The following is a 57,671-nucleotide window of genomic DNA, read 5'->3' as shown; positions in this document are numbered from 1 at the left end:
GGCTGCACTCACTTGGCTTATGAATAATAACAGGAACTTCCTGCGTGAGTTGTTCCAAGAATACGGTTACGACAAGTCTGATGTGATTAATAAGATGATGATAGATGAAGTGAAAGCGGAGGAAGAACTCCCTATAGGAAAAGAGTACAAGGAACTCTTTGTTTCAAAAGCTGTGGATGGAAGACTTCTCATCCATCAAGGACTACTGCAGTATATGTTGAAACATGCTGATAGGAAGAATTTGTATTACTGTATGTTGGATGAATATTTATTTTCCTTGTTGGACATGGAAAATGAACCAGAGTTCGACAACCTGACGAAGGAAGAAAGATACAAAGCCGGTGCATACATCGGGTATTATTATGGTCTGATGTATGAGAAATGTATAGGGACACCTTGTGATAATCAAGGTTTTGGATATGCCCTGTACTATCAGAAAGACTTTGTCCCATTCATCAAGAAGAATAATTACTTCCACTTGAAGGACTTTGATAAGATAATACAAAGGCACTATGACCGGTATCAGGAAGGAGTTGAAATCGAAAGTCATCGTATGTCTGGTGAGTAGTATAATATTATACTATTATTTAACTTTATATGGATAGCTTATCTGTAATGTCACTTTTTATGTCTATCGGTGGATGGAAAGAAGATCTCTATAAGGCATTTTTCTCATCAATGATAGTAAAGATTGCTATATGTAAGGTAAGGATGAATTATGAATTGATATAACAACCTATAGGAGAAAATTGGATGAAAGAACGCAGATTTATAATATTTTGTTTGTTTGCATTGGTTGCTAACTTTTGTCAAGCACAGTCTTCTGGTTCCCACCATATAATGGTTGAGAATGAGTTTGTTAATACAAGATTAATGGAGCGTGAAGACAGTATGCAATCTCTCCTATTGGAAGAGTATGCGAAATCACATGGTTATAAGACACCAGACTATGACGTGTTCAAAGAAAAGTGTCTACAGTTATTTGGAATACGACTTCATCCGTCTGCACAAGTGTACAGCTTAGATATAAACAAGGATATTATATATTCTGTCAATGAGTTCGGCAGGTTTATTTTTACAGGCAATGAAAGTCTATTTTATCAGCCAGCATTAGACCATGAGCCGACTATGAGTGAGGCTCGAAAAGTTCTTTATACGAAAGAAAATGGTATAGCGGATATGTTCTTGGCATATAATAAATTACTTTTCAATGACAATCCCTCTTCTTTGTCTTATTTCTATAAAAACAAGGACAATGCGATAGATGTTGTCTTTGACCTAAATTATGAAAAGAATGACCAGCTTATCCGTCGTGCTATAGATTACGCTTGTCAAAATGGTTATATAGCCAATGATGTCAAGAATGTTTTGTTCTATAACAATCCATCAAGAGGATACAGGAAGAAATTAATTACCATGTTTTATCAGCAAGCTGCATCAAACAAAAGTTGTATGGAGGCTTTTGAAAACCTTGTTTATGCCTACTACAAGCATTATAAGCAAATCAACGTGGTGCAGAAAGTGAAAGATGAATGTTTGGTATGTTTGTTGGACTGTTTGAATAAATATGACGAGGCGCATCAAAGTAGTATTCTCAAGTTAATGGATAAAAAAGCATACCAACATCTTTATAACTTTATGTTGGTTGACAAGGGACTTGCACAGAGGATGAGAAGAAATAATTATTATGGAAGAACTGCTTTGCGAGATATTTTTGAAGCAACTATTCTGTTAAACTCCACGACAGATGATCGAACTGATTATTATATCGAAGATTCGGATGGTTATACTAATGTACGTGAGTCTGGAAGCCCTAAAGCTAAGATAATAACTCGAATTAAATCGGGGAGTTTTGTTGATGTTATAGACAAGAGTGGAGAATGGTGGAGAGTAAAGACTGATAACGGCAAGGTTGGATATATTCATAAAAGTAGAATTAGATATAATTAGTATCATCCTTCTTATCGGCTGAGATAGCTAATATCCTTTTATATTGTCTCTTATCATGCTTTTGTGTGTCATAAGATCTTTCTTACTAAAAATTAACTCACTACACTTAGCGGGCTATGCAAGTCGTTAAATGCCTCATTCCCTCATAGATTAGATTCTTGAAAAGATACAATCCGCAAAAATAGTAGATGTACATATTGAGTTAGCCGTCCTCTATATTAGACAATCTAAAGGGCTCTTTACGGAGTGTACATGACGTCTGGACGAAATGTACGAGGTGCTCGGAAAGTTTGTCCAAAGCCTCCGGACGATTTGTCCGAGGCCTCCGGACACATTGTCCGGGGCGTCCGGACAAATCTCTATAGGGCTAAATACTAACTTGAAAGGAAACAAAGATGATACTTACTTCGTATTTTTAGCTTTCCCCAAAATGTAGAGTGATGAAGTTTATAAAACAACATGAGAACTTATGTAAGTACTTGGAGGATTTTACATCTGCGAAACTTAGTACAACATCTCTTTGATTGTTCTGTATTTTTAGTAGACTACATGCTTTTTGTTGACTCTTCGTGTGTGTAAATAACTCCCTTCTCTTTCGTTATCAGAATGTGAAAGGTTACGTACGATATTGCGGTACACAAAGTCGCTGTTCGCTATTTTGGTTTTTCATTCAAGGCCAGTAACAAGATAAGGTGCACTTGCAGATAATGGATAGCCACATAATAGGACACCATTTATTCAGTAAACAGTAAAGGGCAACATTCCTTTTGTTGCTTCTGTGGAAGTTTTAGTTTTGGAAAATCGCTTCTAATTTTGCTGTCATATCTGTCATTATTATCATTGGTGTAACAATTTAATAATAAGTGATTTACGCTAAATGTTAAAACTGACAGCAAATGAAAATAAAAATAAGTTAGGGTGTAAATGATGTAATCGAACTATTATAAGTAATCAAACACATGTTAAACTACAATTGATGATTTGTTCGAATAATAAGATTAGATACATAATCCTAATAAAGAAAAATAGGGTTGTTTATAGGATTTATAACATTTTGTAATCATCATATTCTCATATAGTTATAAAGTATTTATTCTATAACAGCATAGGATTTATAAGAACTTTATTACTAAAAAAGATAGAAAAAGTTTGGTTAGTTCATAAAAAAGTAATACCTTTGCACTTGCAAAAACGAAATGAGCACCCTTAGCTCAGTTGGTAGAGCAACTGACTCTTAATCAGTGGGTCTAGGGTTCGAATCCCTAAGGGTGTACAAGAATTGATTTCTAACCCAGGTCTTTTCGTTTAGCATGCACCCTTAGCTCAGTTGGTAGAGCAACTGACTCTTAATCAGTGGGTCTAGGGTTCGAATCCCTAAGGGTGTACAAGAAGGATTTCCTCATATGAGGAAGTCCTTTTTCTTTTGTTTTTTTCTTATCTTTTCTACCGTATAATTCGATTATTTTGTGTAAGTTTGCACATTATGAAACGAACTCATTACAAATTATACATAATTGTTGCCCTTCTTTTGATAAGTACCACAATGTTGGCTTATAGTAGTGGGGTAGGACTGATAAGTTATCCTGGAGGTAAGTGTTATATGTTTCGTGTAACATTAAAGGACAAGAATGGAACACCTTTTTCATTGGATAAACCTGATAGGTTCCTCTCAAAAGCTTCTATCCTTAGACGTGAACGTCAGGGATTGAAACTTGATTCAACGGATTTACCTGTATCTCCTGTCTATCTCCAGCAGATAAAGAAAAGAGGATGTAAAGTTGTTGCTATAAGCAAATGGAACAATTCTGTGCTTGTTCGTGGTGACAATCGACAGACGTTAGAAGACTTAAAGGTTTTATCCTTTGTCAAAGATAGTAAGTTAGTGTTTACATCTCCAGATTCGATTCGTCCTTTTTCTCAGCGTGTACACTATAATTCAGAGCTTCAGACCCTTGACTCTTCTGCCCACGATTATTATGGTATGGGCAAGGAGCAGATAGAAAACTTGAATGGAAGAAAATTACATAATCTTGGGTTTCTGGGGCAAGGAATTACGATTGCAGTGCTTGATGCAGGGTTCATGAATGTTGATAAGATGCCTGCCTTTAAGAATTTAAGTCTTAAAGGAACGCGTAATTTTGTTGCAGGGTCTAAAGATGATGTTTTTAAGGAAATGGATCATGGGACAAAGACGTTGTCTACTATCGCTATGAACCAACCCACTTTATTTGTTGGCACAGCTCCCAAGGCTGATTTTTGGCTGCTTCGCACGGAGGACTATCTAACGGAAAGTCCTGCAGAGGAAGATTATTGGATTGCTGCTGTTGAGTTTTCAGATTCTGTGGGGGTGGATATTATTAGTTCATCTCTGGGATATCATGGGTTTGATGATAAGACGCTGAACTATTGTTATTCTGATTTAAATGGAAAAACTGCGGCTATATCACAAGTTGCATCACGTTTAGCAGACAAGGGCATGATTCTTGTTAATAGTGCAGGAAACGATGGGATGGGAACTTGGAAGAAAGTTAATGTTCCTGCCGATGCTTATAATATTCTCACAGTAGGTGCGGTTTCACCGGATAAGATAAATGCTCCTTTTTCTTCAATAGGTCCTACAGCTGATGGACGAATAAAGCCAGACGTGATGGCTTATGGTTGTCCGACAAATGTCGTATCGGGTAGGGGATATATTATTCCAGATAATGGTACATCTTTCGCTTGTCCACTCATTGCCGGAATGGTAGCCTGTCTGTGGCAGGCTGCGCATAACAAATCAGCCTCAGAGATAATAAGTATAGTACGTCAAGCAGGAAGTAATTGTCAATCTCCAGATAATATTATGGGATATGGAATTCCTGACTTTTGGTTAGCATACCAGGCTGCAACTCGTTATAGTGAGAAGTAAAATAGTAGAAAAGAATCACAGAAAAATGACTAAGACACTCTCACTTTTCGAATTGAACAGTCTTGTGGCAGATGTTATTAACACTACGATGTCACGTTCTTATTGGGTAGAAGCAGAACTATCTGAAGTCCGTGAGAATCGTGGCCATTGTTATATGGAGTTGATTGAAAAGAATGAGAATAGTAATGTTCCTATTGCACGGGCCTCTGCTAAATGCTGGAGTAATATCTGGTCTGCTATTAAACCTTATTTCATTCGTATCACAGGACAACAGATAAGAGCTGGGATGAAAGTAATGTTACAAGTTCATGCTCAATTCCACCCTCAGTATGGTTTCTCCTGGATTGTAGATGATATTAACCCTGAATATACAATGGGCGATATGATGCGTAAGCGTCAAGAGATAATTCGTCAGTTGAAGGAAGAAGGAGTATATGATTTACAGAAGGAACTTAGTCTTCCATTGTTTGCGCAACGAATAGCTGTTATCTCTTCAGCAACAGCTGCTGGATATGGGGATTTTTGTAATCAGTTAGAGAATAATGAGTTGGGACTATATTTCCATGTAGAATTGTTCCCAGCAATCATGCAAGGTGATAATGTTGAAAGTAGTATTATTGCATCCTTGGATCATATAAATAATCGTGAAGAAGATTTTGATTGTGTTGTTATCATTCGAGGTGGTGGAGCAACTGCTGATCTTAGCGGTTTTGATACGTTAGGTCTTGCCGAAAATGTAGCTAATTTTCCATTACCCATCATTACAGGGATTGGGCATGAGCGTGATGAAAGCATCTTGGACATGGTTTCATATCAGCGTGTAAAGACACCAACAGCAGCTGCGGCTTATCTTATCAATCATCTTACTTCAACACTTATACGAGTTGAGAATGCTCAATCAACAATCATAGATTATGTAAAAAAAGCATTAGAAATAGAGAATATGCGTATTAAGCATATTGGAGCACAGATTCCTGTGTTATTCTCTATCGTCCGAACAAAGCAAGAAGCACGACTTGAAAGTTTGTTTCAGCGTTTATTTACAGCGTTTAAAGAGCTTATGAAACAATCTGACTTTCTACTGCTCTCTTTACAACAACGTGTACAACCTGCAGTAAGAGGTCGGTTGTCTTCTGAGCATCATCGACTTGATGTACTTGAACATCGTGCTCGGTTGCTTGACCCTACTTTACTTTTAAAACGTGGGTATAGTATAACGTTACATAACGGTAAAGCTATTCATAATGCTAACGATTTAAAGATTGGTGATACGATAACTACTCTACTTGAAATAGGGCAGATAGAAAGTAAAGTTGAGAAACCATCTTAAAAGTTTATAAGCAAATAGATATAATTTATAAATAAGGAATAATGAAAGATATTAAATACGAAGAAGCTGTTCGACAGTTAGAAAAGATTGTTGATAAGATGGAGAGTGGTGAACTTGATATTGATTCAATGGCTGCACAATTAAAAAAGGCACAGGAATTGGTAAAACTTTGTAAGGACAAACTAAAGCGCACAGATGCGGATATACAAAAGCTCTTGGAAAAGGAATAAGGTTGAGTTATTAATTATAAATTGACATATAAGTATATTTAACTTGTCAATTGGTTGTATGATAAAATAATTTTGTTTACTTTTGTATTTAATAATCATGAATAATAACTTAACACACAAGAAGATGAAGAATATCGAATGGTCAAGTTTAACTTTTGGCTACATGGCAACAGATTATAATGTACGCTGTTACTATCGTAATGGTAAGTGGGGTGAAATTGAAGTCTCTTCAGATGAGTATCTAAAACTTCACATGGCTGCAACCTGTCTTCACTATGGCCAAGAGGCATTCGAGGGGTTAAAGGCTTATCGTTGTCCAGATGGTAAGGTACGTGTTTTTCGTGTAGAGGAGAATGCAGCACGTTTGCAGAATACAAGCCGTGGTATTGTAATGCCAGAAGTCCCAACAGACTTATTTGTTGAGATGGTAAAGAAAGTAGTCCGTCTCAACCAAGAATTTATTCCTCCTTACGAAAGTGGTGCCTCTCTTTATATTCGACCTCTTTTAATAGGAACTTCTGCTCAAGTAGGTGTACGTCCTGCCGAAGAATATTGTTTCTTAATCTTTGTTACTCCAGTTGGTCCATATTTTAAAGGTGGATTCTGTGCTAATCCTTACGTTATTGTTCGTGATGTGGACCGTGCAGCTCCGTTAGGAACAGGAATGTATAAAGTCGGTGGTAACTATGCTGCGTCATTGAGAGCCAACCGTCGTGCACATGAGCAAGGTTATGCGTCAGAGTTCTATCTTGATGCTAAGGAGAAAAAATATGTGGATGAATGTGGCGCAGCAAACTTCTTTGGTATAAAAAACAATACGTATATTACACCCAAATCATCCTCAATCTTACCTTCGATTACAAATAAAAGTTTGATGACGATTGCAGAAGATCTTGGTATGAAGGTAGAACGTCGCCCTATCTCTGAAGATGAGTTAGAAAGCTTTGAAGAGGCTGGTGCTTGTGGTACGGCTGCTGTTATATCTCCGATTTCTCATCTAGATGACATGACAACTGGTAAGGTTTATAATTTTGGAGACCAGCCAGGACCATGGTCAACAAAGCTCTACGAAACACTTCGTGGTATTCAATATGGTACGATTGAAGATAAGCATGGTTGGACTATGGTCGTCATTGAGTAAGTTTACTTTAATACGAAAAGAAATCTTGTCAAGTTAAGAGACATAATTATCAAAAATTACATCAAAGTATCGATAAGCTTATTGCTTAGTGCTTTGATGTATATTTTTATGCAGGTAAAACACGTTATAAAGTCTTTGGGTAAAAGGAATTGATACTGTAGATAAATATTTATAAGTGAATTATTTGGAAAAATAACAATAAAGTAGTAATTTTGCAGTCGGAATTATGCTTGATGACTTTTTTATTAAGAATTAAGTTACATTTTAAATAATAATTGAAATGAATATATCAAAGAAAATGCAGGATGCGTTTAACGCACAGATTGCAGCAGAAATGTGGTCATCAAATCTTTATCTTCAAATGTCATGCTGGTTCCGCAAGGAAGGCTGGAAGGGTTTCTCAAGCTGGATGTATAAGCAGGCAGAAGAAGAAAGACAGCACGCAATGGATATGGCTCAGTTCGTTCTCCATCGTGGTGGTGAGGTACTCCTTACCAGTATAGATGCTGTTAAGACCAGTTGGACTGATGCTAAAGAGGTATTTATTGAGACATTAGCTCATGAGCGCAAAGTTACTGATCTTATCAATAAATTGGCTGACGTAGCTGATGAGGAGAAAGATCGTGCTTCACAGAATTTCATTGCGAAGTATATCGACGAGCAGGTTGAGGAAGAGAAGAATGTTCAAGATATCTTGGATTCTTTCTCTCACTTGGAAAGTCACGCTATTGCACATATCGATAGCAAACTTGAGCAAGCTCGATAAGAATGGAGAAAATAAAAATGTCAGGGCATTTAGCTCTGACATTTTTGTTTGTTTGTATTAGTTAAAACTTACGGATAAGATTATTCTTATCATACAGATTATTTATTTCCAACTATTTCTGATGTTGTTGGGTGCTCTTTGGTATGAACTTTATCATATCTTTATTCAGATGAGTAACACTGATTTGCTGTCCATCCTTACTAAAAACAATTTTATAGAAACCTCCCGTTTTATCTTTCCGTTCGTAGGTGTAGGCAAATTTATTAATATTCCAACAAGTATCATGCTGTGCTGCAAGTTCTACTCTTTGGTAAAACGTCTTGTTAGGAATGGTGTCAAGTATTAGAGTTGCAGTATAGTTACCACTTGCAACAGTCTCCTCATCAGCTGCTAAACTGACAGAGTCAGGTATGAAAGGAGTAGTCTTAGCCACTTTGTATTTAGGGAAATGAATAGAAGTGATGTTGAATAAGTCTATATTCAGTTTCCCATTCTCAACTTGTGGAGTGAACTCCTTTGCGGCGACAGTATCCTCATCATTACTACCTTCAATTGTCTTACTCTTATGACAAGATGCAATGACAATAATAATAAGTACTATTACAAGTAATATTTTAGCTATATGTTTTGAAATACTATTCTTCTTTTCCATGTTTGTTATAGTTTTTTGCAGAGAGGTTTTAATTTTTCTAATCTCTTTCTTGCAGTAGGATTGTTAGGACAGAGTCTAAGCGCCTTTTCATAGTTTGCTATGGCTGCATCCGTCATAGCTTCCTGTTCACATTCTTTTCCCATCATAACATATTCCACCGATAATTCTTTTAGGTATTTATCCTTTTCTGCCTGTTCTTTTTTCAGCGTCTCAATTTCATCTCGTAGCTGATTAATGATATTCAGTTTTCTCCTGATAAATCGTTTTGCTGCTGGACGTTCAATATCATATCGGCTATGAATAGCAAGGAAGAAGTTACGGAGGAAAGAATCAAAGTCGCCTTCGTTGAAAGCAGATATAGCGTCGTAGTACTCTTTATCTGCCTTACTCTGTTTAAGTGCTGTAGAGATAATATTATTATCATTATAGTGTTTGGCAAACTGTGTTACCTCACTTCTTACAAATACCTCATTCCTTCGAAGTGGTTCTTTTAATGTAATGCCCTCCAAACTTGTACACCGTGAAAGTGCAACGTATGCTTGTCCACCAGCAAAGACACCACCTGTGAAATCAATTTTAACGTTCTTGAATGTAAGTCCTTGACTTTTGTGTACTGTAATAGCCCAAGCCAACTTAATAGGAAACTGTATATAAGTGCCAATCTGTTCTTCCTCAATTCGCTGTTCATCTTCATTAAATCGATATCTTATATTCTCCCACATCTCTCGTTGTACCTGTAGGTCGTTGCCTTCTTCGGTATGTATATATAGCATACCAGCTTCTTCGTCAATACCGATGATGATGCCTAAGGTCCCGTTTACCCATTGCTTTTCTATGTCGTTCTTAATGAACATAATATGAGCACCGACTTTAAGATTTAGCTCTATAGGAGTAGGTAGGCTACTTTCTGGGAACTCTCCTTTAATTTCTCCCAAGAACATTACAGCGTCCCCATCAAGGTTTTCAAGTCCTTCGTTGTTAATCCATTCTACTGTATCTCGCTTGGTGGATAGTGTAATCATAAAATCCTCTTCAGTTTGTCCAGTATGTTTTAATTCTGCATCAACACGTTCATTAATCAGCTTAAAATCTATGTCAGTCGCTTGATTGGTACGTATATGGTCAAGAATAGATATAAATAGAGGATCATTCTGACGATAGACCTTATTAAGTTCGATGCTTACAAGAGGATAATTCTGAAATACCTTAGCATCAAAGAAATAAGAACTTGGATAAAAAGGTTGTAAAAGTTTACGATCTTCCTCCTTTAGTACAGGTTCTAATTGATAGATATCTCCTACTAAGAGAAGTTGTTTTCCTCCAAAAGGCTCACGCATATTACGATTATATAGACGGAGAACCTTATCTATAAAGTCGATGATATCAGCTCTAACCATACTGATTTCATCAATAATAATCAATTCTACTTCTCGTAATAGTTTGCACTTGTCACTATTGTACTTCATCGTACTACGTAAGTTACGAGCGGAGTAACGTTTATCATTAGGTACAAGTGGATAGAAAGGAAGTTTGAAGAAGCTATGCAACGTACTTCCTCCTGCATTGATTGCAGCTATGCCTGTTGGGGCCAGAATAATATGTTTTTTCTTTGTTGTTGCTGCAATATAACGAAGAAACGTAGATTTTCCTGTTCCTGCTTTCCCCGTTAGAAATAAGCTATTATTGGTAAATTGAATAATCTGAAGTGCTTTCTGAAGTTCAGTATTATTCAAATCAATTGCATGTATATCGGTAATTGCTTTCTCCTTTGACATTGCTATCGATGTCTAATCAATCATATATATCCACAGAAAAGAAATTTTCTGTGGATATATAAAAGCTAATTCCAGCAGTTAGTATATAACTTTTAGACAATCAGAAACATTTTAATAGGATACACTGTTCCTGTTTCTCTATATTTCCATATCCTCACTGCGTGGCTTCTTCGCTTTCTTGATTATTTGTTGTGACTCATTATTATTGTTATTACCTTGTCGTTCAGGTGCCGGCTGAGGTACAGGCTCTAATATAAAGCCACCTTCATCGCTATTCTCATTTTCGTTGCTTGGCTCTTCTTCCTGATCTCTGTGACGTCTATGACCAGAAGATATATCTCGTAATGAGTCTGGTGCTGCACGACGAATGACTGAAGGCTGGCAATTATACATAGTAGGGTCTATATCTTCATCTGGGTCTAACTGCCATTTTGCATGATACTTTTGGAAAGTCTTATCCCGCATCAGACTATAGATAAATTCTCCACAGATTGGTAGTGCCGTCTTAGACCCTTGTCCCAAGGCACCAGTTCGGAAATGGATAGAACGATATTCACCTCCTACCCATGCACCAACAACAAGTTTTGGACTAACAGCTATAAACCATGCGTCAGAATGGTTATTACTTGTTCCTGTCTTGCCTCCCCAATCGGTATCACCAAAGATATAATGACGCAAAGCCAGACTTGTACCGCCACCTTCGTTCACACCAGCTTTCAACATCTCCTGCATGAGGAATGCTGTCTTATAAGGTAACGCTTTCTCATGATCTTTGGGAGCAACATATACCTCATTCCCATCCTTGTCTAAGATACGTGTTACAACTACTGGAACATGATGTTCACCATCATTAGCAACAGTGCTATAGGCATTTACTAACTCCAATAGATTAACGTCGCTGGATCCAAGTGCCAAAGAAGGTTCGTCATCTAACGGACTCTTTATACCCATCTCTTGTGCTGTTCGTATCACATTCTTAATACCCATCTCTTGGCCTACTCGTACAGCGATAGAGTTGATACTACGAGCAAAAGCACTCTTCAATGTGATTGAGTCGTTAGAGAATCTACCATTTGCATTGTGTGGTGTCCATGTCTTCATCTGGCCCGTCTTCTTATCGAGAACCTGCATACTGATATACTCATCACGACGTTTGTCACAAGGTGTTAATCCTTGGTTAAATGCTTCTGAATAGACAAAGAGTTTGAAAGTAGAACCAGGTTGACGTTGTGCAACCACCTTATCATATTTCCAAGTCTTGAAGTCGATGTCACCCACCCAAGCTCTTACGGCGCCTGTCTCAGGTTCCATTGCAACCATAGCACAGTGCATAAACTTAACCATGTAACGGATAGAGTCCATTGAAGACATTTCTTTCTCTATCTGCCCTTTCTCATAGTCGAAAAGTTTTACCTTGTGTGGTTTGTTCAGATAATAGAGAACGCTATCAGGCTGATTAGGATACTTCTGTAATAGTTTCTTATAGAAAGGTTGACGCTCTGCAATCCCTTCAATGAAGCCTGGAATCTCATTTCCTTGTGCATCGCGCCAAGGTTGCATACCTCGCCAATGGTTATTAAAATTCTGCTGTACCTTCTCCATTTGCTTTGTTGCAGCCTGTTCTGCATATTTTTGCATACGAGTGTCGATAGTAGTATATATTCTTAAGCCACTACTATAGAGGTCATAACCATTATCCTTCATCCAATCTTTGAAATACTCAGATATATATTCACGGAAGTATTGTGCTTGTCCGTCATAATTCTCTTCGACGTGTATATCTAATTTCATTGGTAGCTTAGAGTATGTGGCATACTCATTACGTGGCAACACATTATGCGTAACCATATTATATAACACTGTATTACGACGTCGTATAGAATTCTTTGGATGTAATATAGGACTATAGTAAGTTGTAGCTTTCAACATACCTACTAAGGTTGCAGCTTGATCAATAGACAATTTAGAAGGGCTTGTATTAAAATAAGTCTTTGCTGCTGTCTTAACACCGAATGAGTTGTTGCCAAAGTCAACAGTATTAGCATACATTGTAAGAATCTCTTTCTTAGAATATATAAGCTCTAATTTAACTGCAATGATCCATTCCTTACTCTTCATGATGAGCATACGAAGACCTGGAACATGCCCTAATAAGCCTGAAGAATACTGCGTGCGGACACGAAACATGTTCTTAGCTAACTGCTGTGTTATCGTTGAAGCACCTCGACCACCACCACGTGTTAAAGCGTCTTTTATAGCACCTCCGATACCCATAAAGTCAATTCCATGATGGCTATAGAAGCGTTCATCCTCTGTACTAATGAGTGCATTCCAAAAAGCTGGATTAACTTCTTCATATTTCACAGGGGTTCTATTCTCCTTATAGAACCGACCTATTAAAACAGAATCAGCACTATAAATTTCAGATGCAGCGTATGTAGGTGGAGTCTTGATATCAATAAACCCTGGTGATTTACCAAACAACCACAGGAAATTAATGTCTACCATTCCCAAATAGAGGAAGATAGCGACAATAAACGATACTACTCCTACCGCTGTCTTGGTATACCAAGCACGCCCTTTATAAAGTTTAGCATACCAAGGAAAGAAATTTATAATCCCTCGGATGATACTTTTAATAAATTTGAAAATCTTCTTTACCATTTATTGTTATTCTTCATCATGAAAAGGCTTACCCGTTGATATCGTTCGTAAACGAGCTTCTTAGGGAGCCATGCTATCTTATACAAAGATAGCTATTTACTTGTATATGAAACTATTGTGCTGATATATTTTAAGATTTCTTCAACGTTATCTGGATTGAACCATTGAAGGTCATCATCTTTTTTATACCATGTAAGTTGTTTCCGAGCATATTTACGTGTATTACTCTGAATCTTAAATATGGCTTCATCAAGTGTTGTTAATCCATCAAGATATTCAAACATCTCCTTATATCCGACCGTATTAAGTGAGTTAAGCGTCCTTTTAGGATAGACACGTAATGCTTCTTTTATCATCCCCTCGTCAATCATGTTTAGAACTCGTTGATTGATTCTGTCGTAGAGCTCATTCCTATCCCGGTTTAGTCCAATCTTAATAATATTAAATGGACGTTCCTTTGTAGTGTTTGAACGAAAGGAAGTGTATGTCTTCCCCGTTTGGATACATATCTCAAGTGCATGGAGGACACGTCGTGGATTTTTCCTATCTACAATTTCCCAATGCTCTGGATCAAGATTCCTCAATAAGTTACACATCTCTTCCAACCCTTCAATCTCTAAGCGTCGCATCATCTCTTCACGTATCTCGGGTCGGATTGTTGGTATATCATCAATCCCTTTACATACGGCATCAATATACATCATTGATCCACCTGATAGTAGAGAGATAGAGGTGTCTTGGCTATTAATGAGATTCAATACATCTTGCTCATATAAACTTGCTGAATAATAATCTTCTAAGTGGTGATTACCAACAAAATAGTGTGGTACACGCCGTTGTTGTTGAGCTGTTGGTGCAGCTGTCCCTATAGGTATTTCTGAAAATATCTGTCGAGAATCAGCATTGATAACAGGCACATTAAAATGTTCTGCGATACGCAGTGTAGCTTCTGTTTTACCAACTCCTGTCGGTCCAGTAATTATTATTAATGTCTTATTTTTCAAGCTGATAAATAATTATAACAGACTTGCACTGCACTTTTTAATTGTATGGAAATGCTTTATACACTTGTTTATCAAACGACATATCCTCTCTCTTAAAAGAGAAGGGGGAGAACTATTATCTTATAATTCCACGTTCTGATGCTTCAACAAAGTCGATGATATATTGTATCTCTGGAGTGAGTTGTAATTCGCTTTTAATTCTCTGAATGTTCTCAGCACGCGTGCCCGTACCATAAAGGATACGATAAGCATTGTGGATAAGTTCGATGAGTTCATTTGAGAAACCACGGCGACGAAGTCCTATAAGATTGATACCCATATAGCGTGCAGGCTCTTTACCTACAATAATATATGGTGGTATATCCATAGAGAAACGACTTCCACCCTGTACCATAACGTATCCACCGATATGGCAGAACTGATGACAAAGAATATTTGCAGAGATGATAGCATTATCATCAACATTTACCTCACCTGCAAATTTCGTCGCATTACCAATAATATCACCAGAGCCAATGACGCAATCATGGGCAATATGTACACACTCCATCAATAGATTGTTATTACCAACTTTAGTGACACCCTTTGAAGCGGTACCACGTGAGATCGTAACATTCTCACGGATAGAGTTATTATCACCAATCTCACAAATTGACTCCTCGTTCTTAAACTTTAAGTCCTGTGGCTTAGTAGATATACTGGCACCAGGGAAAATCTCGTTGTTATTGCCTAAGCGTGCACCTATATGGATGGTTACGCTATTTTGGAATACGTTATTATCGCCGATAACCGTATTCTTATCGATATAACAGAACGGTCCAATTATGTTGTTATCACCAAGTTTCGCCTCTGGATGAACAAAGGCTAATGGGCTTATTTGATTCATGATAATATAATCTTATAATTACTTGTTTTTAACAATCTGTGCTGTGAAGGTGGCTTCTGCTACTACACGTTCACCAACAAACATATAACCCTTCATTGAACTAATCCCATGACGTACAGGACCGAGCAGTTCAACACGGAACATGAGGGTATCACCTGGAACGACTTTCTGGCGGAACTTTACGTCATCAATCTTCAGGAAATAGGTTGACCAACGCTCAGGCTCTTCTACTTGAGAGAGTACTAAGAGACCACCACACTGAGCCATCGCTTCTACCTGTAGCACACCTGGCATCACAGGTTCCTGTGGGAAATGTCCTTGGAAGAATGGTTCGTTGCTGGTTACATTCTTTATACCAATAATACTTGTTGAGCCCATTGCAATGACCTTATCAACCAACTGCATTGGATAGCGGTGTGGTAAGAGTTCACGGATACGGATATTATCCATTAACGGCTCTTCGTTTGGGTCATAGATAGGAGCCTGCACCTCATGCTTGCGTATTTCTTTACGCATTAAGCGAGCAAACTTATTGTTCACAGTATGACCTGGGCGAGTAGCGATGATACGACCCTTAATAGGCTTACCAATCAAAGCCATGTCACCAATGATATCCAAAAGCTTATGACGTGTACACTCATTATCCCACTGTAATGGCTTATGCTGAATATAACCAATGTTATTCGCATCCATACGTGGAACCTTTAAGAGATCGGCCAACTGGTCAAGTTTCTCTTGTGAAACCTGCTGCTCATAGATAACAATGGCATTATCCAAGTCACCACCTTTAATAAGGTTAGCCTGCAAGAGCGGCATAATGTCACGTACAAAAACGAAGGTACGTGCTGGAGCAATCTCGGTTGCGTAGGTGTTAATATCATCCAGCGTAGCAAACTGACTACTAATAAACTTAGAGTCAAAGTTACACATAGCAGTGATAGAGAATTGTTCGTCAGGAAGAATGGTAATGACAGAACCATTCTTGTCCTTAATCTCTATTTTCTTACGAATGATGTAGTAATCCTTTGGAGCATTCTGGTCAACGATACCTACCTCGTTGATTTTATCAACATACATCGTCGCAGAACCATCAAGGATAGGAAATTCAGGGCCATTAATTTGTATCAGACAGTTATCAATACCCATTGCATAAAGGGCAGACATTCCATGTTCTATCGTACTAACACGTGCCTCACCCTTGGCCAATACAGTACCACGTTGAGTGTCGACAACATTCTCTGCAACAGCGTCGATGATAGGCTGTCCTTCAAGGTCAATTCTTTGTATCTTGTAGCCTGTATTTTCTGGGGCAGGGTTGAATGTTACAGTAAGACTCAATCCTGTATGAAGTCCCTTTCCGAAGAGAGAGAAACTTCCCTTTAATGTTTTCTGCTTAACTGTTTCCATGTATGTTATTTATTCTTTTTCAGTTCTTCTATTTCTTTTTGTAGCGCATTCAACTGCTTGTACATCTCTGGTAAACGTTGGAAGATTGCTTGTGACTTAAAGTAAGCACGCTGTTCCATTGGAAGGGTTCCAATGAGTTGTTGATTACTCTTTAAGCTACCAGGAACTCCTGACTGTGCACCGAGAAATACCTTGTCACCAATAGTGATATGACCAGCAATACCCACTTGCCCGCCAAACATACACCATTGTCCAACTTTGGTAGAACCTGCAATACCCACTTGCGCAGACATTACAGTATTTTCTCCAATATCGTTGTTGTGTGCTATTTGAACGAGATTATCGAGTTTAACACCCTTACGTACGTATGTGCTACCCATAGTTGAGCGGTCAATACAGGTGTTGGCACCAATCTCTACATTATCTTCTATTGTGACAATACCAATTTGTGGAATCTTGTCATAGCTGTTGGTCTCTGGATTAGGAGCAAAGCCGAAACCGTCAGCACCAATCACACAGCCAGAGTGGAGGATGACATTGTTGCCTATCTTACAATCATGATAGATGCTTGCATTTGGATAAACAATACAATTGTTACCTAACTGCACACCATCCATTATCGTTGCATGAGGATAAATCTGACAGCCATCACCCAAAGTAACACTGTCACCGATATAAGCGAAGGCACCAATATACACATCCTTACCAACGGTTGCCTTAGATGAAACAAAGGCAAGAGAATCGATACCCTGCTTCTTAGGCTTCATACCCTCGTATAATTGCAGCAACTTTGCAACACAATCGCGTGCGTTCTTCACACGGATAAGCGTAGGCTTAACGGGTTTATCTACTTGAATGTCTTCATCTACGAGGACAATGCTGGACTCTGTTTCGTAAAGATAATGTATATATTTAGGGTTTGCAAGAAAGGAGATAGCTCCTTTCTTACCTTCTTCAATCTTGGCGAAAGTATTAATGGTAACGTTTTCATCACCTTCAATACAACCTTGTATGAATTGCGATATTTGTTTCGCAGAGAATTCCATTTATATTGCCGTTTATTGATTATTATTTGTGCAAAGATAGGGATTTTTATTTAGAAACGTTGATAAGAGAGGTAATATTTGCATATTTTTTTTGAGAGTAATTCTATGTTCAAAATCTCTGACGCCTCGGTTATATCCTTCATCGTACCATCTTTATAGAGAATACTGATGTGGTCGTCGAAAGGATTGTACATATCTTTCTGTACTCGATTTACTCCTACAAGGTAATCGCAGTCAGTGATACTTACTCCATATCGTTCTGAAATCTGTTGTTTAAGCTGTTTAAGTTCTTCTTCTGTAGGTTCCTTCTCTCGCACTTCCACCTTAAATATTTTCCGATTTATTAGATTTGATGACAAGAGTGAAAGTATCTTGTCATCATGTTGTTGCCATACTTTAATGGCACTCCATATATCGTTGTCATCCAATGCTATATAGTTATCCAATGCTTTTCCATCTTTATGGAAAGTATCGGCAGTTATGTCATTGTAAAGGAAGTAGCGAAGGGCAGGTGAGGCAAATAGTTCAACCCCTTTCTTTGCTAAGTGTTTGGCTCTGTGCAAAGCATTTATAAGAACATTCTCACATCCGACTGTTGTTTTATGCAGGTATACCTGCCAATACATAAGCCGTCGGGAAGTAAGATAATTCTCAATAGAATAGATTCCATTTGACTCAACCACCAGCGCATCGTCAACCACGTTAAGCATCTTGATGATACGTGCTGAACCGATATTACCCTCTGTTACTCCTGTAAAAAAGCTATCTCTACGAAGGTAATCAAGCCTATCCATGTCAAGTTGACTGGAGATAAGTTGATGGAGATAGGACTTTGGGTATTCGTTTTTGAAGATACTAATAGCAAGATTTAGTGCTCCATGCATGTCTTGATTGATTCGATCCATCATCATCAATGATATTTCTTCATGTGTTATACCGCTGATGAGTGTGTTCTCCAAGACATGAGAGAAGGGAGCATGACCGATGTCGTGCATGAGAATAGCTGCTTGTACAGCCTCAGCCTCACTATCAAAGACAAAGACTCCTTTCTGTTGTAGCGACACAAGAGCTTCACTCATAAGATAAAAAGCACCTAAAGAATGTTGGAAACGTGTATGCTGTGCACCTGGATACACCTCCTGTGTCAGCCCTAATTGTTTTATGCGTGTAAGTCGTTGCATAAGTGGATGACGAACGATGTCAAGTAACAATCCACGTGGCACTTTTATAAATCCAAAAACAGGGTCGTTTATTATCTTTGCATCTGTCATCTTTTCTATGTTATCTTGCTCTTTTATCATTAGATTACAAAGGTAATATATTTCCTTTAGACAACAGCCTGTCCTATTAATAATTTACTGGTATCATGTAGAAAAGACCATTCTGCTTCCTTTCAAAGCCATATTTGTTGTATTATATTCCAATTTCAATGTCAAATTTATCAGTTTCTACTAATTTTTTAAGGGATTATCCTGCTTATTATTTCTTATTCTCAATCTGTGTACAAGGGCTTATTAATAATATCACGAAGACTTAGTACTGATTTTTTGAAAGCTTAATCAATGGTAAGATTGGGATTGCGAAAAACGTAAGTTGCAATTAGTAAGCCCCTGTTTCGCCTATGACAAACAAAACTCACATGGTTATCAGGCAGCAAGAATATCAAATCAGGGAAAACGATAGATTAGAATAAATAACATAAAAACTTGTCTGTTTCATTCCTTATCTATAATCTTTTCGTTAACTTTGTAGGCATGAAACGATTGATTAACTGGAAAGAATTTGTTGTGCTCTTCATAGTTATCGGGTGCATATACTATCTCACAAGGTCATGGTTTATTACTGGTGGAGTCCTTGCTATCCTACTGTTGATAGATGGTTTATTGCGTCAGTACGACCATAAAAAGCGAGGTGAGAAACATGCTGAAGATATTAAGAATAAGCTTGAGGAGCAAGACGATTAATTTTAGACATGTGGTTTTGTAGCTTAATCATTCTAAAGCTATAAAATCATAGAGGTCATTATGTAGAAGGAGAACGAGACAATACGAGTCGTTCTGCAATTAGCCTACATATACAAAATGGATTATGGAGCAACTATTAGAACTATATACGAATTGGAAGGGTAGTAGACCCTCAAATGTAGAAAAGTTGGCTGGCGCAGGTAGCAACCGTGAGTATTATCGATTGTTTGATGAAGATGGTAATGCTGTTATTGGTGTTATAGGAACAAGCCGAGATGAAAATCATGCCTTCATCTATCTTGCCAAGCATTTTGAAAAGCGGCGTTTACCTGTACCACACCTATTGGCTGTTTCTGCAGATGAACTTTGTTATCTACAAACAGACCTTGGAAACATGTCGCTCTTCGATGCGATACGGGGTGGGCGAGAGGCTGGAGGACGCTATAATCTTGCTGAACAAAAACTGTTACGCAATGCTATAAGAGAATTGCCAAATATTCAATTGCGTGGCGCAAGAGGGTTAGATTTCTCTAATTGTTACCCACAACCAGAATTCAATCAGGAGAGTGTACTCTTTGATTTGAACTATTTTAAGTATTGCTTCCTTAAAGCAACTGAGCTCGACTTCCATGAATTAAAGCTTGAAGCAAACTTCCGTATGTTTGCGAAAGACCTGACTTCGGAGAAAATGGACTCCTTTCTCTATCGTGATTTCCAAGCTCGTAATATAATGTTAGACAAGGAGGGAAGCCCCTATTTCATAGACTTTCAAGGTGGAAGAAAAGGACCTTTCTATTATGACCTTGCGTCATTTCTGTGGCAGGCAAGCGCAAAGTACTCTTTTAAACTGCGTCGTGAATTGGTGTTTGAATACTATCAAAGCCTTAAGAATTATACGGAGGTTCCTTCTAAACGCCATTTTGTCAATCGATTGTCGTTGTTTGTTCTCTTCCGTACGTTACAGGTCTTAGGTGCATACGGGTTCCGTGGATATTTTGAAAGGAAGAAACATTTCATTGATTCTATCCCTCCTGCGATACAAAATTTACGTGATCTCTTGGCCTTAGGAGATGATGTTTTTCCTTATCCTTACATGATGGATATGTTGAAGCGACTGACATTATTGCCACAGTTTGCGCATATAGAGAAGCCTGCGGCCAATAGGACTGATGGCTTGAAAACAGCAGAGAAAGATGTTTATAAGGCTAATCCATTAGATGGTCCTGCCACATTCTCTAAATATGATGGTAAGGGTCCGCTGGTAGTGCGCGTGTTTAGTTTCTCTTTTAAGAAGGGTATTCCTGAAGATACATCTGGTAATGGAGGCGGTTATGTGTTCGACTGTAGAAGTACTCATAATCCTGGTCGATACGAGCCATATAAGAAGATTACGGGATTAGACGAACCTGTCATTCGCTTCCTTGAGGATGATGGAGAAATACTCGACTTCTTGAAGCCTGTTTATAAGCTTGCTGACCATCATGTAGAGCGCTATATGCAACGTGGATTCACCGACTTGATGTTTTCTTTTGGTTGTACAGGTGGACAGCACCGCTCTGTTTATAGCGCACAGCATCTTGCTGAACATCTTAATGAGAAATATGGGATAGAAGTACACATAACGCACAGAGAACAAGGTATCGAGCAGACTCTAAAAGCTAAATAATACTTAGGAGCTTTATAGGGTAGGTGGTTTTAGATAATAGAATAAGCATAGGGACGTATAGTTCGTGAGTATTTAACAGGCCATTTGGCAACTCACTGTCTATACGTCCCTATATTTATTAACGCTTATTCTTGCTCAGAAAGATTGCAATATATTCTATATTATTTCCTTTAACTCTTCAGGCACCGCTATAGAGTCACAATGCAAATGGTCTAATTTGTCTAAACCATGCTTTGTGATATGGAATCTTTGGCAGCGACCATCCTCCGAACAAGCACGTCGGCGAATAAGTGAAGCCTGCTCTAATGAGGCTATCACCTTTGAAGTATTAGAGCGTGTCAAACCCATCTCTTCGGCTATCTCGCCTGCCAACATAGGTTTTTCGCTCTCTGAGAGTAGACATAACAACATCGCTTCATTGATGTTCAAGCCTATTTGCTGTTGTAGTCTACTTTCAAAAGAGGTGATGACACGAAATATTTCACGAATCTTACTGATGCAATGATTATCCATTATTGGTCTTTACTTCAATAAGACAGACTTAATAACCTCCTCAAACTGAGCCTTATTCATAGCTCCTGTCTGCATTGATGGCTCGCCAGTCTTAGGGATGAAGAGTATTGATGGGATTGAACGAATGCCGAAAAGGCTTGCCAATTCGCGCTGTTTGTCTACATCAACTTTATATACATCAATCTGGCCTGCATAGTCACCAGCAATCTCTTCAAGGATAGGAGCCGTTGCTTTGCAAGGACCACACCATGTTGCATAAAAGTCTATAATAGCAGGCTTATCACCTTTAAAGTTCCATGTCTTAGGATTACTCTTAAAATCCATAACCTTCTGTTGGAACATCTCTGAGTTCATTTCTGTTACAGTCATCTTTGTTTCCTTTCCTTCATTTTGATTAGTTACTCCTGTTTGCTCTGTAGTCATTGCACTGTTATCCTGTTTTTTAGGATTGTTATCTGCCTTGCAAGCAGTCAGTGTTAATGCCATGATAGCCACTACAAGTGTTGCTGTACGTTTCATTATATGTGTAATCTTTATTTTACCGAAGTCTTTTTGTTACTCGGTTTGTTATTGTTCATTTTGCTTTCCTTAGGAAAACGTTGCAAAGGTAAGTATTATTTTACTATCTACCAAATTTCCAATGGAAAATTATTCATGATGTTTCAATTTTATCTCATCCGACCTTTTAGTTGCATTTTCATACGTTTTATATTGCTTTTAAGTAAGTTCTCTGGGCGAGAAGATTGTTTTCTCTTACATTTACCAGTATCTCTCTTAAAATAGTTCGGTACTTACTCCTTATTACGAAACAATCAGTAGAACGATGAAAAATCATGACATAATGCAAAGGTGTACATCTTCACGGTAAAAGTGTAGTGTCTGTAATAATTAAGCTTATAACATACAATAAATCAATATGTTATAAGTATGGCCGAAGAAGATGCCTTTCTTGCTTCAAGAAGGGCGTCTTCTGTCTTCAAGAAGGGCATGTTCTTGAACGCAGATAAGCCTCTTCTACACACTTCTCTCAGCCCTTTTCAATAGGAAGTGGACAGTGTGTCCTAAAATATCTTTACACTTTCTTTCTGTATTTATGCCGTTGCTTCTCCTTTTTCAATAGTCTTATAGGGGTGACTACACATTTTACTACGTTCTTCATTACGTCTCTTTGGTCATTGCCAGTTAGTTCATGAAAGGGGAAGGCTGCTTTTGAAGGAGTAACCTCATAAACAACCTTATTTCTCCTAAGTAGGAAGAACGAAGCCTACTTGGTTGATTGAGTCTTTTTGCTTTATCTTTTATGTGTTTAAAACAAAGCTGAATTTTCAAAATGAAATTTGCTGTCACTGCTGTCATCTGATATTAGCTGTTAACTAATTGATTTATAGTATGTTTACATGAAATGTTAAAATTGACAGCAAAACAAAATTAAAATTATTTGTATAATAGCGTCTGTTGGTAATTACTGATAGTATCCTTGAATTTTAGTTTTTCTGTTTATGAATTTGAATTTATATGTTTTTTGATTACCTTTGCCAAAGAGTAATAGACTTTCAAATGACAGATTCCAACAGAGCTATAAATCAAATTTATGCTTATTGAGTATAAGCAGGGGTATTGTGAAAGAGCGTTTGAGGGAGTGGGGAGATTCTTCATATACTTGTCTCATAGCTTTTAGTTCTGTTGGTAAAAATTTCTTTGAGCTGTAATTACGTACATAATATAATTAAATGTGTATCTACACTTTAAGAGTTGAGTACTTATACGTTGAAAAAAAAGTTAATGCAATAAATTAAAACACGAAATCATGAAAAGGTTTGTCCTGTTCTTTGCTTGCCTTGCAAGTTTCTCCTTAGTAGCAGCACAGGAAGTGCTTAATTGGAAAGATAACGAGATTGTCTCACCAGTAGTGAATGATGACAATTCTATTACTATCAGTCTTTTTGCTCCAAATGCTGAGAAGGTAGAGCTGACTGGCAATTTCTTATATGCTGGGAAAGATACTCCAGATAAGTATGCGGATGGAGATTGGCGCCCACAGTTGATGAATAAAGATGCGAACGGACGATGGACACTGACAACTCCACCCTTGAAACCAGAGTTCTACAGTTATAATTTGATAGTTGATGGTGTAAAGATTACGGATCCAAAGAATATATATACAGTGCGTGACATTGGTAATAGATACAGTGTAGTACTTGTTGGCGGTGGTGTAGATGGGTTATATGCTGTAAAGAATGTGCCCCATGGAACTGTTAGAAAGGTATGGTATGATAGTCCAACGGCTGGTCTTCAACGTCGTATGACTGTCTATACGCCAGCTGGTTACGAAACGAGCAAGCGAAGCTATCCTGTTCTTTATCTGCTTCATGGCATGGGAGGCGATGAAGATGCATGGGATGAGTTAGGACGTGCCACACAGATTTTGGACAACCTTATCGCTGAAGGAAAAGCAGAACCAATGGTAGTAGTAATGCCAAATGGTAATATTTCGCAGGAAGCAGCTCCGGGTGAGGGATCTAAAGGACTTGTAGTAGCTACAACGCAGTATCCAAAAACAATGGATGGAAACTTTGAAAAAGCCTTTCCTGATATTATACAGTTTGTAGAAAAGACCTATCGTGTGAAGAAGGATAAGGCAAACAGAGCGATTGCAGGACTGTCTATGGGTGGCTTTCATTCGCTTTATATTGCTTTAAATAATCCAAACTCCTTTAATTATATTGGTTTGTTCTCTTCTGCAGTCAATCGAATGGCGAAGGATGGCGATACGCTTTCTTATATATATAAGAATATTGACGAGAAGTTTAAGACGCTGTGTAAGAAATCTCCTAAGCTTATATGGATTGGTATTGGTAAGGACGATTTTCTCTCAAAGGATGATGATAGTCTCCGTGCAGCATTGGATAAAGAATCTTATAAATACTCTTATCTTAAGACGAAAGGCGGACATACTTGGCGAAACTGGAGAGAGTATCTGGCTAATTTTGTACAAAAGATTTTCAAGTAAGAAGTCTCGATAAAGCTTTCAGTTCATTTCCTACATACGTTTTGCTGCCTGTTATACGTTGTGTTGACTCTTTGTAGCGTTACTTTCAATTGGTTATTTCTTCGAAGAGAAACGTTCGTAAGCTGCAAGGGAAAGATAGTTGAGATTTAAAAGATTGTGCAATATAGTATAAAGACTATGTCGGTCAATAGGATAGAATATCGTCAAATACGGAAATGTATCTTGTTAGTTGTGCTGGTTTGGCTTATATATTTGGTTTACAGCATAGTTGCTGTTTATTACGATAATAAGTCACTTGAGATCGGACCTATAAAGTCATACGAAATCGTATCTAAGCATAGTGGAGCTGTAAATATTACCTCTTATATTATAGTACGATATATGGGACAGGATTACACCGTCACTGTAAGTAGAAAAGATATTAATGAAAACAAGCTATATAAGCCTTTGTATTATAATAAATGGACTGATATACTGTTTTATGATATAAGAGATGATATATTTGTTAGAGCTGGATTCCTCTCTATAGGTTTACTTTCAATCATCTGCATGTATCATTATATAAAAGGTTATCATGGTGGGAAGCAATGAAACCTTTTCTTCAGTACGCCCCTTATCCTTGTAATAAAGGTTATATGCGACGATGCGTTTATACAAACAAATAGGATTATGAAACTAAAAGGTCTTCTTGAGAAAGATACTTTATGGTACTTCTTAGCTGTAGCAGGACTATTTCTATTGTTATATTTGAGAAGAAATTTTATAATAGATACATACATCTATGCGCTCTCTTTGAATACTCCTATATTCATATTGTCCTATATGCTGCTTAAAAGAATTGATGCTTTGCGTTATTATCTTCATGCAACAGGATGTATATTCTTTGTAGTATGGTTTAGTTTCTACGCATTAAATGTGGCGAGAAGCAAAAGTGTAGGGGGACATTTAACTGAATATATTGGCGTTGAGCACTATACTCCTATAGGAAGAGAAAGCAGGTCAAGTAGTAGCGGTATTCGATGTAAGTATAAAGGGGAGTTTATACAACTTTCGGCAACACCAACATCAGAAGAGCTTTATAGAATATATGGTGACTCTGTTGTTAATCACTTAAAAGTTCGATTAGTAGTTAAAGAAACCTTGCCCCATGTGTATTACATAGATAAGGTGTTGATAACCAGCTCAAAATGATGATTTACAATAGGATTGTTAGAAATCAAATAGAGGAATACCCTTAGTGGATATTCCTCTAAATCTTATAGAAATTGGCTTAAATACCAAGCTTTTTACTTCTTTAATTGCTTCTTAAGGAGTTCTGGTATTTCACTTGTCTCACGTGCAACAGGTACACCTACGGCCTCAAAAGCTGCTATCTTCTCGCTTGCAGAACCTGAGCCACTTGAGATGATAGCACCAGCGTGTCCCATCTGCTTACCCGGAGGAGCTTGCTGACCAGAGATGAATACAGCAACAGGTTTGGTAACGTTCTCCTTAATAAACTTAGCAGCACGCTCTTCAGCATCACCACCAATCTCTCCAATGAGCGCTATACTGTCTGTCTCTGGGTCGTCTTGGAACATACGAAGAAGCTCCTCAAAATAAAGTCCAACGACTGGGTCACCACCAACACCGACTGCTGTGGATTGTCCCAAACCAGCTTGTGTGAGGTTATAAACAACCTCGTAGGTAAGTGTACCACTACGACTGATAACACCAGTATGTCCCTTCTTGAAGATATTAGTTGGCATAATACCAGCCATACTCTCCTCTGGAGAAATAAGACCAGGACAGTTAGGACCAATTACCTTGACTCCCTTAATCTTAGCATAACGCTGTGCTGCAACAGCATCAAGCGTTGGCACGCCCTCAGTGATACAAATGACGAGGCTTACACCACCATCAATCGCTTCAAGCATAGCATCTTTTGCGAATGGGGCTGGGACGAAGATAATAGATGCGTTGGCTCCTGTTGCTGCAACAGCATCCTTAACTGTGTTGAATACAGGAATGCCACATACTTCCTGACCAGCCTTGCCAGGAGACGTTCCACCAACCACGTTGGTGCCATACTCCTTCATCTTTGAAGCGTGGAAACTACCATCACGACCTGTAATGCCCTGTACGATTAACTTTGTATCTTTATTAATTAGAATACTCATAACTCTTGTGTTTTAAAGTTTTTTGCTTAGTTCTACAGCCTTATGTCCTGCATCTGCCATGCTTGTACCGACAGTGAAGTGAGTTCCCTCAAGGATGGCTCTACCTTCTGCTTCGTTAGTTCCAGTCAAGCGGATGACAATAGGGATGTCTGTCTCAATAACCTTGAAGGCCTCCAAGAGTCCGTTAGCAACATCATCACAACGGGTAATACCACCGAAGATGTTGATTAACACAACCTTTACATGCTTATCACTCAAGAGAAGTTTCATAGCTTCAACAATCTTCTCTGGGTTAGAACTACCACCAATATCGAGGAAATTGGCTGGTTCACCACCATATAACTTGATCATATCCATGGTTGCCATAGCAAGACCAGCTCCGTTAACCATACAACCAATGCTTCCACCAAGGTTCACATAGCTAAATCCCTTGTCTTTTGCTTCACGTTCCTTGCGTTCTTCCTCTGTAGGCTCGAATAATTCAGCAACATCTGGATGACGGAAGAGAGCATTGTCGTCAAAGGTCATCTTGGCATCGATAGCCTTCAAAGAACCATCTTTCAACATTACTAATGGGTTGATCTCTGCCAGTGAAGCGTCCTTCTCTGTAAAGAGTTTATAAATATTCTTGAAGATTGGTACGGCCTGTTTAACCTGTGCCATGTCATCGAAAAGCTTGAAAGCAGCCTCACGTGCAAGATAGTCGCTCATACCAACAACTGGGTCAATGACAATCTTCTCAATCTTTTCTGGTGTCTCCTTTGCTACTTGCTCAATATCCATACCACCAGCACGACTAAGCATTAACATAGGACACTTTGACTTGCGATCAACAAGGATACTCATGTAGTACTCTGAAGCAATGTCAACAGCTTCGCTGACAAGCACTCTGTCTACAATGAATCCCTTGATATCCATACCCAAGATAGCTTCTGCATGTTGGCGAATCTCGGCCTCGTTGCTACCAAGTTTAACACCACCAGCTTTGCCACGTCCACCCGTGTGAACCTGAGCTTTCACCACGGCTTTCTCAACACCTAATTGCTTGTAGGCTTCAACAGCTTCATCAGGAGTACGGCAAATAATGTTGCGATCTACTGGAAGCCCATAACTTGCAAAGAATTTCTTTGCTTGGTATTCATGTACCTTCATAAGATTTAGTTTTGAATTATAAACTATATGTTAATTGTTTAGGGTTCTTTTTGTTTAATAATCCTTCGCTTCACGCTCGCCTCGGAGTACTGCTAAGGCATTCTCCGTCAATGCCTGCATCTCATCTTGGCCTGGATAAACATAAATAGGTGCAAGGAACGAAAGGCGTTGCTTGAGTCGTTCGATGATATAATCAGACTTTGCCATACCACCAGTAAGCAGAATGGCATCTATGTTGCCGCATAACACCGCTCCTTCTGCAGCTATATTCTTAGCAATATGCCATATCATAGCTGATACAACAAGTTCAGCATGCTTGTCACCAGCATTGATCCAATTAATAATCTCACGTAGGTCATTTGTTCCAAGGTGAGAAATAAGACCTGCATGGCCACTGACTTTCTTCAATAACTGTTCTTCTGTGTATTTTCCACTGAAGCAGAGATGAATTAAGTCGGCTGCAGGAAGAGTTCCAGCACGCTCTGGTGAGAATGGTCCTTCACCGTCTAACGCATTGTTCGCATCAATTGCCCTGCCATGTGAATGGGCTGCGATAGAGATTCCTCCACCTAAGTGACATATAATAAGGTTTAACTTATTGTATGATGTTCCCATATCTTTTGCAAAGCGTCGGCCTATTGCTTTCTGGTTTAAAGCATGCCAAATACACATACGTGGCATGAGAGGAGAACCAGACAGACGTGCTTCTGGTTCCATTTCATCCACTACACCAGGGTCAGCAATAAAACTCTTACAGTTAGGAATATCTCGTGCTATTTCGTCTGCAATCATACAACCAAGATCACAAGCATGTTGATGAATAGCTCGTTGTTGGTCTATTATCATTTGCTTTGTGATAGTGAACACACCACTTGACACTGGTTTTGCAAGTCCACCTCGTCCTATAACGGCATCAAAGTCTAAAGGTATATTTCTTTTCTTTAATTCTTCAATAACGACCTGCTTGCGAAAATGATATTGGTCGGATATGCGCTTGAATTTGCTTAGCTCTTCTCTTGAGTGCGCAATGTCTGCAACAAAGACGGGCTGATCGTCATTTGCAAGCGATATCTTGGTTGATGTCGATCCTGGGTTGATAGCTAAAATCTTGTAAGCCATAATGTTTTATATGTATACCTTATATATAATGTATATAGACTATCTGGAGATAAGACTCGCAAGGGCGAGACTATAGTATTTAGATTCAATAGTATCACCACGACTTGGGAGCACTACTGGTGCCATAGTTCCTTGAAGAATAGCAGCAGTCTCGGCATGACAGAATAGTGTTATCGTCTTATAAAACAGATTGCCTGCCTCTATATCAGGGAAAATCAAAGCATCGGCTTCGCCATTTATGGGGGAGTTTATCTGCTTAATCTTCATAGCTTCAACTGAACAAGATGTTATTAAGTCTAATGGGCCATCTATTGTACACTTACCAAAAACTCCTGCTTCAGCTTCTTCTTTTAGTGCTCTATATGAAAGAGTATATGGGAAATGGCGCTCGTCTACCTTCTCTGAGCAATGGATAAGGGCTACTTTTGGACATTCTATCTCAAAGGCATGACAGAAATCTACAATATATTTTACCTGTGCTCTGCGTTGCTTATCATTTGGAGAAGGGATAACAGCAGCATCTGTAAAGAAAAGTAGTTTATGATACTCTGGTAACTTTGCAGCAGTAATATGCGTTAAGACCGTATCTTTTGGTAGGATTCCTACTTCTTTATCAAGTATAGCACGTAAGAGGACATCGGTATTAAGGAAACCTTTCATAATGATGTCAGCATCACCTTTCCTCACTACTTCAACTGCTTTTCGTGCTGCATCCTCTGGTGATTCAGCAAGAATTGATTGAAAGGAGTTCTTCTTAGCATAGTTTTCCATAGTTTGTTTAGAGCATACTAATATAGGCTCTATGAAACCATCGTGTACAGCTTTACACACAGCTTCTTGTGTATGGTTCTCTTCTGGCCATACAACTACTGTTCGTTTACAAATCTTTCTTTCATTAAGAAGATGAATTAGCTGTTTAAAGTCATGGATAATTTTTCTTTCTCCAGGCATAGTTAATCGATTTTCAGTTATAGATTTATATTGTGACAAAGATAATACTTTGTTTTGATATACGGTCGATATTTAAAGAAAAAAACATGAGAAAATTCTTTTTTTTGTATTGGTTGGTGTATATTTGCAAATGAATTAGAGATTTGTATATGAAACGTTTGTACTTTATAATACTTTTAAGTACCTTATTTACAGTTGCGACAGCACAACGTGTAACACGTACTTATATCCCTCATGGTGCTTTCTTCTATAATAGCCAATGGCAGGGAGTACCCAATGCTAATAATGCTTCATATTATAGAGTTTTAGCGCTCGATGATAAAGGACAGAAGATGTTTTATGACTATTACATTACTGGACAATTACAAGCCGAGAAGCATTATATAAGTATTAACCGACAAAATGATAAATACACAATATTGAACGGTGTTTGTCGGACTTTCCATAAGTCGGGTAGGGTAGAATCTGTCTTGCAATATAAGAATGGAAAAGCTAATGGTCGAGCGCTCTCCTTCTTTCCTAATGGTAATATAGGAATGAAATTGTCTTATCGTAATGGTCTACTTGACGGCCCATGTTATACTTATACAGAAGGTGGCCGATTAGAATATACAACCATTTGGCGTAATGGTACTAAGGTAAATGAGATCAAAGGTGGTAAGGATCATTATATTAATAAAAACACAAACGAAGATGAATTCTGTGAACATTATCGTCATGACGAGGCATTGCTAATGGCACAGTCTAAAAGTATTAGTAAAGCGAGAGGAAATAATGACAAGCAAAAGATTGTAGAGGTTAAGGATACAAAAACGACCAAAGAGAATCTTACACGGGATTATAAAGGTTCTCAGATAGTACAAGGTACAGCAACTACAGATGATGTTAAATCTTCAAAGGGCACAAAGAAAGAAGCTTCTACAAATTCAACAAAAGAAGATCGTTACGTTGCTAATATAAAGTATCCTGATAGTTCAGCTGAGAAAACAGAACCTGTTAAAGTAGAGAAGAGTTCAAAAAGAAATTCTACACAGGTAAGAATGTTTAACTTTTCATACCTCCTTAGCATGTTGAGTAATGATAATGAGAGGGTTAAAAGTTTAGATGTCTTGACTGATATTAGTCGTAAATTCCAACTCAATACTTCACAAATTATTGATGGGTTTGGTGCACAAAAGGAATTCATCTTCCATCATAACATGTCTTATGATGTACAAAACAGCAATGATAAGATTACGGGTAACAATCCAAGACAGATTGGTTATTTTGGTACAGCCTTAGGGAAAATGCTAACGATAGAGCGCATTAATATTTTTACATGGTCGGAAGAAGAAATGTATCATATTGCCCAAGAAGCTATCAATGCCGGATATAAGCCACTTGGTGGATTAGATTATCAATCAACGAATGGTAATTTTGTACTTGAGCCTAAGGCTAACTCAACAAACTACGGTGAACATGAAGTCGTTGTTACCTTTACTCATCAGCCAAATCTCTATGCTGGATTATATCACATTCAGATGGATATAAGATAGAATAGAAGTTTTTTAGTTTATTAAAATAAATATTTATAGACTTCAGCTAACTATTTACTTTTTTTTAGTATATTTGCAGGATAAATTATATTTTCTACTAAAAGAGAACGAGAAGACTCATAAAATAAGGTGAGTAATTACCTATAAACAATTAAATGTGATTATGAAAATATTTGATAAGCTACTAAATTGGTATCTTTCGCGAAATGCCTTGCCATATTGGGTCATATTGGCTATTGACATTGTTATCTGTTATCTGTCAGGTATCTTTGTGTTTTGGATGTTTTTTCATGGTGCGGTTTCTCCTCAGCATATTGTATTATTATCCAAAACAATCTTCATGTACATGATCTTTAACCTTATTGGTTTCAGAATTTTCCGTACATATTCAGGTATCATTCGCTACTCCTCTTTTGTTGATTTACAGCGAGTAGTATTAGCAATGTTATTGTCTCTTGCGGTTGCGGAGGTAATGCATTATGTTGTCTATCATTGGAATCTTGAGTTTGTTCGTTTACAAGGTAGACAAATTGCAGCAATGTATCTTGTTGCAACAATAGGTATGATGGCTTTCCGTATCATAACGAAATCACTTTATGATGTGCTGTTTAACACTGATAAAGGTGTTCGTACGCTTATCTATGGTGTGAAGGATGGTGGTGTTGGATTAGCAAAAAGCATAAGAACAGATAAGCCATGCAAATTCCTTCTGAAAGGTTTTATAGCTCATGACCCATCCATTAGTGGTCGAATACTTATGGGGCAGAAGATATATCTGGTTGATGATAATCTTGCTGAGCGCATTAAAGCATTGAAAATAAAGGCTGTTTTAGTTTCTCCATTACAGAACGCACGTTTCCGTAATGATACGAAATTACAAGATATCCTATTGAATCTTGGAGTTCAGATCTTTATGAGTCATGCTGAAAAAGAGTGGTCTAAAGACGATGATTACACGAAGGTACAGCTTAAGGAGATAAGTATTGAAGACTTATTACCACGTGATCAAATCAATGTAGACATGGATTCCATTGGTAATCTCTTACGTAATAAGAAGATTATGATTACTGGTTCTGCTGGTAGTATTGGCTCGGAGATGGTACGTCAGATTGCTATATATAAGCCTGCTGAGCTTATTCTTATTGACCAAGCAGAGACTCCCCAGCATAATATTCGCTTAATGATGCAGTTTGAATGGCCTGATATTAAGGCTCATACTATTGTTGCGAGTATTTCTAACTATGACCGTATGGAGGAGATATTCAAGACATATAAGCCTGACTATGTATTTCATGCTGCAGCATATAAGCATGTACCTATGATGGAAAATAATCCATCAGAAAGTGTGCAGAACAATATATGGGGAACGAAAGTTATTGCTGACCTCAGTGTAAAGTATGGTGTTAAGAAATTTGTCATGGTCTCAACAGATAAGGCAGTTAACCCAACAAACGTAATGGGTTGTTCTAAACGTATCTGTGAAATCTATTGTCAAAGTCTTAATAAAATGATTAATGACCAGGCTAACGGTAAACCTGCAACACAATTTGTAACTACTCGTTTTGGTAATGTATTAGGTTCAAATGGATCTGTAATACCTTTATTTGAAAAGCAGATTAAAGCTGGCGGACCTGTTACTGTTACTGATCCAAATATTATTCGTTTCTTTATGCTTATTCCAGAAGCATGTAAATTAGTGCTCGAAGCAGGTACACATGGAGGTGGAGGAGAGATTTTTGTCTTCGATATGGGTAAGCCTGTCAAGATTGCTGACCTTGCCAAGCGAATGATAAAGCTTTCTGGTGCTAAGAATATTGATATCGAATACACGGGCTTACGTGCTGGTGAGAAACTATATGAAGAAGTATTAAGTACAACGGAAAATACTCTCCCAAGCTTCCATGAGAAGATCCGTATAGCGGAAGTTCGTGAGTATGACTACAATGAGGTAAACAAGCAAATTGAAGCATTAATTGCTTTAAGTCATACTTACGATAATATGGCAATTGTTGAGAAGATGAAGGAGATCGTTCCAGAGTATGTAAGTAATAATAGTAAATATTCTGTCCTCGATAAATAATTCGATTTATGACCAATATTCAGTCTGCTTCTATTTCTAATTTCTTAAAACTCTTAAGGAGCGAATTATGGCAAACCCCTTTGGAACTAACTCTAAGTCATTTAGAGTTTCTTTCCATTTACGAGTTAGCTTCTAAGCAGGCTGTATTGGGCATAATTGCTAATAGTTTAATTAGAAATAATGTTTCTTTAGAGCGAGAAGATGTTATGAAGGTCTTAGCAATCCAAAGTAGGATTGCTATTGCAAATAAGACTCTTAATTCAGAACTACATTTATTATGTAAATTATTTATAGATAATAGCATAAACTCTATAATCGTTAAGGGTCAAACGGTTGGTAAGTATTATCCAAATCCCCTTACCCGTACACCAGGAGATATTGATTTTTATTGTGATAAAAGAAATCTTCCTAAGGTTATAACTGCAATGGCAAACACATGGGGGATACATACAGAAGGAAAACCAACGGAACAACACTACGAGTTAGTTCACAACTCTATTATTTTAGAGCTGCATCATTGCTTGATGAGATTTGCAAGTGATAAATCACAAAAGATATGGGATGATATCTTTCGTTCAGTTTCTCCTACATATGTTGAAGTAGATGGGTGTTTAGTTCCTACGTTAGAACCAACTTTAAATGTGCTGTATACTTTCCTACATCTTTATCATCATCTAATTGAGTTGGGAGTAGGATTACGTCAGTTCTCTGATGTCGCCATTCTTTTGAAGAGTTATTATGGTGTTATTGATAAGCAGAAATTTCTTAATTGGTTAGATGCATTAGATTTTAGAAAAGCTTTTGAAGTAGTACAGTTAATATTGGTAAATGTTTTAGGGATGGATGAGAAGTATATACTTTTACCGCTACCTTCTGATAGCGAGTCTCTAAAAGGAATGGATCAATTTATGGATATTGTATGGTTCGGTGGTAACTTTGGTTTTCACGGGCATAATAGAAAATTCAAGTTTAAGGCCCAATATTTCCTTGTTACTACTTATAGAAAATTACAGCTTTATTATCGGTTTTATCGCTTTTCGCCTCGTGAAATAAAAGCTTCTATCTTTTCTTCAATTCCACGTAAAGCTCTCATGGCATTTAGAGGTGACTTGAAAGGTATCTAAGTAAGGATAATTCTGATTATTAATATAAATTTTAAATACGCATCTAAGTAATAAAGAGATATTATTTAAGATATAGTCTATACGGAGAAGTTAGAATAATAATAATCGAAAAGTAAAGCGGAATAGCTATGCAATATGCGAACACCAAAGGAGAATAGTGTTTATCTCCAATGGTGTTCGGTACTTAAAAAAATAAAGGGGCAATTGTTCTTTTGTTGTATAAGAGGTGATAGTATATCCGACTAATATTGTATTTCTTTCTATCTCACTTACTTCAGAATAAAAGGAAATCGATATTACTTTTGTAAAGTCTTATTTTTTGAATAAGAGAGTTTTACCATTACTGGATAATGATCAGATATATTACGCCGTGACTTACCGAGCCAATAGCTGTTGGTAAAGATGGCGTAATGCGGAACATCAAAATCTCTTGTAACAAAAATGTGGTCAATACGAGATTTACTACGGCTATCCTGTATAAAATCATTCCATGTTCCTGTGGGTGCCATACGCTGTTGAGCGTTGGTATAACAGTCGTGTAGTATTCCAGAGTTAGAGAATATCTGATAGATCTCATCTGTTTGATCAACATTAAAGTCACCCGTTAGAATGGTAGGGAGACCCTTTGCCAGTTGACTAATGCGTTTCAGAATTAGTTGTGCACTCTCTCTCCGTGCTACAACACCCACGTGGTCCATGTGAGTATTGAAGAAAAAGAACTTCTTGCCAGATGTTTTATCTTGAAATTCTCCCCATGTACAAATACGAATACAAGCTGCATCCCATCCTAATGAGGAGTGTTCAGGAGTTGAAGAAAGCCAGAAATTACCACTGTCTAATAGTCTGAGTTGATCTTTCTTATAAAAGATTGCTGCATATTCTCCCTTCTCCTTTCCATCTTCTCGTCCTATACCGATATAGTCATAACCATTCAGTCCTTTGCTTAAGTCATGTAGTTGATCTACAAGAACCTCCTGAGTACCGAATATTTCTGGCTGTTCAAAATTAATGAAATCGCATAATGGTGGACAGCGTAGTGCCCATGCGTTCCCCTCATGTTCATCATTAGGATTATTGTAACGGATGTTATATGTGCCCACATAGAGTTGTTGAGCATAAAAACTACTGCTTAGTAGTAATGCAAGGATTAGTGTTGTCAGTTGTTTATACATGATTTAAGTCCATTGATATTCAGTTGATTATATTGTAAACTAAGGATGCCTTTTATTTACAATATACTTTCTAATTTACAAAAGTACACAATGTTTTCTATATTCCATCATATTACCTCTTCTTTTATTTAGACAATTCGACATCCTTTAAGCTTAATCTTAAAGCAAGTAGGATTATGTTAGCTAAAACTAAATTGGACTTTAAGTTTAATTTGACTTGTATCATCATTGCGTAATTTCTGTAATTACAACATCCTTTAATGGAACCCGTGTCAAAATAAAAATATATTACATATAAACGAGTTAAAAGCATTCAATAAAAGAGTATAAATCACCTTAGAATGAATCATGTAACCATCAATAAATCAAGATGTTACCTATAGCATTGTTAAAGACGCCCTTCTTGCGCCAAGAGAGGCGTTTTCAACACGCAAGAAGGGCATGTTCTGCAAGCTAAATAGGCCTCTTTTATAAGCTTAAAGACCATGTGTAAGAGGTTAGAAGGGCGAAAAATGTTTACATTAAGACCAGAAATTGGTTTCATGAGCAGTTTCTATTTGTATTAATAAGCCTGTGTTGTTCTAATTAGAAAACAAGCTTTGTCCTAATGACATAATGAAAAGATGAACCTTTAAGTAGCCTTCTTTTAAGCATGTTTGCAGATAAACTGTCATCTATTCAAACACATCTATCGTAGAAAAGATAACAGTTATCGTTGGTTTTGTCACTTTTGCCTTGATGAATGAATAGTATTAAAGTCAACTAAACGCAAAAGACTGGAACTCATAGTAGGTCCCAGTCTTTTATTTTTTAATCCTTTCAAGGGAATATACAAGAGACAGAATAACACCAAAAGATAAATTTGTTTTTGATACTACTTTGTCAACGTAATTCTACTCCATTCTAATTGTACCATCTTCGTTCGTCTTCATGTGTGGTTTAGACTCTATTTTAGGCTGTGATTGGGGTTTTGGCTTAGTGATAGGAGTAGGGTTGTGTCGTAGAACGGGCTTAGCCTTAACATTCTTCGCTGTTGTTGAGCGTTGTACAACAGGAGCCCTCCTTATAATTTGCCGAACAGTCACATTCTTCTTTACTGGTACAAATTTACTCTTGTGTATACCCGTGAAATAAGTTCCGTCAGGTCCTTTCGTCACCCACTCATAGAGCGTACCTCGTGGAATTGTAGTGGTATCTTCGATACATAAACCATCTACATAACGTGCGCGTTCGATAATCTTCTGCCCATACTGATCGTACACATAGGTCATTCCCTGTAGCTTTCCTTTCTCGTAGTTCTCGATGTAGTCGAGTCGAGGAGTCTCACCGGGAAAACTTGTCTTTTTATACATATAGAGCTTACCCTGCTTCTCTCCTTTGACATAACTCACGATACTTGCGATATTACCATATCTATCGTAATACTTTACCTGTCCGTCTCGTAGGCCTTCCTTATAGTCTTCTTCCAGTAACAAGCGGCCATCTTCCATATAACTAACACAATGCCCTTCAAGCAAGCCTGTCTTTTTATTTTTATAAGAAATCGACTTTATTTGTCCATTGTCGTAGGTCTCTACAGTCTTCTTTACCTGTGCGTTACATGCTAAAGGTAGTGCGATTAGTGAAATTAGAAGGATTTTAATCATTCTCATATATATTTGTGTTTAATACTTATTACTTTGGAACCTTATGATTAGTAGCAAACTTATACTCGTATTTCAGATAACCTTCCTTTAATGTTAGGCTCGCTATGTAGTCTTCGTCATCACCACTATTGTTTTCTTTGGTCGCTCTAAACCATATCTTTTGATTATCTCGCATGATGCCCCGAATCTTCATTGGAAGTTCAAGAGAGTGTGTCCAAAGGACTACACCATTAGTATTTCTCAGCTGAAGAACCGTAGGTGCATCTTTTGAAATACTGGTTTTATACTCTATAAGGATATATTTCGCATCTTGATAATCTATCAATGTTTCAAAACCAGTGAACCATCCTGTTATTGGATTATGGCTAATCATTCGATCATCACCACGTTTGTTTTCCATACCATATAGGAAATAACCAGCGTCCTGAGGGTCACCTAAGTGATACATGAAGCGTATTCTCCAAAGTTTATTTTGGCTTGTTTGGCTTGAGTTTTCACTTGCATCCTTTCGTTCTAATATATAAAATACACTATCGCGCACCTCTCCATTGAGTTCTGAAATTGGTAGTTCCTTTGCGTAATTATATGCGTCTTCTGTATAAAGGCGGTCTGTGGCAGGGAAATAATAATAAGTCTCAGCCAAGTTGTTAACTACCTTGAGTCCCTCACCAACACCCGACGTACTTGCATGGTCTTCATAGGTATCAGAGATAAAGTTTACTGATGAGATACCACTCGACATAGCTTTCTTCTTGGCAAAGATAGTCTTTGTGACGTTTTTCAACGTGAGTGTCTGTGGATCAATCTCAAGTATAAACTGAGAAGGTATCGTGATATACCACTTCTTGACTTGATTCAGATACTGTATCTCAAGCATGTGGAAAGCTGTCATACCAATCTTCCTTGCGTCGTCATCACTGATGAAAAGTTTGTCAGCTAACACCTTTCCGCTATCTGGATCGATAAAGCCATAATAGTAACCCGTTGGTGGAGTTTCGTCGTCAGAATACCAGTTACTGAAACTGCGATTGGTTAGATAGAAGAAACAAACACGCCCGTTATATCTTACAGGAACAATGGCTCTATATGTATCCTCAACGCTAATAGAATCGCGCGAACTAACACTTGGACTGGAAGATCTCAATCCGTATATTATCATAAAGAGTAGAAAGAAAGTGATAACACCTATGATGGCGAATACTTTGGCTATACTAGTTATGGAGACGTTGGAGTTTCCATTGAAGCTGGAAAAGCCTCCATTATCAAAGTGATGTTTGACATGAACGGTTATATCATCGTCATCCAAGAAATATTCTGTCCCACAGCTTTTACAGCGATAGAGTTTGTCCCCCAATTGGACATGTTTCTCACTACCACAATTCGGGCACTTTATGGGTCTTATCTTTGTTGACATTGTATTACTTTATCTGTACTTTTATTAATACTTAGTGCTTCTTTACTTTATGATTTCTATCAAACTGATATTCGTATTTTAGCTTGCCTTCTTTCAATGTGAAGCTTATTATGTAATTTTCGTCATAATGTTCTGGGGTCTTTTTACTTGCACTAAACCATATCTTACGATTGTCTCTTATAGTAGCATAAAGCCGTATAGGATACTCAAGAGAACGCGTCCATAGAATCTTTCCATTAGTGTTTCTTAGCTGAAGAACAGCTGGTGTATTCTCCGATATATTGGTTTTATACCAAATAAGTATGTATGTTGAATCTTGTAAAATAATGTTTGCATCGAATCCTGTGAACCAGTCTGATATTTCCTGACGGCCAACTACTTGTATGTCTTTAGCCACAAAATCGTATTTCTTGTTTGAGGGATTGCTAAAGTATTTAGGATTCCCAAGGTGATACGTGAATTGTATTCTTGTTAGCTTGTTTTGACTTTCTTTGCTTGAAGAGGCATTAGACTTCTTGCTTTCTAATATGTATAATACGCTATCACGCATCTCTCCTTTTAATTCAGATGATGGTAGTTCTTTTGCGTAATTATAGGCTTCTTCTGTATATAGATGGTCTGTGGCAGGGAAATAATAGTAAACTTCTGCCAAGTTGTTAGATATTTCTAAGCCCTCATCTCCCTCTAATGAAAAATCAAAGAAATCGCTTGTTCGATAGATAAAATCCACTGATGAAATCCCACTAGACATTGCTTTCTTATTAGCAAATATAGTCTTTGAGATATTGTTCATAGTGAGTGTTTGCGGATTAATCTCATAGATAAACTGCTTAGGAATGAGGCATAACCACTTATCTGCTTGGTAAAGATGCCATATCTTAAGTCCATTAATCGATGTCATATCAACTCTTTTGCTCTCATCATCACTGATGAGGAGCTTATCAGCTAACACTTTCCCAGTCTGTGCATCGACAAATCCATAATAGTAACCATCGGCTAAAGTCTTATCATCATCAATCTTATAATCAATATTACGTTCCGTTATATAGAAGAAACAAACTCGTCCTTTATGCATCATTGGAAGGATGATATTATATTGATCCACTACACTAATGGAGTCGTTTGAGAATAAGTCACTTGAGAAAAGACGATTTTTCCCTTTGTTATTTCCATCCCACAAAAACATAGCACCAATCAGAAACAAAAAGACGATACCAATAACTACGAAATTCCTCTTCGTATTACTAAAGGAGTTTTTAGACTCTCTTTTAGGTTGCGTAAAGCCAGCGTAGTTAAAATCATGCTTGACATGAACTGTTATGTCATCGTCATCTAAAAAGTATTCTGTCCCACAGTTTTTGCAGCGATAGAGTTTTTCATTCAATTGATCATGCTTCTCGCTACCACAGTTCGGGCACTTTATTGGTCTTATCTTTATTGACATCGAATTACGTTCCTGTATGTTTATCGTTTTTTATAGTGTATGGTTAGATAACATAAAATAACTTCTACAGCTGTAAAGATGGCAAAGAGAATTATCCACCAGTTATCTTTTACACTACTTGGTGCTATTAATCCACTGACAAACTCTACTACTCCTGCAATAAGGAAGAGCATACCAAGGCTCAAACGATGAGTACGCTCAGCACCAAGAGCAAACAACATTACAACCAATAGAGTGTTGACTATAATGGTAACACTCGTGTAGAGCATGTTTGCCAAAGGATAGACAGAGAGGACGAGACCTGCAATGATATTGACAAAGAGGACTGATATGGCGGGGATTAGGACTTTATTCATAATTTAGAAAGTATTTCGTTCTTCTTTTGTTCATATTCTTCATTTGTGATGAGCTGCTCATCCAAGAGTTTTTTGAGCTTTCGTAGGCGTAGAGTAGGGTCACTATTGGTATCGCCCGACTTGAATATGTCTTGTGCTAACTGTAGTCCTGCTCCCATTTGCAAGCCAGCTCCTGCCAGTCCACCTTCATTCTTTGCAGCATCACGTAAGGCTCCTAACTTCTGCAATCCAGTGTAGTCAAGGTCAACTTCGGCTGCTGCATGCTTCTCAGTAGTCATGTTTGCAATCCTACCAATGCGTTCCATCGTATCTTCATCGAATGTGACTGAGGCAATGCGGAAGTCGGTCAACTGTAAACCAAGACGTGATAACTCTTCAGAAGTCTTATCTCGCAACTCCGTGGAAAGTTCACCTAAATGGGTATCAATCTCTCGATAAGGGTAAGCTTTGACTGCAAGAAAGGCGGTGAGAGGTGTTACGATGCGAGAAGAAACAAGTTCTTGCACGTCTTCCGCATAGTAGTTAGACATCGTTCCCAGCAGTGTTACAAACATTTGTGCAGCGTCTTGTATCTTTACAGAGAAGTTTCCACAAACTCCAAGAGCCACTGGTAATTGATAGTCAGGCTCTATGTATTTCACTGGTGAAGCTGTTCCCCACAGGATATTCACCATCTCGGCCGTACGAAAGAAATAGAACCTCATTTTGTGTTCACTCTCTGCTTGCTGTGAGATATTAAGTAAAGTTGTGATAAAAGGATGGTTATCAGACTCCATCTCATACACTCCAGCCTCTGTAAGTGTGGCTTTTACCTGTCCATCATAAACGACAATGCAGCCCTGTCCAGGTGCAATTATCAGCTTACTGGCATCTTTTATCTCGTCAGTTGTGGTTTCCAGCTGATGGAAGAGAAGTCTGTTATCTTGCTCTTTCCACTCTATGACGGTCCTCATTTGGCGTTTGAAGAAATTCTTTATTCCCATAGATTCTACTGTAACTTATTAGTAATTATATTCCTCTTTGTCGTATAAGATTATGTGTCTTAACTTCTTATAATATTGCAAAAATAATGATTTATAATGAAACCAACAGCATTAGTTATCACAATAAATCCTATTATTTATTATTAAATATTGATGAATTGCTTATAAAATTATTATATATTAAATAATAATAAAGTGTTGTTTTACTACCAGTAGATACTAACTTTCAACAAAAAGACTATCCTTCTCTGGTGGAGCAAGTATTTGACACAAATGCTTACAAACCTCATGTATAAGATTAGTAAGGATGGTAAAAAGCAAAAGTAGGAAGAAAACCACTTCGTTTTCTTCCTACTCATCATTATGTTAGCATATTATTTCCTTAATAAGGAATACTCAATACATGTACATGTTAAAGTAATCTATCTTAAAGAACATAATGCACAATCTGTCATTGATACAACATCAGGAGAGTATACTCTCGTCTATTAATCTTGGATAAGGACTTAAGAACTCTATAAGTTCAGCAAACCTTGACAATCTTAATAGGTGTGGATGAATTTTATTAAGATATTCTATATCTTCACTGTCCATATCATTAGGGATATGAACAGCCCATCCTCCTATCTCCAAAACAGGAGCAATATCTTCTGAATACGAATCTCCAACCATCAGTAGTTGCCCTACCTTTACGCCAAACTGTTTGCATAATCGATTATAAGCATCAGGCGTCTTCTCCGATACAATAACAATATCATCAAAGTAGGGACGTAGTCCCGAACGTTGAAACTTATTTTCCTGATCAAGCAATTCTCCTTTAGTAAACACAACCATTCGGTATCTTCCAGTGTCACGAAGCTTTGCCAATGTTGCTTTAACACCATCGAAAGGGTGACCCGGTAGTCGTAGTAATTCCTTACTAACCTCAACAATCTGCCCTATGTCATATCCCTTTACCTTTCCGTGACTGATTTTGACCGCATTCTCTATTAGTGATAACATGAAAGCTTTACTTCCATAACCAAGGAGTGGTATGTTAGCCTTTTCAGTGGCGCGGAGAGCATGGGACACCTCATCAGCCGAAGCGTATGGGGCAAGTATCTCACAGTACACTTTCTTCACTGTATCAAAGTAGGTTTGGCTACCCCACAGTGTGTCGTCAGCATCAAATGCTATAAGTGAAATCTCCGTCATAAGCCTAAAAAATTAAATATTATTGTTATCGTGGACATTCTCTTCTTCATTGAACCTTGTCCAATGAAGGCTGGTCGTAGACGGTAAATAATAATCTTCCTTTCAACTATAATAAAAACCTCCTTTTCTTTCTTTTCGCAGCAAAGATAATTCTTTTTTTCGTTATTACAAGTTTTTCAACAATATTTTTACCATCATAAATGTTAATTTTGCTTTTATTAATTATATTCAAACACTATATATTTATCGACAAAACAAATATTTCTGTTAACTAACATGTTTTTGTTATGATTCTTGTTAACACATGAGAACCCAATACAGAGTACATGATTGGAGTATTTAAAACGACGAAAAGTTTGATTATCTCAATTATTTTTGCTTTCTTTGTGGTCACTTTTGTCTGTGATAATGACCTACACTTAAATACTATTGTGTAATTGTTAATATCATATAAACTCAGACAACACACCTAATTGGAGACTAAAAACAAAATGGAACAAAAACTCTTGACAATAGCCTTGTTATCTTCAGCTTTCGGAACGGGACAGAAAATGATAGCACAGACACGTGGAACGACAACAGAAAAGCCTAATGTGATTATCATATTAGCTGATGATCTTGGTTATGGTGATTTAGAGTGTTATGGTGCTAAAAACGTTCATACACCTAATATCAATAGACTTGCAAAGTCTGGTATTCAGTTTATGAACGGCCATGCTGTTGCTGCTACAAGTACTCCTTCAAGGTATTCACTTCTCACGGGTGAGTATGCTTGGCGTCGAGAAGGTACTGATGTTGCTGCTGGCAATGCTGGAATGATTATCAAACCCAGCCAGTTTACGATGGCTGACATGTTTAAGAGTCGTGGCTATGCGACCTGTGCTATAGGCAAATGGCACCTCGGCTTGGGCGATAAGGGTGGTGAACAAGACTGGAATGCACCTTTACCAGAGTCTTTAGGTGACCTCGGTTTTGATTATCATTATATCATGGCTGCCACAGCAGACCGTGTCCCATGTGTTTTTATCGAGAATGGGGTAGTAGCTAACTATGACCCAACTCATCCAATAGAAGTGTCATACGTGAAAAACTTTGATGGTGAACCAACAGGACGTAAGAACCCAGAACTCCTTTATAATATGCGTTCGAGCCATGGTCATGATATGTCTATCGTCAATGGCATTGGTAGAATAGGATATATGAAGGGTGGGGGTAAAGCTCTATGGAAGGATGAGAACATTGCAGACTCCATCCTTTCTCATGCTATGAAATTCATTGACAAACATAAGAAAGAGCCTTTCTTTATGTATTTCGCAACGAATGATGTTCATGTTCCACGCTTTCCTCATGAGCGTTTCCGTGGGAAGAATCCAATGGGAGTGCGTGGAGACGCTATTGTTCAGTTTGATTGGACTGTCGGACAGTTACTGAAGAAGCTGCATGAACTAAAGATAGATGACAATACACTCATTATTCTTACAAGCGATAACGGACCTGTTGTAGATGATGGGTATCAAGATCGTGCCGAAGAATTACTTAATGGACACAGTCCTGCAGGGCCTTTCCGTGGCAATAAGTATAGTGCCTTTGAAGGTGGAACTGCCGTACCATTCATTGTATCTTGGCCTCGTAAGATTAAAGGAGGAGTCGTGTCAAAAGCCCTTGTGAGTCAGATAGACCTATTATCGTCATTGGGCTCACTTGTTCATGCACGACTCCCTAAGGGTAGTGCACCTGATAGTCGCAACTATCTCCCTACTATTCTCGGTAGTGATCAGAAGGGACGTGATTATGTTATAGGCCAATCTAACACGCATGTCCTTTCTGTCTTGACACCGCAATACCGTTATATCGAACCAAGCAATGGACCAAAGATGATTCAGTGGGGACCGAAGATAGAAACAGGTAACCTCCCTGTGCCACAGCTTTATGATATGACAGTCAGCCCATACGAAACAAATAATGTCGTTGCAGAGCACCCAGACGAAGTCTTTCGTATGCAAGATATATTGAAGAACGAAAGGAGTAAGTAATTTCAACATTAGCAGGCAACTTTATACTATCCTCTCAGGAGTAAATAACCATAGGTGACTTTTGTTGTTATTATAATACCATCAGTCCACAAACCTATGAAGAATGGAAGACTAAAGATTACTAATGTGAGAGGATATTTAATACCCATTATTACCGAAATAAGTTTTATTTTGATTTGCTGTCACTTTTAACATTTTAACTAAATAATCTGGTTTTCAGTTAGTTGAATAGCTTTTTTAGATGACAGATATGACAGGAAAAGTAATTTCCAATGGAATGTTTAGTTATAACAAAGTAACATGATGATACAAAATTGGAGTTGATATAGTACACAAAAGAATCATTTTTTATATAGAATGATAAGGGGAAACCTACATGAAACTGGTTCTCTTTATCACTGTGTTACATTGTTTTTGACTATGAATAAACCTATACAAAATGTTCTTCTTATTTCTTTACCATCACACCATTGCTTATCAAATAATAATGTCTTAGTCATCAATCCACGCTGTAATAATCACTGTACAATTATGAAGAACTAATAAAGATATGAAAAACCTTTACATGTAATCACGTTAAACATCATCAAAATATAGGTAATGTAGCACTTAAGATACTGTTGATAACATCCACTAATTCAATACATTATACATCGTTATAAAGAAGACGCCTCTCTTGGTCCAAGAAGGGCATTTTCAACGCATAAGAAGGGCATGTTCTTGAATAGAGTTAGGCCTCTTCTATGTGATTGAAAAGCATGGCATGTATGCGAGGAGAGTAAATATTATTGACATTCCGCTAAAGATAAAGGAATGAAGGGGACCCTATAAACGCATGAATCCCGGCCCCTATAAGGAGACCGGGATTATGTTGTTTGTTTGGAATAGTTGTTTGTTTGTTTCGCTTTAAGCTTCTGGCTTTACTGTCTTAGCAGCGTAAACCTCCTCTGAAAGGACAGAAACAGTACTCTTATTGTACTTGCCCTTGTGGAAGTAAACAACACCGTCTGCAAGAGCATACAATGTGTCGTCCTTACCCTGTGCAACGTTTTCGCCTGGGAAATGCTTGTTACCGCGCTGACGAACAATGATATTGCCTGCGACAATCTTCTGTCCACCCCAGATCTTAACACCTAAACGCTTTGAAGCTGATTCACGACCGTTCTTAGAACTACCTACACCTTTTTTATGTGCCATTCTTAAGTCCTCCTTTTTAAGCGTTAATTGATTTAATTTCTACCTGAGTGAAGTGTGAACGATGACCGTTCTTCTTTCTGTAGTCCTTACGACGTTTCATCTTGAAGACAACTACTTTGTCGCCTTTTACGAGAGGAGCTACTACCTCAGCTACTACCTTTGCGCCCTCAACAGTTGGTGCGCCTACTGTGACTGTTCCGTTGTTATCTACCAACAGAACCTTGTCAAACTCAACAGCCTTGCCTTCTTCCGCATCCTTGATGTGGTTTACGAAGAGCTTCTTGCCCTCCTCAGCCTTGAACTGCTGACCGTTAATTTCTACAATTGCGTACATTATTTATATTGTAAACGGGTTTGTACCGTTGGGCGGCTGAGCATCTATTCAGCACTTGTTCTGAGCCCAGAACGGCATAATCGGGTGCAAAGTTACTAAAAATTAATGTTATGTAACATAATAATGGGGGATTATTCTTACTTAATTAACAATAATTAGAGCATTTGCAGCACATATCTCTGCTTTGAAAGAGGATAAATCTATGAAACTACAGATGCTATACACAAGATTTCTACTCCCTTGTTTCCTGTCATTAGGCCCATGTGTACAAACACATGACAAGCTACCTTCATGTTAAGATGGAGGTTTTGTAGAATGTAACTAATGTCTGTAAGCCTATAACATTGCTACTCATACCAAGCGTTTTACGAGGAGATTCCACAAATGTTATGGCCTAAGTAATCGTTATTTATATCTCATATCAAAGGATGTATCGTCTAAATTATCAAGCTGACGATCGTCCTCTTGATAGATGTTATCAAGGTTAAACTCTTGCTCATTGTGCATCTTTGGTTTACGTTTCATAGTTATGTCCTCCATAGAGTAGCCTTGCCGCAAAGCATGCCTCTGGTAGTAAGTGATTTAGGATGCGGCAAATCCTTGTTATCTTGTTTACAAATATACGATAATAAAATGGTACTATTGTCAATAAACAAGAAATCTTTTGATTGATTTTTTCTATTATAAAGAGGAGAGAGTTGCGTGGGTATTGATATTCTACACTTATTGTTGAAAAAGTAATCCACCTTTCACAAGAAAACAACAAGCTGAATATTTGGTCATTAAGAGGGAATATAATAACTTTGTAGCTAATGAACAATAGTTTATGATGTTATGGATAAGACAAAACAACGTAGTGACAAAGAGATGAAGTGGTCTACACTCTCCTCCGAACAACTTATCAACCGACCTTGGTTGAAGGCGCGTCGTGATACGGTTCAGTTGCCCAATGGAAAGGTTTATGACGAGTATTATGTGCTTTCATACCCAACTTGGATAAACGTAATTGCCGAAACAGAGGACGGAGAACTTATCTTGGAACGTCAGTATAGACACGGTCTTGGTGTTGTTTCAACGGAGATATGTGCTGGAGTAGTGGAGGATGGTGAATTACCATTACATGCTGCACAACGCGAATTGGAGGAAGAGACTGGTTATACTGGTGGTGAATGGGAGGAGATAATGACGATAGCTCCTAATCCTGGGGTTATGGATAATCTCTGCCATTGCTTCTATGCTCGTGGCGTGAAAAAGACTAATAATCAGCATCTTGATGCCACAGAAGATATAGAAGTGTTCCTTTGTTCTAAGGAGAAAGTAAAAGAAATGCTCCTTCGTGGCGATTTTATTCAAGCATTAATGGTAGCTCCATTGTGGAAATATTTTACCTTACAGAAAGATGATAACAAAAGATAGTATTGAAGCCGCCTACTGCTTCTTTCATCAGAAGTACCAGGTTTACGCCTTCTCAAATAGTGATAAACAGAAAGATGACATTGAATATGCCATCAGTCTGTATGTTGAACAAATGAATTCAGAACTTTATAAACGATTAGGAAACGGTCGTGACGAATTTCTTTTAACGCATACTCGTTTCGCAGAAGACATGCAGGAAGCGATTAAAACGCTATCCCAACTGCTTCCTTAACCGTTTTACAAGCCAGAAATAAGCTGGAATAAGGAAGATATCGGCCATTATCCAAGCAACAGGGTCTGCGTAACAGATTCCTGTCCATGCTAAGATTGGTACCAGCCAGATACTCACACCACAACGGGCAATCATCTCCATGACCCCACTCATCATACTAAGATTACTATATCCAAGCCCTTGAATACTGTAGCGAAGGATGACGAGTATTCCTAATGCTGGATAGAACCAGTTAGAGATACGCATCAGTCGGGCCGCATTCAGTATTACATCTTGTTCATTCCCATTGACAAACAGCATCATCATGTTGTCTGCAAAAGGATAGATGATGGCAACGGTAATAGCGAAATAGGCTAACATAAGCCACATGGCATCATTGATACCTGTCTTTATTCGACTTATTTTCTTTGCTCTAAGGTTCTGTCCACAATAGGTTGCCATGGCTACTCCAATGTTCTCAAGTACACATGTAAAGAGGTATTTAATACGAATAGCAGCCGTGAAGGAGGCTACATACACTGTTCCAAGGGCGTTATTAGCACTTTGTAGCATGATAATACCGATAGAAGTGATTGAGAACTGCAATCCCATTGGGACACCATTATTCAATAAGATACTAATCTTCTTATTATCAAACTGACGTTCGTCACCTTTCGGAACAAGGATTGTCATGTGCCGTTTGATAAACCACCAGCATAATAAAGAGGCGAACACCTGACTGAGTAGCGTTGCAATACCGGCTCCTTCAACGCCCATTCCACATAATAAGATGAACACTATGTCAAGTAGAATGTTTAATACTGAAGAAGCAATGAGGAAGTAGAAAGGCTGTTTAGAGTTACCCAATGCTCGGATCTGACCAGACAACAGGTTATAAGCAATGGTGAAAGGGATGGCACAAAACTGTAAGAATAGGAAGATATAAGCATCGTTGAAAACATCCTTTGGCGTGTTTACCATCTGTAGAATCTTATCACAAAGGAAGCAGGAAAGTAACGTGATGACAATTGCAAGCACCAATGCTATGCGCATCGCATTACTCACGTAACATCTCATCTTTCGATAGTCACCTGCGCCAAAGGCCTGTGCCACAGGGATAGCGAAGCCTGCACATGAACCGTTACAGAAGCCCATAATAAGGAACATAATACTGCTTGACGCTCCAACAGCGGCTAATGCACCCACGCCAATCCACCTTCCTACGATGACAGTATCAATGATTAAGTAGGTTTGTTGTAATAAATAACCAAGAATAAGAGGGATGGCAAACTTCAATATTGCGCGTGATGGCGCACCTTCTGTCATACTCTAAATGTGTTGTGTTTGTTCTTCTGATGCCATAATTACTCTTATTATCCTTAAATCTTGCCTTATGTTTCGTCTTGAGAGAGTTAGGCCTCAGGGCTAAATGTTTATTTTCTTTTAGTAGATATATCTACTCTAATCTTCTTATAACCCATCGAACGAAGGAATTGTGTAAACTGTTGACGTGCGTTATCCTCGGCTATTTTGATATTATTCGTTGTCATGCAACGCTTTAACATCTTTCTGTAAGCTCGCTTATAGAGTTGTTCACGATCATCGTCAGTCCACTTTCCTTTTTCAAAGAACGACCTTGTCCGTGCTTCATCAATAAAGTTTCGATCCAAGAGAACGATAGGTGGGAGTGTAGCTATGATGCTATCGCCTTCAACTCGTAGCCATTGAGGTTCTGCTTGATGCAGGTCTATACCCAAGCGGGCCACACCGTAATAGATACGCACCAATTCACTATCCGTGAAGAAGCCACGACTGATGGTGTCTACAAGTTCTTCGTCATTGATAGCAAGGAACTCCCATTGTCCGATGTTTTGTATCTGTTGTATCTGTGTTGGCGTTATCTCTATCTTCTGATCAGCATCGACACTAACTTTATTAGACGAGTTAAGCCACCAAAAGAGACCGACTCCTAACACTACAATGGTTATACAAGAGAGGAGACAACCTTTGCCAGTCGACATGACATGGCTTAGTATTCCTCTTATATCCTTCTTCTCCTCCTTATCCTTCTGGTTAGCGAGGTTATTATTTGGTGTATTCTTTTCCATCTTTAATCCTTTGCTTTTACTTCAAACAAACTACCTAAATCCTTTATCGTAAACTTCTTACGGAAGGATATAGTCACATCTGACTCCTTATATCCCATGGTTGTGAATATAGGGACAAGTTGTCGGGCAGCACTCTCTTGTGCTTGTTCGATGATACCCATTTGAGGGATGGATGCAATAATCTGTTTCCTACCTTGTTGTTCGTAGTTCGTCAGTTCGGCATCAGTGAAGTTACGACGTGTCAAGGGTACGTTTTCTTTTATCTCTTTATGGTCAATCTTTGTCGATACGAGGATTATCTTGGGGTCAGGTAAGGTGACAAGAAGTTCCTTTCCACGACGCTGTATATTCTTTTCGCTAAAGATAGACATGTCAATATATGCCTTCAACGTTGCATCCATAGGGATAGCAATACTACGTTCACCTAAGGGAAGGTTCACACTGAAGTCTTGTTTTAAGAACGTACCAGACACTTTCATCTTATCATCATGCGTGATAATCTTATGAATCTGATATTCTATCGTGTAAAGTCGTGAACACTGTTGTACCTGTGTCACCAACATTGGGATTGTGTCAATTGCTTTAGCGGCTGGCTCAACATTGTTGTTTTTATCTTTACAACCAGCTACTAACAATGCCAGAACTGATAATATTAGGACGGAGTATTTCATTCTAAATCAATATAAGTACGTGGACAAAGGTACGAAAAAGCACCGATAAAACACCTAATCGACCATATAAATTAATGATATTAATGCTTTTCTCCCTGCATACTGATACTAAGCTCGTATAGCGTAAACAGATGGCAGCAAAGAAGCTAAGTATCGAATAGCCTTAATTTCAATAACTCTTCTCATCACTCAAACCCTTTTGTTTACCCTCTTCTAAACTCCTCAGCTATTGTATTGACTCTACCCAAAATGTAGTATGACGATGATAAATGATGCTTCTTACCATTTTATATGTCCTTTTCTTCATCTTTGACGTTTTTTATTCGTAATTTTGTGGCTTAATTTATACGAGGTATTTGGGAACAAACCATATATGGAATCATTAAAGGAGATATTTAGAATTGGTAAAGGACCATCGAGTAGTCATACGATGGGGCCACAACGTGCGGCAACAATCTTTGCTGAACGACATCCAGAAACAGCAAGATTTGAAGTGACTTTGTATGGTAGTCTGGCTGCAACAGGTAAGGGACACATGACTGACAAGGCCATAATTGATGTTCTAAAGCAAGTGGCACCAGTCGAAATAATATGGGAACCAGACATTTTTTTGCCTTATCATCCTAATGGAATGCTTTTTCGTGCCTTTAACGACAGCCAAGACTTGTTAGATGAATGGACCGTCTATAGTGTCGGTGGAGGTGCTTTATCAGAGGGAAAAGCGACAGGCGATTTCTTTCAGAAGGAGACTGTTTATGACTTACACACCCTAAAAGACATTCAGGTATGGTGCGAGCATCATGGACGTGGCTATTGGGAGTATGTCAAACAATGTGAGGGAGACGACCTGTGGGACTATCTTCGAGAGGTTTGGAAGACCATGCAGGCTGCTGTTGAGCGTGGACTTGACAGCGAAGGAGCTCTACCTGGTCCGTTAAATCTTGCTCGAAAGGCCCCCAACTATTATATCAAGGCACGTGGCTATAAGCCTTCTTTGCAGAGCCGTGGTATGGTTTATTCATACGCATTGGCGGTTAGTGAGGAGAATGCCTCTGGTGGTACGATAGTAACAGCGCCCACTTGTGGTGCCTGCGGTGTAGTCCCTGCAGTGCTTTATCACCTCTCAAAAGGACATGAATTTTCTGAGACAAAGATATTGCATGCCCTTGCCACGGCTGGTCTCTTTGGTAATATTGTCAAATATAATGCTTCTATCTCTGGTGCTGAAGTAGGTTGCCAAGGTGAGGTAGGAGTAGCTTGTGCAATGGCTTCAGCGGCTTCTTGCCAGTTATTCGGTGGTAGTCCTTCACAGATAGAGTATGCCGCAGAAATGGGTTTGGAGCATCACTTAGGTATGACATGCGACCCTGTGTGTGGTTTGGTACAGATTCCTTGTATTGAACGAAATGCTTTTGCGGCCTGTCGTGCACTGGATGCGCAACTTTATGCATCGTTCAGTGACGGTAGCCATCGTGTTTCGTTCGATCGTGTTGTTGAGGTTATGAAGCAGACAGGACACGACATACCATCACTTTATAAGGAGACAAGTGCTGGAGGACTGGCTAAGGATTATCAGATGTAAATCTTTTTACATTTGAAAGTCATTGTTTCTTACAAAACTATATCAGCCCATTTTTAGTAGATAAAGGCGTAGAGACAGCATTAATGCCCAGTAAACGTGTTACGGAACAAAGGTAAAAACGATTACTGGGCATTTATCATTTTGAGAAGTAAATTCAGTCGGCTACTCCATTATGGGCGTGTGGTTAGAGCGTTATTGTCTATTGATACGCAACATTATCCAACTTAGTTTTCAAGAGCTTAACCATACTGCCATGTTGACTTTTAGGGTTTCCTTTCCACTGATAGGTCTTTCCTTTATAAGTAATATCAATTCCTACGGTGCCAGACTTCTCATATATAGAATACTTTGCATCCTTATTACTAAAGGTCAACTTACCCTTCTTCTTATCATACTTAAACTTTGAATCTTCTTGAAGTCTATCTGCTGGGTAATAGAACTCTACACTCTTTTCTGCATCAAGGACAGCATAATAGAGCAAACAGTCATCGAGATTATAAAGAATAACGTCTTTATTTACCTTATCGACATGGAACATGAAGTAGTCCTTGACAAGTTCATTCTCAAGATTGATACCCTTAAAAACTTTTTTAATCGGCTTTTTGCCAGTCCATTCTTCTATTGTTAACGTGTAAATAGGAGATTTCGAACTATCATCAGTCTGTGTACGGATAAGCTTTGGACGGTTGTTAACTACACTATAGTCTGAGTATTGATGCCAACAACAACCATCTTTTATCATTGTTGTAAGCGTCTTTTCTTTCTTATTGATGGTAAATAGTCCGCAATTACCCTGTGCTAATTCTGTGAAATCAGCATTATATACAAAGCCTTTATTCGTTGCTAAGAATATTTGAAAGGATGGACCATTATAGCAACCATTGTTCCCGTCCATAATTGCAAAATCTTTTCTCCCATCAAAATTATAGTCTTCATAAAGCAAGACACTATACTCTCCATAAGGAAACTCCGCTATATTTGCTTTAATCTTACCATCATGGAGGTCAAAAGGGAGGTCGTCTGCATCAACATGGATTAGTTTCTTTTTTGTAGTACGGTCATAAACCTCAACCCAACCACCGGTAGTAAGTGCGGATGTGTCGGCGTAGTAAACCTTACCATAGTACTGTTTTGAAAACCCATCAATATTAAATGTGGCCTGCCCGAAGGCTGAGTGTAACCAACCTAAGAGTAAAAAACATAGTGTGATAATCTTTTTCATTTTATAAGTAATGTTTAGTTTTTTCTTAAATAAGCCTCGATAGTATCTATCAAAACCATTGATTTAATTTAGTTCTACAACTTTTCAATTGTTCTTTCTAACTTTCTTAGTAGCTTTTATGTCCGTTTCTTTATGAGGGAAGAACGTATCCCATTTACATTTACCAGTATCTCTATTTAGGAAGGGTTGTGACCTCTCCACATTTCGAGGGAATTTGTACTATTATGAATTATCATTACATATCATTAAGTCAAATACCTTCATGATAGGAGTATAGCTATCACTCATATCAAGCTTATAATCAGCAATAAATCAATATGTTACAGACTGTAAAGGAGAAGACGCTTGTCTTGCCTCAAGAAGGGCGTCTTCAAGATGCAAGAAGGGCATGTTCTTGAACATTGAAGGGTGTCCTCTTGTTTCATTTCTCAGCCCTTCTCCAAATGAGTAGGAGAGTAACTAATGAAATATCCCAACAATTTCAGCTTGCGCATTTATCGTTCCATCTTCGTTTTACAACTCTCTTACAAGGTTAAACCCACTAATCACGCTTCTCTCTGCGAGGAAGGGGAGGGGAGAAGTACCATCTGAGGAAGGAGATAGCAATTACTGATTTTTGAAGCGCATAACCCACTTTGTCACAAAGTTTCAACGCATGATAAAAAGGAGAAGAAATAAGGACGAATACTTGTTTGGGAAAGTTGCACAACCAATCAATGCTATGAACTTTTTTACAATACAATTTTTACGTTGTTTACCACCTGTATGTTCGTATGTCAAAGACAAGGAGGTTTATTCAAAAATAAATTTGCTGTCATTTCTGTCAGCCGTCATTGTCACCTAACTATTTAGTTTACAGCAGGGTTACACGAAATGTTAAAAATGACAGCAAACTGATTTTAAACTTTTATCGTAGTTATGTGTATTAATTTACCTCTCTGTTTAGTGATTTTGATAACGTTTTGTTTTGAGAGATACAAAAAGTGTTTGTCTCAACCTATATATTATTCAGCGAATAAAACATGGTTCATTTTAAAGCAAAGATAAATCCCCCTCACCTTGAATGATAAGGGGAGAGGGATATGCTTAAAATCTATTAATCAATTCTTCCGGCGTTACAAGTTCTTGTTCACCAGAGGTCATGTTCTTTAGTGTTATCTTGCCTTCTTGAATCTCAGACTCACCTGCAAGAGCAACAAAAGCAATGTTCTTGGCATTTGCATAGCTCATCTGCTTTTTCATCTTGGCCTTGTCAGGGAACATCTCGGTACGTATGCCCGCCTTGCGTGCAGCTGCAACAATAGGCAGACAGTAGGCTGTCTCTTTCTCACCAAAGTTGATAAAGAGAAGCTGCGTACCCTGTACACTTTCCTTCGGATAGAGGTCGAGGGTGTTAAGGACATCATAGATGCGGTCGGCACCGAAACTTATACCAACTCCAGAGAGTCCTGGCATACCAAAGATACCTGTCAGGTTATCATAACGACCACCACCAGTAATAGAGCCAATCTGTACGTCAAGCGCCTTTACCTCAAAGATAGCACCTGTGTAATAGTTCAGTCCACGAGCCAAGGTGAGGTCGAGTTGTATCTCATTATTAAGTCCTGAACTCTTTAATGTGTCAAGTATAAAACGAGACTCCTCAACACCTTTCATTCCAGTCTCACTCTCTTTCAGAACTTCTTCGATAACTTTAAGTTTCTCTTCATTAGTTCCTTCTAACTTAATGATAGGCTGTAACTTCTCTATTGCTTCCTCTGATATACCATTACTGCGCAACTCTTCGTTTACATTGTCAAGTCCTATCTTGTCAAGCTTATCAATAGCAACAGTGATGTCAACAATCTTATCCTTCTCACCAATCACTTCTGCAATACCTGTGAGAATCTTTCTATTGTTAATCTTTATCTGTACACGGATGCCAAACTCAGTAAAGACAGTGTCAATAATCTGCATTAGCTCCACCTCATTCAGCAATGAATCAGAACCAACAACATCAGCATCACACTGATAGAACTCGCGATAACGTCCCTTTTGTGGGCGGTCTGCTCGCCAAACAGGCTGAATCTGATAACGCTTAAAAGGCAACTGCAGTTCATCACGATGCATTACTACATAACGAGCGAAAGGAACGGTTAGATCATAACGTAACCCCTTCTCACAGAGTTTTGTCTGCATCTTAAGTGTGTTACGCTCCTTGAGTTCGTCGTCACTTACTGCTTTCAAATAATCACCAGAGTTGAGAATCTTAAAGAGAAGTTTGTCGCCTTCTTCACCATACTTACCCATCAGAGTATGTAAAGTCTCCATAGAAGGAGTCTCTATCTGCTGAAAGCCATAGAGCGCATAGACACGTTTGATAGTATCGAATATGTAATTTCTTTTAGCCATCTCATCAGGACCAAAGTCACGAGTACCCTTTGGGATGGAAGGTTTGTTTGCCATTTGCTTTAATGATTATATATTGAAATAAAATATTAGGCTGTAAGTTACGAATATAAGCTTCTTTGATTACTTATAAACGTAAGTTACAGCCTAAGAAAGGATTATAATACTATTGTTTGCTCACGATCAGGACCAACAGAGATAATGCCGATACGTGTCTCAAGATAGTCCTCAAGGAATGCCACATAATCTCGGAAAGCTTGTGGGAATTCGTCTTGTGACTTACACTTCGTCATGTCCTTCTTCCATCCAGGGAATTCCTTATAGATAGGTTTGACATTATCTATCTCGTATGGGAAATCCTTTGTCTCAGAACCATCAGGTAACTCGTAAGCAACACATGCCTTAATAGTATCAAAACTATCAAGAACATCGCTCTTCATCATAATGAGTTCGGTTACGCCATTGACCATTACGGAATAACGCAGTTGTACAAGATCAATCCAGCCACAACGACGCTCACGCCCAGTCACAGCTCCGTATTCATGTCCAAGGTCGCGAATTGTCTTTCCTGTCTCGTCAAAGAGCTCTGTTGGGAATGGTCCAGAGCCCACACGGGTACAATAAGCTTTCATAATACCATAGACATTGCCCACCTTGTTCGGACCTATTCCAAGACCCGTACAAGCACCAGCGCAGATGGTATTTGAAGAGGTTACGAAAGGATAAGAGCCAAAGTCAACATCAAGCATTGTTCCTTGTGCGCCTTCGCAAAGGATGTGCTTATTCTCACGAAGGAGATGGTTGACCTCTATCTCAGAGTCAACAAACTTGAATTCCTTCATGTAGTCTATTCCTTCCATCCACAACTTCTCTGTCTCTTCGAAGCCTTCAAAGTCAGTCCAGCCCAATGCTGCAAGCATCTTCATGTGACGTTCCTTATGTGCAGCATACTTATTTTCAAAGTCGCTGAGGATGTCACCAACACGTAAACCATTGCGGCTAACCTTATCAGTATAGGTAGGACCAATACCTTTACCTGTTGTTCCTACTTTATCCTTACCTTTTGCTGCCTCGTAAGCACGGTCAAGAATACGATGCGTAGGCATGATAAGATGAGCCTTCTTTGAGATATGGAGACGCTCCTTCAAAGGATGTCCACTCTTCTCAAGGTCTTTAGCTTCTCCCATAAAGAGGTCTGGAGCCAAGACAACCCCATTGCCAATGATATTAACTTTCCCACCCTGGAATATTCCTGATGGAATAGAACG

The 57,671-nt window shown here is 38.2% G+C and carries 47 protein-coding genes and 2 tRNA genes (2 of these 49 cut by a window edge); 20 read left to right on the top strand and 29 right to left on the bottom strand.

All coding sequences use genetic code 11. The features are described from left to right. The 9 genes from AXF23_RS14610 to AXF23_RS14570 form a co-directional block, all read left to right on the top strand. Positions 1–568, top strand: the end of a protein-coding gene (locus AXF23_RS14610; RefSeq protein WP_107625979.1) for a hypothetical protein. 662 nt of this gene lie to the left of the window's left edge; only the last 568 of its 1,230 coding nucleotides appear in the window; its start codon lies beyond the left edge, outside the window; its stop codon occupies positions 566–568. A 185-nt stretch (positions 569–753) separates the two neighbouring features. Next, entirely contained in the window at positions 754–1,950 is a 1,197-nt protein-coding gene (locus AXF23_RS14605) for an SH3 domain-containing protein (protein WP_233251340.1), read from the top strand. Between the two features lie 1,200 nt (positions 1,951–3,150). After that, a tRNA-Lys gene (locus AXF23_RS14600) sits at positions 3,151–3,223 on the top strand. 39 nt (positions 3,224–3,262) lie between these two features. Further along, a tRNA-Lys gene (locus AXF23_RS14595) sits at positions 3,263–3,335 on the top strand. A 98-nt stretch (positions 3,336–3,433) separates the two neighbouring features. Then, on the top strand, positions 3,434–4,858 hold the full coding sequence (locus AXF23_RS14590) for a S8 family peptidase (protein ID WP_107625978.1): 1,425 nt from the start codon (positions 3,434–3,436) through the stop codon (positions 4,856–4,858). 25 nt (positions 4,859–4,883) lie between these two features. Further along, entirely contained in the window at positions 4,884–6,188 is a 1,305-nt protein-coding gene (xseA, locus tag AXF23_RS14585; protein ID WP_107625977.1) for an exodeoxyribonuclease VII large subunit, read from the top strand. A gap of 41 nt (positions 6,189–6,229) precedes the next feature. Then, positions 6,230–6,418 carry an exodeoxyribonuclease VII small subunit gene (gene xseB, locus AXF23_RS14580; RefSeq protein WP_089366003.1) on the top strand — a complete coding sequence of 63 codons (189 nt, stop codon included), beginning with the start codon at positions 6,230–6,232 and terminating at the stop codon, positions 6,416–6,418. A 124-nt stretch (positions 6,419–6,542) separates the two neighbouring features. Further along, a complete protein-coding gene (locus AXF23_RS14575; RefSeq protein WP_233251352.1) occupies positions 6,543–7,559 on the top strand; it encodes a branched-chain amino acid aminotransferase in 1,017 nt (338 codons plus the stop codon). A gap of 280 nt (positions 7,560–7,839) precedes the next feature. After that, on the top strand, positions 7,840–8,325 hold the full coding sequence (locus tag AXF23_RS14570) for a ferritin (protein ID WP_009011198.1): 486 nt from the start codon (positions 7,840–7,842) through the stop codon (positions 8,323–8,325). Positions 8,326–8,437: 112 nt separating this feature from the next. Here AXF23_RS14570 and AXF23_RS14565 read toward each other — a convergent pair whose 3' ends face one another. From AXF23_RS14565 to AXF23_RS14530, 8 genes are all read right to left on the bottom strand, one after another. After that, complete coding sequence (locus AXF23_RS14565) at positions 8,438–8,977, bottom strand: hypothetical protein (RefSeq protein WP_107625975.1); 540 nt, start codon at positions 8,975–8,977, stop codon at positions 8,438–8,440. Positions 8,978–8,982: 5 nt separating this feature from the next. After that, positions 8,983–10,752 (bottom strand): ATP-dependent DNA helicase, encoded by a 1,770-nt coding sequence (locus AXF23_RS14560; RefSeq protein WP_107625974.1) that lies wholly within the window; start codon positions 10,750–10,752, stop codon positions 8,983–8,985. A gap of 138 nt (positions 10,753–10,890) precedes the next feature. Beyond that, complete coding sequence (locus AXF23_RS14555; RefSeq protein WP_107625973.1) at positions 10,891–13,416, bottom strand: transglycosylase domain-containing protein; 2,526 nt, start codon at positions 13,414–13,416, stop codon at positions 10,891–10,893. Between the two features lie 92 nt (positions 13,417–13,508). After that, positions 13,509–14,420 carry a tRNA (adenosine(37)-N6)-dimethylallyltransferase MiaA gene (gene miaA / locus AXF23_RS14550; protein WP_107625972.1) on the bottom strand — a complete coding sequence of 304 codons (912 nt, stop codon included), beginning with the start codon at positions 14,418–14,420 and terminating at the stop codon, positions 13,509–13,511. Between the two features lie 115 nt (positions 14,421–14,535). Continuing rightward, on the bottom strand, positions 14,536–15,306 hold the full coding sequence (lpxA, locus tag AXF23_RS14545) for an acyl-ACP--UDP-N-acetylglucosamine O-acyltransferase (protein ID WP_107625971.1): 771 nt from the start codon (positions 15,304–15,306) through the stop codon (positions 14,536–14,538). Between the two features lie 18 nt (positions 15,307–15,324). Further along, the gene (locus tag AXF23_RS14540; RefSeq protein ID WP_009011192.1) at positions 15,325–16,713 is read right to left on the bottom strand and encodes a bifunctional UDP-3-O-[3-hydroxymyristoyl] N-acetylglucosamine deacetylase/3-hydroxyacyl-ACP dehydratase; all 1,389 of its coding nucleotides are present in this window, start codon (positions 16,711–16,713) and stop codon (positions 15,325–15,327) included. A gap of 5 nt (positions 16,714–16,718) precedes the next feature. Beyond that, positions 16,719–17,759 carry a UDP-3-O-(3-hydroxymyristoyl)glucosamine N-acyltransferase gene (gene lpxD, locus AXF23_RS14535; RefSeq protein WP_089365996.1) on the bottom strand — a complete coding sequence of 347 codons (1,041 nt, stop codon included), beginning with the start codon at positions 17,757–17,759 and terminating at the stop codon, positions 16,719–16,721. Between the two features lie 50 nt (positions 17,760–17,809). Then, positions 17,810–19,030: an HD domain-containing protein gene (locus tag AXF23_RS14530; protein ID WP_089366054.1), complete on the bottom strand. Its 1,221-nt coding sequence runs from the start codon at positions 19,028–19,030 to the stop codon at positions 17,810–17,812. A gap of 483 nt (positions 19,031–19,513) precedes the next feature. Here AXF23_RS14530 and AXF23_RS14525 point away from each other — a divergent pair, with 483 nt between their 5' ends. Both AXF23_RS14525 and AXF23_RS14520 read left to right on the top strand, forming a co-directional pair. Further along, positions 19,514–19,723: a hypothetical protein gene (locus tag AXF23_RS14525; RefSeq protein ID WP_107626171.1), complete on the top strand. Its 210-nt coding sequence runs from the start codon at positions 19,514–19,516 to the stop codon at positions 19,721–19,723. 124 nt (positions 19,724–19,847) lie between these two features. After that, positions 19,848–21,389, top strand: a complete 1,542-nt coding sequence (locus AXF23_RS14520; protein WP_107625970.1) for a RapZ C-terminal domain-containing protein — start codon at positions 19,848–19,850, stop codon at positions 21,387–21,389. A 156-nt stretch (positions 21,390–21,545) separates the two neighbouring features. Here AXF23_RS14520 and AXF23_RS14515 read toward each other — a convergent pair whose 3' ends face one another. After that, positions 21,546–21,902: a MarR family winged helix-turn-helix transcriptional regulator gene (locus AXF23_RS14515; RefSeq protein WP_089365994.1), complete on the bottom strand. Its 357-nt coding sequence runs from the start codon at positions 21,900–21,902 to the stop codon at positions 21,546–21,548. Positions 21,903–21,911: 9 nt separating this feature from the next. Then, complete coding sequence (gene trxA, locus AXF23_RS14510; RefSeq protein WP_009011186.1) at positions 21,912–22,421, bottom strand: thioredoxin; 510 nt, start codon at positions 22,419–22,421, stop codon at positions 21,912–21,914. 1,288 nt (positions 22,422–23,709) lie between these two features. Between trxA and AXF23_RS14505 the strand changes: the two genes are divergently transcribed. Both AXF23_RS14505 and AXF23_RS14495 read left to right on the top strand, forming a co-directional pair. Next, positions 23,710–24,912: an esterase gene (locus tag AXF23_RS14505; protein ID WP_107625969.1), complete on the top strand. Its 1,203-nt coding sequence runs from the start codon at positions 23,710–23,712 to the stop codon at positions 24,910–24,912. 669 nt (positions 24,913–25,581) lie between these two features. Continuing rightward, a complete protein-coding gene (locus tag AXF23_RS14495) occupies positions 25,582–26,103 on the top strand; it encodes a hypothetical protein (RefSeq protein ID WP_107625967.1) in 522 nt (173 codons plus the stop codon). A gap of 95 nt (positions 26,104–26,198) precedes the next feature. Here the strand turns inward: AXF23_RS14495 and sucD are convergent, their stop codons facing one another. The 4 genes from sucD to AXF23_RS14475 are packed head-to-tail and all read right to left on the bottom strand — an operon-like array spanning position 26,199 to position 30,293. Further along, a complete protein-coding gene (gene sucD, locus AXF23_RS14490; protein WP_107625966.1) occupies positions 26,199–27,071 on the bottom strand; it encodes a succinate--CoA ligase subunit alpha in 873 nt (290 codons plus the stop codon). A gap of 12 nt (positions 27,072–27,083) precedes the next feature. After that, positions 27,084–28,223, bottom strand: coding sequence for an ADP-forming succinate--CoA ligase subunit beta (sucC, locus tag AXF23_RS14485; protein ID WP_089365990.1), 1,140 nt, complete (start codon positions 28,221–28,223; stop codon positions 27,084–27,086). Positions 28,224–28,277: 54 nt separating this feature from the next. Next, positions 28,278–29,342, bottom strand: coding sequence for a butyrate kinase (buk, locus tag AXF23_RS14480; RefSeq protein WP_089365989.1), 1,065 nt, complete (start codon positions 29,340–29,342; stop codon positions 28,278–28,280). A 39-nt stretch (positions 29,343–29,381) separates the two neighbouring features. Continuing rightward, positions 29,382–30,293: a phosphate acyltransferase gene (locus AXF23_RS14475; protein ID WP_009011179.1), complete on the bottom strand. Its 912-nt coding sequence runs from the start codon at positions 30,291–30,293 to the stop codon at positions 29,382–29,384. Between the two features lie 149 nt (positions 30,294–30,442). Between AXF23_RS14475 and AXF23_RS14470 the strand changes: the two genes are divergently transcribed. From AXF23_RS14470 to AXF23_RS14460, 3 genes are all read left to right on the top strand, one after another. Beyond that, the gene (locus tag AXF23_RS14470; RefSeq protein ID WP_107625965.1) at positions 30,443–31,828 is read left to right on the top strand and encodes a toxin-antitoxin system YwqK family antitoxin; all 1,386 of its coding nucleotides are present in this window, start codon (positions 30,443–30,445) and stop codon (positions 31,826–31,828) included. 163 nt (positions 31,829–31,991) lie between these two features. Then, positions 31,992–33,908 carry a polysaccharide biosynthesis protein gene (locus tag AXF23_RS14465; RefSeq protein ID WP_107625964.1) on the top strand — a complete coding sequence of 639 codons (1,917 nt, stop codon included), beginning with the start codon at positions 31,992–31,994 and terminating at the stop codon, positions 33,906–33,908. 8 nt (positions 33,909–33,916) lie between these two features. Further along, the gene (locus AXF23_RS14460) at positions 33,917–35,032 is read left to right on the top strand and encodes a nucleotidyltransferase domain-containing protein (protein ID WP_107625963.1); all 1,116 of its coding nucleotides are present in this window, start codon (positions 33,917–33,919) and stop codon (positions 35,030–35,032) included. 296 nt (positions 35,033–35,328) lie between these two features. On the opposite strand, the gene AXF23_RS14455 is transcribed toward AXF23_RS14460, so the two are convergent. The 7 genes from AXF23_RS14455 to AXF23_RS14425 all read right to left on the bottom strand — a co-directional run bounded on the left by AXF23_RS14455 (position 35,329) and on the right by AXF23_RS14425 (position 43,241). After that, entirely contained in the window at positions 35,329–36,204 is an 876-nt protein-coding gene (locus tag AXF23_RS14455) for an endonuclease/exonuclease/phosphatase family protein (RefSeq protein WP_107625962.1), read from the bottom strand. Positions 36,205–37,097: 893 nt separating this feature from the next. Beyond that, positions 37,098–37,856, bottom strand: a complete 759-nt coding sequence (locus AXF23_RS14450; protein WP_107625961.1) for a toxin-antitoxin system YwqK family antitoxin — start codon at positions 37,854–37,856, stop codon at positions 37,098–37,100. A 22-nt stretch (positions 37,857–37,878) separates the two neighbouring features. Next, entirely contained in the window at positions 37,879–39,264 is a 1,386-nt protein-coding gene (locus AXF23_RS14445; protein ID WP_107625960.1) for a TFIIB-type zinc ribbon-containing protein, read from the bottom strand. Between the two features lie 31 nt (positions 39,265–39,295). Then, on the bottom strand, positions 39,296–40,708 hold the full coding sequence (locus AXF23_RS14440) for a peptide transporter (protein ID WP_107625959.1): 1,413 nt from the start codon (positions 40,706–40,708) through the stop codon (positions 39,296–39,298). A gap of 20 nt (positions 40,709–40,728) precedes the next feature. Further along, positions 40,729–41,064 carry a transporter gene (locus tag AXF23_RS14435; RefSeq protein ID WP_107625958.1) on the bottom strand — a complete coding sequence of 112 codons (336 nt, stop codon included), beginning with the start codon at positions 41,062–41,064 and terminating at the stop codon, positions 40,729–40,731. Then, positions 41,061–42,047: an SPFH domain-containing protein gene (locus AXF23_RS14430; RefSeq protein WP_107625957.1), complete on the bottom strand. Its 987-nt coding sequence runs from the start codon at positions 42,045–42,047 to the stop codon at positions 41,061–41,063. Before AXF23_RS14430 ends, AXF23_RS14435 begins: the two co-directional genes overlap by 4 nt. A 465-nt stretch (positions 42,048–42,512) precedes the next feature. After that, positions 42,513–43,241, bottom strand: a complete 729-nt coding sequence (locus tag AXF23_RS14425) for an HAD family hydrolase (protein WP_107625956.1) — start codon at positions 43,239–43,241, stop codon at positions 42,513–42,515. Between the two features lie 491 nt (positions 43,242–43,732). Here AXF23_RS14425 and AXF23_RS14420 point away from each other — a divergent pair, with 491 nt between their 5' ends. After that, positions 43,733–45,274, top strand: a complete 1,542-nt coding sequence (locus AXF23_RS14420; RefSeq protein WP_107625955.1) for a sulfatase-like hydrolase/transferase — start codon at positions 43,733–43,735, stop codon at positions 45,272–45,274. Between the two features lie 906 nt (positions 45,275–46,180). On the opposite strand, the gene rpmA is transcribed toward AXF23_RS14420, so the two are convergent. Together rpmA and rplU are read right to left on the bottom strand one after the other, a co-directional pair. After that, a complete protein-coding gene (gene rpmA / locus AXF23_RS14415; protein WP_009011165.1) occupies positions 46,181–46,471 on the bottom strand; it encodes a 50S ribosomal protein L27 in 291 nt (96 codons plus the stop codon). Between the two features lie 16 nt (positions 46,472–46,487). Then, positions 46,488–46,805 carry a 50S ribosomal protein L21 gene (gene rplU / locus AXF23_RS14410; protein ID WP_013263975.1) on the bottom strand — a complete coding sequence of 106 codons (318 nt, stop codon included), beginning with the start codon at positions 46,803–46,805 and terminating at the stop codon, positions 46,488–46,490. 834 nt (positions 46,806–47,639) lie between these two features. Between rplU and AXF23_RS14405 the strand changes: the two genes are divergently transcribed. Further along, complete coding sequence (locus AXF23_RS14405) at positions 47,640–48,221, top strand: NUDIX hydrolase (protein WP_089366425.1); 582 nt, start codon at positions 47,640–47,642, stop codon at positions 48,219–48,221. Continuing rightward, the gene (locus AXF23_RS14400; protein ID WP_009011161.1) at positions 48,205–48,453 is read left to right on the top strand and encodes a hypothetical protein; all 249 of its coding nucleotides are present in this window, start codon (positions 48,205–48,207) and stop codon (positions 48,451–48,453) included. The genes AXF23_RS14405 and AXF23_RS14400 overlap by 17 nt, the downstream gene beginning before the upstream one ends. Here AXF23_RS14400 and AXF23_RS14395 read toward each other — a convergent pair. From AXF23_RS14395 to AXF23_RS14385, 3 genes are all read right to left on the bottom strand, one after another. Continuing rightward, positions 48,433–49,758 (bottom strand): MATE family efflux transporter, encoded by a 1,326-nt coding sequence (locus tag AXF23_RS14395; protein ID WP_107625954.1) that lies wholly within the window; start codon positions 49,756–49,758, stop codon positions 48,433–48,435. The two genes, AXF23_RS14400 and AXF23_RS14395, sit on opposite strands and share 21 nt — an antisense overlap. Before the next feature lie 107 nt (positions 49,759–49,865). Next, entirely contained in the window at positions 49,866–50,540 is a 675-nt protein-coding gene (locus tag AXF23_RS14390; RefSeq protein WP_009011159.1) for a DUF4230 domain-containing protein, read from the bottom strand. A gap of 2 nt (positions 50,541–50,542) precedes the next feature. Further along, positions 50,543–51,211 carry a DUF4230 domain-containing protein gene (locus AXF23_RS14385; protein ID WP_107625953.1) on the bottom strand — a complete coding sequence of 223 codons (669 nt, stop codon included), beginning with the start codon at positions 51,209–51,211 and terminating at the stop codon, positions 50,543–50,545. Between the two features lie 373 nt (positions 51,212–51,584). Here AXF23_RS14385 and AXF23_RS14380 point away from each other — a divergent pair, with 373 nt between their 5' ends. Then, complete coding sequence (locus tag AXF23_RS14380; RefSeq protein ID WP_107625952.1) at positions 51,585–52,793, top strand: L-serine ammonia-lyase; 1,209 nt, start codon at positions 51,585–51,587, stop codon at positions 52,791–52,793. Positions 52,794–52,992: 199 nt separating this feature from the next. On the opposite strand, the gene AXF23_RS14375 is transcribed toward AXF23_RS14380, so the two are convergent. The 3 genes from AXF23_RS14375 to AXF23_RS14365 form a co-directional block, all read right to left on the bottom strand. Further along, positions 52,993–54,015 (bottom strand): XAC2610-related protein, encoded by a 1,023-nt coding sequence (locus tag AXF23_RS14375; protein ID WP_107625951.1) that lies wholly within the window; start codon positions 54,013–54,015, stop codon positions 52,993–52,995. 1,086 nt (positions 54,016–55,101) lie between these two features. Next, positions 55,102–56,460, bottom strand: a complete 1,359-nt coding sequence (gene hisS, locus AXF23_RS14370; protein ID WP_107625950.1) for a histidine--tRNA ligase — start codon at positions 56,458–56,460, stop codon at positions 55,102–55,104. A 101-nt stretch (positions 56,461–56,561) separates the two neighbouring features. Next, positions 56,562–57,671, bottom strand: partial view of an adenylosuccinate synthase gene (locus AXF23_RS14365; RefSeq protein ID WP_107625949.1) — the 3' portion only. It continues 165 nt past the right edge of the window; the window shows 1,110 of its 1,275 coding nt (coding positions 166–1,275); its start codon lies off the right edge, out of view — the gene reads right to left on this strand; its stop codon occupies positions 56,562–56,564.

Source organism: Prevotella sp. oral taxon 313, assembly GCF_003043935.1.
Classification (GTDB): Bacteria; Bacteroidota; Bacteroidia; order Bacteroidales; family Bacteroidaceae; genus Prevotella; species Prevotella jejuni.
Note: the sequence above shows the minus strand (reverse complement) of the source record. Positions and strands in the feature narration are given on the sequence as shown.

What these genes read in the sequence shown, in the direction of transcription:
- AXF23_RS14520 (WP_107625970.1), top strand. Translation starts at nt 19,848, where the DNA reads ATGGAGCAACTATTAGAACTATATACGAATTGGAAGGGTAGTAGACCC.
- AXF23_RS14560 (WP_107625974.1), bottom strand. Translation starts at nt 10,752, where the DNA reads ATGTCAAAGGAGAAAGCAATTACCGATATACATGCAATTGATTTGAAT.
- AXF23_RS14540 (WP_009011192.1), bottom strand. Translation starts at nt 16,713, where the DNA reads ATGGAAACAGTTAAGCAGAAAACATTAAAGGGAAGTTTCTCTCTCTTC.
- AXF23_RS14530 (WP_089366054.1), bottom strand. Translation starts at nt 19,030, where the DNA reads ATGACAGATGCAAAGATAATAAACGACCCTGTTTTTGGATTTATAAAA.
- AXF23_RS14375 (WP_107625951.1), bottom strand. Translation starts at nt 54,015, where the DNA reads ATGAAAAAGATTATCACACTATGTTTTTTACTCTTAGGTTGGTTACAC.
- AXF23_RS14405 (WP_089366425.1), top strand. Translation starts at nt 47,640, where the DNA reads ATGGATAAGACAAAACAACGTAGTGACAAAGAGATGAAGTGGTCTACA.
- AXF23_RS14590 (WP_107625978.1), top strand. Translation starts at nt 3,434, where the DNA reads ATGAAACGAACTCATTACAAATTATACATAATTGTTGCCCTTCTTTTG.
- sucC (WP_089365990.1), bottom strand. Translation starts at nt 28,223, where the DNA reads ATGAAGGTACATGAATACCAAGCAAAGAAATTCTTTGCAAGTTATGGG.
- AXF23_RS14575 (WP_233251352.1), top strand. Translation starts at nt 6,543, where the DNA reads ATGAAGAATATCGAATGGTCAAGTTTAACTTTTGGCTACATGGCAACA.
- AXF23_RS14420 (WP_107625955.1), top strand. Translation starts at nt 43,733, where the DNA reads ATGGAACAAAAACTCTTGACAATAGCCTTGTTATCTTCAGCTTTCGGA.
- AXF23_RS14475 (WP_009011179.1), bottom strand. Translation starts at nt 30,293, where the DNA reads ATGCCTGGAGAAAGAAAAATTATCCATGACTTTAAACAGCTAATTCAT.
- AXF23_RS14450 (WP_107625961.1), bottom strand. Translation starts at nt 37,856, where the DNA reads ATGAGAATGATTAAAATCCTTCTAATTTCACTAATCGCACTACCTTTA.
- AXF23_RS14425 (WP_107625956.1), bottom strand. Translation starts at nt 43,241, where the DNA reads ATGACGGAGATTTCACTTATAGCATTTGATGCTGACGACACACTGTGG.
- AXF23_RS14440 (WP_107625959.1), bottom strand. Translation starts at nt 40,708, where the DNA reads ATGTCAATAAAGATAAGACCAATAAAGTGCCCGAACTGTGGTAGCGAG.
- lpxA (WP_107625971.1), bottom strand. Translation starts at nt 15,306, where the DNA reads ATGAATCAAATAAGCCCATTAGCCTTTGTTCATCCAGAGGCGAAACTT.
- lpxD (WP_089365996.1), bottom strand. Translation starts at nt 17,759, where the DNA reads ATGGAATTCTCTGCGAAACAAATATCGCAATTCATACAAGGTTGTATT.
- AXF23_RS14380 (WP_107625952.1), top strand. Translation starts at nt 51,585, where the DNA reads ATGGAATCATTAAAGGAGATATTTAGAATTGGTAAAGGACCATCGAGT.
- AXF23_RS14395 (WP_107625954.1), bottom strand. Translation starts at nt 49,758, where the DNA reads ATGACAGAAGGTGCGCCATCACGCGCAATATTGAAGTTTGCCATCCCT.
- xseB (WP_089366003.1), top strand. Translation starts at nt 6,230, where the DNA reads ATGAAAGATATTAAATACGAAGAAGCTGTTCGACAGTTAGAAAAGATT.
- sucD (WP_107625966.1), bottom strand. Translation starts at nt 27,071, where the DNA reads ATGAGTATTCTAATTAATAAAGATACAAAGTTAATCGTACAGGGCATT.
- AXF23_RS14565 (WP_107625975.1), bottom strand. Translation starts at nt 8,977, where the DNA reads ATGGAAAAGAAGAATAGTATTTCAAAACATATAGCTAAAATATTACTT.
- AXF23_RS14525 (WP_107626171.1), top strand. Translation starts at nt 19,514, where the DNA reads ATGAAACGATTGATTAACTGGAAAGAATTTGTTGTGCTCTTCATAGTT.
- trxA (WP_009011186.1), bottom strand. Translation starts at nt 22,421, where the DNA reads ATGAAACGTACAGCAACACTTGTAGTGGCTATCATGGCATTAACACTG.
- AXF23_RS14390 (WP_009011159.1), bottom strand. Translation starts at nt 50,540, where the DNA reads ATGGAAAAGAATACACCAAATAATAACCTCGCTAACCAGAAGGATAAG.
- AXF23_RS14505 (WP_107625969.1), top strand. Translation starts at nt 23,710, where the DNA reads ATGAAAAGGTTTGTCCTGTTCTTTGCTTGCCTTGCAAGTTTCTCCTTA.
- AXF23_RS14430 (WP_107625957.1), bottom strand. Translation starts at nt 42,047, where the DNA reads ATGGGAATAAAGAATTTCTTCAAACGCCAAATGAGGACCGTCATAGAG.
- AXF23_RS14460 (WP_107625963.1), top strand. Translation starts at nt 33,917, where the DNA reads ATGACCAATATTCAGTCTGCTTCTATTTCTAATTTCTTAAAACTCTTA.
- rplU (WP_013263975.1), bottom strand. Translation starts at nt 46,805, where the DNA reads ATGTACGCAATTGTAGAAATTAACGGTCAGCAGTTCAAGGCTGAGGAG.
- AXF23_RS14515 (WP_089365994.1), bottom strand. Translation starts at nt 21,902, where the DNA reads ATGGATAATCATTGCATCAGTAAGATTCGTGAAATATTTCGTGTCATC.
- AXF23_RS14605 (WP_233251340.1), top strand. Translation starts at nt 754, where the DNA reads ATGAAAGAACGCAGATTTATAATATTTTGTTTGTTTGCATTGGTTGCT.
- AXF23_RS14435 (WP_107625958.1), bottom strand. Translation starts at nt 41,064, where the DNA reads ATGAATAAAGTCCTAATCCCCGCCATATCAGTCCTCTTTGTCAATATC.
- xseA (WP_107625977.1), top strand. Translation starts at nt 4,884, where the DNA reads ATGACTAAGACACTCTCACTTTTCGAATTGAACAGTCTTGTGGCAGAT.
- AXF23_RS14455 (WP_107625962.1), bottom strand. Translation starts at nt 36,204, where the DNA reads ATGTATAAACAACTGACAACACTAATCCTTGCATTACTACTAAGCAGT.
- AXF23_RS14400 (WP_009011161.1), top strand. Translation starts at nt 48,205, where the DNA reads ATGATAACAAAAGATAGTATTGAAGCCGCCTACTGCTTCTTTCATCAG.
- AXF23_RS14495 (WP_107625967.1), top strand. Translation starts at nt 25,582, where the DNA reads ATGAAACTAAAAGGTCTTCTTGAGAAAGATACTTTATGGTACTTCTTA.
- AXF23_RS14445 (WP_107625960.1), bottom strand. Translation starts at nt 39,264, where the DNA reads ATGTCAACAAAGATAAGACCCATAAAGTGCCCGAATTGTGGTAGTGAG.
- AXF23_RS14465 (WP_107625964.1), top strand. Translation starts at nt 31,992, where the DNA reads ATGAAAATATTTGATAAGCTACTAAATTGGTATCTTTCGCGAAATGCC.
- AXF23_RS14555 (WP_107625973.1), bottom strand. Translation starts at nt 13,416, where the DNA reads ATGGTAAAGAAGATTTTCAAATTTATTAAAAGTATCATCCGAGGGATT.
- AXF23_RS14385 (WP_107625953.1), bottom strand. Translation starts at nt 51,211, where the DNA reads ATGAAATACTCCGTCCTAATATTATCAGTTCTGGCATTGTTAGTAGCT.
- AXF23_RS14470 (WP_107625965.1), top strand. Translation starts at nt 30,443, where the DNA reads ATGAAACGTTTGTACTTTATAATACTTTTAAGTACCTTATTTACAGTT.
- hisS (WP_107625950.1), bottom strand. Translation starts at nt 56,460, where the DNA reads ATGGCAAACAAACCTTCCATCCCAAAGGGTACTCGTGACTTTGGTCCT.
- rpmA (WP_009011165.1), bottom strand. Translation starts at nt 46,471, where the DNA reads ATGGCACATAAAAAAGGTGTAGGTAGTTCTAAGAACGGTCGTGAATCA.
- AXF23_RS14570 (WP_009011198.1), top strand. Translation starts at nt 7,840, where the DNA reads ATGAATATATCAAAGAAAATGCAGGATGCGTTTAACGCACAGATTGCA.
- buk (WP_089365989.1), bottom strand. Translation starts at nt 29,342, where the DNA reads ATGGCTTACAAGATTTTAGCTATCAACCCAGGATCGACATCAACCAAG.